Origin of the sequence: Paenarthrobacter sp. PH39-S1 (genome assembly GCF_030063245.1) — a bacterium.
In the GTDB taxonomy this organism is placed as follows: domain Bacteria; phylum Actinomycetota; class Actinomycetes; order Actinomycetales; family Micrococcaceae; genus Arthrobacter_M.
In genome coordinates this window covers 98,178-155,848 of record NZ_JASISR010000001.1, presented here as the reverse complement: position 1 = coordinate 155,848, position 57,671 = coordinate 98,178, and the positions used below count along the sequence as shown (strand labels likewise).

Sequence of the window (57,671 nt, the reverse complement as noted above, 5' to 3'; positions counted from 1 at the left end):
TCTTCAACCCGAACTATCCGGCAGCCTGCATTGCCCGTTTCGCGCAGGTCCAGCGCGTCGTGGATCTTGCGCTGCGGGCGCTTTCACCGGTCCTGCCGGAGAAGATCACCGCGGGTAACTCCGCCCACATCCACTTCCTTTCCTACTCGGGCTGGAGCGAAGCAGCCAAGGAGTACTGGGTTTACCTGGAGGTCAACGAGGGCTCCTACGGTGGACGACCGGACAGCGACGGGCTCGACTCGGTGGACAACCTGATCGCCAATACGCGCAACAACCCGATCGAGGAACTGGAATGGCGGTTCCCGATGCGCACCGACCGCTACGAGCTGCGCAGCGAGGCCGCCGCGCCGGGAGAATTCCGCGGCGGGATAGGAATCGTGCGGGAAAACACCTTCCTGACGGACACCGTGGTCACTTGCGAGGGCGAGCGCCACGAATCCGATGAACCGTGGGGCATCTTCGGCGGTTACCCGGGACTCAACGGTTCACTGGTGAAGAACGTCAACCGCGACGGCGAGGAAAACTGGCCGTCCAAGGTCACGGCCCGCCACCTCAAGGCCGGGGACTCGCTGCAGATCACCGTCCCCAGCTCCGGCGGGTACGGCGATCCGCTCAGACGCGATCCGCAGAAGGTGCTCTCCGATGTTCTGGACGAGTTCACCACAGTGGAACTCGCGGAAAGGGACTACGGTGTCGCCATCAACGTCACGACCATGACGGTTGACGATCGGCGCACCGCAGAGCTGCGTACGGCAGAGCTGCGTACCGCTGCAGCGGTCATCGTCTAAGCGGGATCGGTCGGAAACCCGGCGGCCGTGGGGCGGATGCAGCAGCATCCGGCCCGCGGCCGCCTTCGTTTTACCCTCCACCGGTCAGGTTCCGCTTCGCACGCCTCGGACCTGACCCCAGTAGATAAGGAAAGTCAATGGAAACACCCATCGGAACCACCGTCAACTCGGTAGTATCCGCTCCAACCCCCGTCACCACCAGGGATGTGCGCATCGCAACCTGGATCTGCTTCTTTGCCTGGACTTTCGCCGTCTATGACTTCGTCCTCTTCGGCAACCTCTTGCCCAAACTTGCCCACGATTTGGGCTGGGCTGCCTCCCAGTCCACGGAAATCAACACCTGGGTGACGGCCGGCACTGCCCTCGTGGCGTTCGCCGTCGGTCCGCTCGTGGACAAGATCGGTCGGCGAAAGGGCATCCTCATTGCAGTGGTCGGAGCCGCGGTCGCGTCCATTCTGACGGCGGTCGCGGGACTGGTCATCGGACTGGTGGCCGGCGTCGGCCTTGTGCTGCTCATTGTGGTCCGTTCCGTGGCCGGCTTGGGCTACGCGGAGCAGGCCATCAATGCGGCCTATCTGAGCGAAATGTTCGCTCATGTGTATTCCGATCCGGCCAAGGCGCGCCGGCGCGGCTTTATCTACTCGCTCGTGCAGTCCGGCTGGCCTGTTGGCTCCGTGCTGGCGGCCGGCTCGATTTATGTCCTGTTTCCGATCGGCGGGTGGGCGCTATGCTTCATTGTCGCGGCGGTGCCCGCCATCTTTATCGTGATTGCCGGCAGGTGGCTGAAGGAGAGCCCGCAGTTCACCGCCCGCGCTGGCGCAGAGAAATTGTTGGCCGCAGGACGGACCGAGGAGGCACTGGCGCTCGCCCACAGTGTCGGCGTGGACCTTTCAGACAAGGCCAGCCCGCTGGCCTCGGCCTTCAAAGGTGAGTCGCTGCGGTCAACACTGGTGATCGGCTTCGCCTTCATGCTTAGCTGGTTTGGCGTGCTGGCGTTCGCGATCCTCGGAACGTCGGTGCTGACCGCGGCCAGCGGCAAGAACCTAGCGTTCGATAGTGCCTTGGGGATTTTAATCATCTCCAACGCAACCGCCTTCGCCGGGTATCTCTTCCACGGCTGGCTGGGCGACCGGCTGGGTAGGCGCAACGCCATTTCCATCGGCTGGATTCTCTCGTCCGTGTCCTTCAGCGCGATGCTGCTGGCGCCCAACGGGGGTTTCGCGTTGATCATCACGCTCTACAGCGCGGGTCTTTTCTTCCTGATCGGCCCGTTCTCGGCCCTGCTGTTCTTCAACGGCGAGAGCTTTCCGGTGCATACCCGCGCCACCGGAGGCTCCATCATCAACGCCGCCGGGCAGGTCGGCGCCATCTTTGCCGGTCTGCTCATTACTGTGTCCCTGACCAACGGACTGTCGTGGACGGCGGCTGCCTTCTACTGGGGGTGCCTGCCCATTCTGGCCGCCGGCATACTGCTGCTGGGGGCCCGCAACGTGGATCCGCGCCAGGTGCGCAGCGACTAGATCCACCGACGCCAACCCGACCACGATGGCTGCGGTCCGCGATATGCGGGCCGCAGCCTTCCGCAGCTCGGGCCCAAAAACATTTAACCGCAAACCTCTTGTCTGTTGCTGGCTTAGCAACTATATTTGTAGTACAGCAACAGTCAAGAGATGTAAATCACTCTCAGCTTCTGCTTTTGCAGGTTAGTCCCCCGTCACACAAATCCGATTCAAAGGAGTCACCCCATGAGCCAGGACCTTAACGCCCAGCTGAACGAACTGCTCGCGAAGGCCTTCGCCGCAGGCACCGAGCAGTACCATGAGCTTGGCTTCAAGCGTCGCGTCGGGTACGGTAATCGTCCCGCCATCGTGCACATCGACATGGCCAACGCCTGGACCCGCGAGGGCCATGCGTTCAGCTGCGAGAACATGGACACCATCATCCCGGCCTGCCAGGACCTCAACGACGCCGCCCGCGCCAAGGGCATTCCGGTCATCTACACCACCACCGCCTATGACATCGTGGACCGCTCCAAGCCCTCCGACATGGGCCTGTGGGTCAACAAGATTCCGCTGGAGCTGCTGGAAGAAGGATCTGAGGCAGTCAAGATTGACAGCCGCATCGCCCCGGAACCGGGCGAGCTGGTCATCACCAAGAAGCGTGCCAGCGCCTTCCCCGGCACCAACCTGCAGCAATTCCTGACCGCCAACCGGATCGACACCATCATCGTCACCGGCGTCACCGCCGCCGGGTGTGTTCGCCACACCGTCGAGGATGCCATCGCCGAGGGGTTCCGCCCGATCGTCGTCCGCGAAGCCGTCGGCGACCGCGTCGCCGGTACCGTGGCCTGGAACCTGTTCGACATCGACTCCAAGTTCGGCGACGTCGAGCCGCTCTCCAATGTCATTGCATACCTGAACAACCTGCCGAAGTTCGACGAGACCACCACCCCGTAGCGCCAGGCAGCGGCACCTCTCACCCTGCGGCCGCCGGAACCACCAGTTCCGGCGGCCGCATCCGATTACCGGCTAAACCCCGCCCAACCGTATACGGGCAGCGCATTGCCCGGGCACCCGGTGGCATCGAATGCCACCGCCGGAACAGGCATTCCACCATGGGAGAAAACCATGCAATCTCAACATCCCACGTCGCCAGCTCCGTCCAGCCCGGCGACCCTGCGCAAGGTAACTATTGCGGCAGCCGCCGGTACCGTCGTCGAATGGTTTGATTTCGCCATCTACGGTTTTCTGGCACCCATCATCGCCAAGGTTTTCTTCCCGTCTGGGGACCACATTGTCGGCCTGCTGCAGACATTCGCGGTCTTCGCCGTCGCCTTTGCCCTGCGCCCGGTCGGAGGGGCATTCTTCGGCATGCTTGGCGACCGGATCGGGCGCAAACACGTCCTGGCCCTGACGGTGCTGCTTATGTCCGGGGCCACGATGGTGATCGGACTGCTGCCCAGCTACGCAACGATCGGCATCTGGTCTGCCGTGTTGCTGACGCTGGCACGCAGCCTGCAGGGTCTCTCCGCCGGCGGCGAATACGCCGGTGCCGTCACCTATGTGATCGAGCATGCCCCGGCCAACCAGCGCTCCCGATTCAGCAGCTGGATGCCCGCCGCAACGTTTGGCTCCTTCGCCGTCGCGGCCCTGCTGTGCTACCTGCTCACGGCCAATCTCAGCACCAATGCCATGAATGGCTGGGGCTGGCGGATCCCCTTCCTCGTGGCCGCCCCGATGGGACTCGTGGCCTTCTACATCAGGCGTCGACTCCAGGAAAGCCCGATGTTCCAGGAAATCGCCAACGATACCGACGCCATCCACGCCTCGTTGGGACAGACCCTGCGCCAGCAGTGGCGTCCCATGCTGATTCTGGGCGGCTACATCAGCCTCACCGCGCTGTCCTTCTATACCTTCTCCACCTACATGACCACCTTCCTGCGCGAAGTGGTGAAACTGCCGGCAGACCAGGTGCTGATGACCAATGTCGCGGCACTGGCCTTCGCGGCCGTCCTGTCCCCGGTGCTGGGCCGGGTCTGTGACCGGGTGGGCCGCAAAACCATGATGACGGTGTCCTCGGTGCTGTTGGGCGGACTGGCCATCCCCGCCTATCTGCTGGCCAGCCAGGGCGGGGTGGGCAACGCCCTGCTTGGCCAGATCCTCCTCGCCGTGGGAGCTGTCACCGCCAACGTTGTCACCGCGGTCCTGCTCTCGGAAGTCTTCCCCACCGCTGTTCGCTATACTGCCTCGGCGATCACCTACAACGTCAGCTACGCCGTCTTCGGGGGCACGGCTCCGTTTGTTGCGACGTTCCTGATCGCTACCACCGGCAACAGGCTCGCCCCGGCGGTATATCTGACCATCATCGCTGCCGGCGCTTTGATCGCCACGTTCCTGATTCCCGAAACGTCTAAGCGGACACTGCAGGAGCAGCCGACTGAACTGCGTCGGGAATCCAACAAGGCGCGCTGAATTCCACACCCCCACAAATCCCGCCGCGACGGCACCGGAAGACGCTCCCGCAGGGCGTCTTCCGGTGCTGGGCCAGGGAAATCAGCGCCGCGGATGCGAGGCTCCAGCTGACCGACGCGTGTCATCCCGGCGCCAAGTCTGGGAGCATGATCCTATGGTTGTCGACAGATCCCCCGCTGCAGTACCCGAAGCCGTGACCGATTTGGATGGTTCCTCCCCGGGCGGGGTGCAGTCAGTGGACCGGGCCATCACCGTACTGGAAATCCTGGCACGCACCGGCGGCGCCGGCGTCAGTGAAATCGCGGAAGAAATGGGGGTCCACAAATCGACGGCCTCCCGTCTCCTGAGCGCCCTGGACGCGCGGGACATGGCCCAGCAGGACCACGAACGCGGCAAATACCAGCTGGGCTTCGGCATCCTGCGCCTGGCCAGTTCCATCCCCGGGCGGCTGAACGTAGGCGCCGAGGCCCGCCCCTTCCTGCGCGCGCTGGCCGAAAAATTCCAGGAAACCGTTAATCTGGCCGTCCTGCGCTCGAATTTTGCCGTCAATGTCGATCAGGCCATGGGCCCGTCGACGCTGGCCACGTCCGACTGGGTGGGCAGCCTGACGCCGGTGCACGCGACCTCCAGCGGCAAGATGCTGCTGGCCTGCCTGGACACCGCCGAACGTGGACGCATCCTGAAGGAAACCGGGCTCCCTGCCCTGACGGCCAGTACCGTCACGTCCCGTCCGGCCTTGGAAAAGCAGCTCATAGCGGCTGCTGCGGACGGGTACGCGACCTCTTATTCCGAGCTGGAGATCGGACTGAACGCCGTCGCCGTGCCGGTGCGGGACCACCGCGGCATCGCCATCGCCGCCGTGAGCATCTCCGGACCTGCGTTCCGGTTTGACCCCAAAAAAGCCCCCGGTCTCCTTGCTGAGCTCAAGGAGACCGGACAGTTGATCAGCGAGAAGATGGGACATCCTCGCCGCTGATCCTGCTGGTGACCCAGTCGTGGAAAGCAGCGATGTGATGTTCGCTCGGCACCAGAACACCGCCCTTGGCATAGATGCGCGATCCCATGGACGGCTGGCAGCGCTCGCAGGCGTCAAAATCCTGCCGGTTGACGCGGTCGAACAGCTCGACGGAAGCGGTGAGGTCTTGGCCGCTTTCCACCACGCTGGGCAGGTACAGCCAGTCACACTCGACAATTGTGTGATCGGCAGCCAACGGGAACATTCGGTGGATGATGACATGATCCGGCACCAGGTTAACAAAAACCGTAGGCTTGATCGTGATGGCGTAATAGCGGCGGTCCTGGTCGTCGTCGATCCCGGTAATCCGCTCCAGGCCTTCGGAACCGTCCACGGTAAAGCCCTTGATGTCTTCACCGAACTCCGCGCCGTGCCCCACGAAGTACTGCGCCGCGAGTCCGTCGGCAAACTCGGGCAGGACTTCGGTCAGCTCGGGGTGGATGGTGGCACAGTGGTAGCACTCCATGAAGTTCTCTATGATGAGCTTCCAGTTGGCCTTTACGTCATAACGGATTCGCCGGCCCAGGCTCAGATGGGCAATGTCGTACCCCTCGATCGCTTTCAAATCACCGAGGCGTTCCTCGATGGCGCCCATGACGTCATGCTCGAAGGACGGCGGTTCGTCCGCCAGGCAGACCCAGACATAGCCCATGAATTCCCGCACCGCGACCTTCGCCAGCCCGTACTCCTGGCGGTCAATGTCCGGCATCTTTGTCAGGTTCGGCGCGGCAATGAGTTTGCCCTCGAAGTCGTACGTCCAGGCGTGGTACGGGCATTGGAAGGACCGGCCTGCAACACCTGCTTCCTCCATGCACAGCTTCACGCCGCGGTGCCGGCAGATGTTGAAAAATGCACGCACCTCGCCCTTGCGGGTGCGGTTGATGAGCACGCTTTCGCGGCCGACCTGCACCGTCTTGTAGGATCCCGGTTTGGCCAGGTCAGCGGACAGCACGGCGCAAAACCACATCTTCTCAAAGATCTGTTCCTGCTCCGCGCGGAAGATGTCCTCGTCCACGTAGGTGTGTCCCGGCAGTGTGGGGATCAGGGACGGAGAAATTACTTCGGAGGTCATTCTTTTACTCCTCAACAGCGGTGGTGGACAAAAGCGGTGGCGGGAGGGCAACAGCAGTGGCGGACGGCTAGCAGACCGGGCTCAGCGACGTCGCTCCGGTTTCCCTACCGGGCGGCACGCGTTTATTCGGGGTAGCACCGGTGAGGGCCTTACGCCATCTGGTGAATAGTCGGGGCTGATTCACGCCCAAAATGGCGACCGCTTCCCCGGCACGGTAATAGACAGCCAGGAAACTATGTTCGGCGGGGTCACCGGCTTCAATTTCCACGCTGTCGGCGTCGCTCGCGCTGCCGGCGAACTGGAGCCTCGCACCGTATTGGTCGGACCAGAAGTACGGCAGATCCAGCGCGCCAGGCCCAGTACCGGTCGGTGCATCATGAGCCGCGGCGGCATCCGCCAGCAGTGCAGCCACGGCGCGGCCGGCCCGCTCCATGGCTCCGGTCCAATGTTCGTCCCGCTCGTAAGCTCCCGATCGGTCGTCAAACCAGGCGGCGCAGTCGCCCACGGCAAAGACGCCGCGGACACCGGTCCGGCCGGCCGCATCGCACCGGATCCCGTCAGTTAGATCCAACCCGGAACCTGTGAGCCAATCGGTATTCGGCACCGAGCCCAAGCCGAGCACGACGACGTCGGCCGGCACCGTGCGTCCGTCGGCCAGCCGGACGGCGCTGGCCGTCCTGCCGTTCCCGGCCGTCGCGTCTTCACAAACAAAGGACGCAACCCGGGCGCTGCTGATCAGTTTGACACCGTTGTCCTCGTGCAGCCGGCCGATCAGGGCGCCCATTTGCATGCCGAGCGGACCGCTGAGCGGGAACGCCCCGGACCCGATCAAGGTGACGTCCATCCCGATGCCTCTGGCCGTCGCAGCGACCTCGGCTCCGACGAAGCCGGCACCGACCACCACGAGGCGGCGGCCCGGGACAAGCTGCTCCTTCAGACGCTGCGCATCCTCAAGGGTCCGCAGGGTGTGGACGTTCTCGAATCCCGCGGCAGCCGGCAGCACCCGTGCCCGTGAGCCGGTGGCAATAATGGCCGAGTCATAGGCGACTGTGCGGCCGTCACTGCAGGAGATTACGCGTCGCCGCGTGTCCAGCCCGGTTGCCGCGACACCAAGCAGCCATTCGGCTTCCAGCTGCTCATCGTCCGATTCCAGCGCCAGGTCCGCGGCAGTGATCCGTCCGGCGAGAAAGTTCTTGGACAGCGGCGGCCGGTCATAGGGCCGCCGGCCTTCGTCCCCGATGATCACGAGGCGGCCGCGGTATCCCTGCGCGCTGAGGGCCCGTGCAGCGGAGATGCCCGCCAGCGAGGCTCCCACAACAGCGATAGTGGTCATGTGCCGTCCCTCCTTAGGGAAGAAAAACGTGGCTCAGGGAAAAAAATGTTTGGAGACGTCCGATATTGCGTCCTGCGCAACCAACATCGTCATGTGAAACAGAATGGGCGTTGGACTATGCGTTGTCAAGGGGTCCATCCGAATGTCCCGACCCCCTTGACAAGCGGTGTGAGATGAATCACGATGTTCCGTAATGCGAGTTAAGTTGCAGAGTGCGAAACGATCGACCCTGGCGAGATGACCTGCAGGGTGCGGTTTGCACGGATAGCTCAAAGAATTCCATAGGAAACAGAGGCTCGCCCATGCATGCAGCATGTCCACTCAGCGCTCTTGCCCCCGGCGATGCCGTGCGGCTGGAGACGACCCCGCCCATTGCCGTCTTCCACACGGAGGATGGAGAACTTTTTGCCATCGATGACACGTGCACGCATCAGGATGCTTCCTTGGCCGACGGCTGGGTGGAAGGCTGCGAGGTCGAGTGTCCGCTGCACGCGTCCCGCTTCAATCTGCGTACCGGTACCGCAGACGCTCCTCCGGCCAAGTTGCCTGTCCGTGTTCATACCGTGTCGGTGATTGACGGGAACATCATGGTCGCAGAGTCCGGTGAGGTGCCAAACCTGCCGCCGGGATTGAGCCTCCACGGTCACGGCTGATGCCCCCGCCCCCGCCCGCCAGCAACGCTTTGCCCGTCCGGAACGTATGTCGAGAACGTATTTTGGGAGTTGATCATGACTAGAGCGCAGGTCCTGATGCAGGAAGCACCGGCAGAGTCCGGGGCAGCCGTTGGCTCCCCGATCCACGTCCTGACCCTGAGCTGCCCGGAGCGGCCGGGCATCGTGCATGCCGTGACGAGTTTCCTGGCCGAGGGTGGTTTCGACATCGTTGAACACCAGCAGCTGGATGACCATGTCTCCGGCACCCTGTTCTTGCGCACAGCCTTCCGTTATGAGGCGCTGCAGGGGGACAAGGCCGACCCGGGGATGACCGCCTTGGGGATGACGGCGTCGGCCCTGACCACGTCAGATCTCACCCAACGGTTCGCACCGACCGCGGAAAAGTTCTCCATGACGTACCAGATCAGCGACGGGCGCAGGGAGCGGCTGCTGGTCATGGTCTCCAAATTCGGGCACTGCCTCAATGACCTTATCTACCGCTGGCGCTCCGGCTGCCTGAGTGCGGACATTGTGGCGGTCGTTTCCAACCATGAGGATCTCCGCCCGATGGCCGAGGCCGCAGGCCTGCCCTTCATCCATATTCCCGTGACGGCACAGACGAAGTCCGCCGCAGAGCACCGGCTGCTGGAAGTCATTGCGGATTACCGGATCGATCTGGTGGTTCTGGCGCGTTACATGCAGGTCCTCTCGGACCGGCTCTGCGGGGAGCTGGCGGGCCGGGCGATCAACATCCACCACTCATTCCTGCCGGGATTCAAGGGGGCCAAACCGTACCATCAGGCCTACGAACGCGGGGTGAAGCTGGTAGGCGCAACCGCGCACTATGTCACCGCGGACCTTGACGAGGGCCCGATCATCGAGCAGGAAGTCATCCGGGTGGACCACTGCCTGGATCCGGAATCGATGGTTGCCGTCGGCCGCGACGCCGAAGCCCTGGCACTTTCCCGCGCGGTGGAATGGCACACCTCGCACCGCGTGCTGCTCAACAAAACCCGCACCGTCGTCTTCCGCTAGCCGGTCAGAGCCGGCCGCCCCTCAACCCCTCCCGCGCCGCCCCGCTTGCCCCGCAACCACTCCTGCCCTTGCGCAGCCTAAGCCCCTTGGAGATTATTCAATGACCACATCACCCCGCGTCGTGATTATCGGCGCCGGCATTGTCGGAGCGAACCTGGCCGATGAGCTGGCCAGCCGCGGCTGGACCAATACGACCGTCGTCGAACAGGGTCCCCTGCACCTTGCGGGCGGCTCCAGCTCGCATGCACCGGGACTGGTCTTCCAGACAACTGCGTCCAAGACCATGAGCGCGTTTGCCGGCTACACGGTGGAGAAGCTGCTCTCGCTGCGCGCTGACGGTATGAGCTGCTTCAACCAGGTGGGCGGTCTTGAGCTGGCGACCACCGAGGCCAGGCTGGCCGAGCTGCACCGCAAACTTGGCTATGCGACCTCCTGGGGCATCGAGGCGCGGGTCATCGATGCTGACGAATGCGAAAAACACTATCCGCTCCTTGGCCGGGACCAGGTCCTGGGCGGGCTCTATGTGCCCACCGACGGGCTGGCCTCCGCGGCGCGGGCCGTCCGCCTGCTGATCGAGCGGGCCGCCGCCGCCGGGGTCACCTTCGTCGGTTCAACGCCCGTCCTTGCCATTGAGCAACGCGGCGGCAAGGTCACCGGCGTCCGCACCCCGGATGCGGTGATTCCCGCCGACATCGTGGTGTCCTGCGCCGGCTTTTGGGGACCGAAGATCGGGGCCATGGTCGGCATGGCCGTGCCGCTGCTGCCGCTGGCCCACCAATACGTGAGGACGACGTCGCTGCCGGCGCTGGCGGGCAGGAACGAGCTGCCCGACGGCGCACAGCTGCCGATCCTGCGGTATCAGGACAAGGACCTCTATTACCGCGAACACGGCGACCGGATCGGCATCGGTTCCTACGCCCACCGTCCCATGCCAGCGGATCTGGACCAGCTCCCGCGCGTCGCCCCGGCCGAGATGAATGAACGCCTCATGCCCTCGCGGCTGGACTTCACCGAAGAGGATTTCCTGCCCTCCTGGGAGGACAGCCGGGCGCTGCTGCCGGCCCTGCAGGGGGCGGCGATCGCCGACGGCTTCAACGGCATCTTCTCGTTCACTCCCGACGGCGGCCCGCTGGTGGGAGCCTGCGCGCAGGTGGAGGGCTTCTACCTGGCCGAGGCCGTCTGGGTCACCCATTCGGCAGGTGTGGCACGGGCCGTGGCGGAACTGCTGGTCGAAGGCCAATCCCGTACCCCGCTGCACGAATGCGAGGTCTCGCGCTTCGAGGAGGTGCAGACGGCGACAAGCTACGTCAGTGAAACCTCGCAGCAGAACTTCGTGGAGATCTACGACATCCTGCACCCGTTGCAGCCCCGGGTCTCCCCCCGGGAATTGAGGGTGAGCCCGTTTAACGTCCGGCAGAAGGAACTCGGGGCCTTCTGCCTGGAATCCGCCGGCTGGGAGCGTCCGCACTGGTTCGAGGCCAACCGCGGTCTGCTCGCCGAGCTGCCGGTCGAATGGCAGCCGCCCGAGCGCGAGCCATGGGCCGCCCAATTCTCCTCCCCCATTTCCGCCGCCGAAGCGTGGAAGACGCGCACCGCCGTCGCCCTTTACGATATGACCCCGCTTAAACGCCTGGTCATTTCGGGGCCCGGGGCGCTGGCGCTGCTGCAGCGGCTGAGCACCGGCCAGATCGCCAAGAAACCGGGAGCTGTGACCTACTGCCTGCTGCTGGCCGGCGACGGCGGCATCCGCAGCGACATCACGATCGCCCGGCTGGATGAACACACCTTCCAAGTCGGCGTAAACGGCAACATCGACCTCGACTATTTCAGCACCGAGGCCCGCAAACAGACCGCCGCCGACGTTACCCAGTGGGTGCAGGTCCGGGACAGCACCGGCTCCACCTGCTGTATCGGGCTGTGGGGGCCGCTGGCGCGGGCGGTGATGGCGAAGGTCAGCACGGACGACTTCAGCAACGACGCGCTGCGTTACTTCCGCACCAAAGACGTGCGCATCGGCGGCGTCCCGGTGACCGCGATGCGGCTCTCCTACGTTGGCGAGCTGGGCTGGGAGCTGTACACGACGGCGGAAAACGGGCTCCGGCTCTGGGACGTGCTCTTCGAGGCGGGGCAGGAGCATGGCATCATCGCGGCCGGCCGCGGAGCCTTCAACAGCCTGCGGCTGGAAAAGGGCTACCGGCTCTGGGGCACCGACGTCACTCCCGAGCACGATCCGTACCAGTCCGGTCTTGGCTTCTCCGTCAGCAAAGCCAAAACCGGAGAGGACGACGGCGGCAAGGCCATCGATTTTGTCGGCGCGGCGGCGCTGGCGCGCCGCCGCAAAAAATCCGCAGCCCAGGAGCTGCGCTGCCTGACCGTCGACGACGGCACGTCGATCGTGCTGGGCAAGGAACCGGTGTATGTCCACGGCGAACCCGTCGGGTATGTCACCAGTGCCGCCTACGGCTACTCCATCGGCAAACCGATTGCCTATGCGTGGCTGCCCGCTGCGACCGCTGCCGGGGACGCGGTCGAGATCGAATACTTTGGCCGCCGGATCCGGGCCACGGTCACCGCCGAACCATTGGTGGACCCGGGCATGGAACGCCTCCGCGGCTGACACGGCAACCGAGCAACCGAGCAACCGAGCAACCGAGCAACCGAGCAACCGAGCAACCGGTTCCACACTTCACCACATCCGGCCCGATTATTTCCATCCCGTACGAGGAGACCCGCATCATGACGGACAAGAGCTACGACAGTGTTGAGGACAACGGTGTGGTTAAGGACGAAGCTGTGAAGCATGACGGTGTGAGCTATGACTATGTGATTGTCGGCGGCGGCAGCGCCGGTTCGGTGCTGGCCGACCGGCTCAGCGCCGATGGCACCCGTACGGTCCTGGTCCTTGAGGCCGGCCGCAGTGACTACCCCTGGGACCTGTTCATCCAAATGCCGGCGGCGCTTACCTTCCCCAGCGGAAACCGGTTCTATGACTGGCGCTACCAATCGGACCCGGAACCGCGCATGGCCGGCCGGAGGGTCGCCCATGCGCGGGGGAAGGTGCTGGGCGGGTCAAGCTCGATTAACGGCATGATCTTCCAGCGCGGCAATCCTTTGGACTACGAGCGCTGGGCTGCGGATCCCGGGATGGAAAGCTGGAATTACGCGCACTGTCTGCCCTATTTCAAGAAGATGGAGAACGCCCTGGCTGCGGCCGGGGACGACGAGCTGCGCGGACACGACGGGCCACTGGTGCTCGAACGCGGGCCGGCCCGGAACCCGCTGTTCCAAGCCTTCTTCCAAGCAGCCCGGCAGGCCGGCTACCCCCGGACCAATGATGTTAATGGGTACCGGCAGGAAGGGTTCGGCCCCTTTGACCGCAATGTGCACAAAGGACAGCGGCTCTCCGCATCGCGGGCCTATCTTCGCCCGAACCGCACCCGAGACAACCTCAGCGTGCTCACCCGCGCCTTCGTCACAAAAATCAACTTCACCGGCACGGTTGCCACGTCGGTCAGCTACCGCAGGAACGGGCGGCGGCACACCGTGCACGGCGCGGAAATCATCCTGTGCGGCGGTGCCATCAACACGCCGGCGCTGCTGCAGCTTTCCGGCGTGGGCGATGCTGCGCACCTACGGCGCCTGGGCATCGCGTCCGTGGCGGACCTGCCCGGCGTGGGCGAAAACCTGCAGGACCATTTAGAGGTCTACATCCAGCATGCCTGCACCCAGCCCGTGTCCCAGCAGCCGAGTCTGAGCCTGTGGCGCTACCCGTTCATTGGTCTGCAGTGGCTGCTGGGCCGAACCGGACCGGCCGCGACCAACCACTTTGAGGGCGGCGGTTTTGTCCGCTCCAATGAGGACGTCGCGTACCCGAACCTGATGTTCCACTTCCTACCCGTCGCGGTGCGCTACGACGGGCAGAAAGCCGCTGCCAAACACGGCTACCAGGTGCACATCGGACCGATGTATTCCGATTCCCGCGGCAGCGTGAAAATCCAATCCACGGATCCGTGCCGCCACCCGTCATTGAAGTTCAACTACCTCTCCACCGCCCAGGACAGGCGCGAATGGGTTGAGGCCGTGCGCATTTCGCGGGACATTCTGGGCCAGGCCGCAATGGGAGCGTTTGACGGCGGCGAGCTCTCCCCCGGACCTAAGGTGCAGACCGACGACGAGATCCTTCAGTGGGTGGCGCGGGACGCCGAGACCGCCCTGCATCCCTCCTGCACCGCCAAAATGGGACCGGCATCCGACCCGATGGCGGTCGTGGATCCGCTGACCATGCGGGTGCACGGCACCGGTGGCCTGCGGGTGGTCGATGCGTCCGCGATGCCATATGTGACCAACGGCAATATCTATGCACCCGTCATGATGCTCGCCGAGAAGGCGGCCGACCTGATCCTTGAGAAGACTCCGCTGCCGGCCCAGGCCGCAGATTTCTACCGCCACCCCGGGCCCGGACCCGCACCGGCGGAAACAGCATCGGCGGAAACAGCATCGGCGGAATCGGCACCGGCGGAAACGGCTGCCACCCTCGGCGGGACGAAATCATGAGTGCGGCGCAGTCCGTGGACCTCGGGGTCCAGCTGGCCCGCGGCGTCTATGCCGGCGGAGCGTGGCTGCCATCCGTTGGCGGCGGAGTTCGGCTCATCAGCTGCCCCGCGGATGGCACCCCAGTCGCCACCGTGGCCGAGGGCAGCACGGCCGACGCCGAAGCAGCCATCGCCAGTGCACGGCACAGCTTTGACGACGGCGGCTGGCCGGCGACACCCGAAAAGGAACGCGGACGGATCCTGGCGCGTACTGCGGATCTGCTCGAGCGCGACAAGTCTGCCTATGCCAGGGCGGAGGCCTTGGATACCGGAAAGCGGTATGCCGAAGCCGAATTCGACATCGACGATGTCATTTCCTGCTTCCGGTACTACGGTGGCATCGCCGGCACGGACGCCGGCCGCGTGATCGACACGGGCCAGCCTGGGGCCATCAGCAGGATTGTCCATGCGCCCATCGGCGTCTGCGGCCTGATCACGCCCTGGAACTACCCGCTGCTCCAGACCTCCTGGAAGGTGGCACCGGCCCTGCTGGCAGGGAACACGTTCGTGCTCAAACCCAGTGAGCTGACGCCGTCGACCGCTATCCTGCTGATGGAGACACTTGCTGAGGCAGGAGTTCCTGCCGGTGTGGCCAATCTGGTGACCGGCTCCGGACCGGTGGTCGGCGCCGTACTGGGCACCGATCCTCGGGTGGACATGATCTCATTCACCGGCGGCCTGGCAACGGGCAAACTCCTGATGGCGGCCGCGGCCGCCACGGTGAAGCGCGTGGCGCTCGAGCTCGGCGGCAAGAACCCGAACGTCGTGTTCGCCGACGCCGATCTGGAGGCCGCCGTCGACTACGCGCTGACGGCCGTTTTCCTGCATTCGGGCCAGGTCTGCTCCGCGGGTGCGCGGCTCATCATCGAAGAGTCGATCCACGCCGATTTTGTAGCCGAGGTTACCCGGCGGGCACGGCTGATCCGGCTCGGTGGGCCGTTTGATGACAACGCCCAGACCGGTCCGCTGATCTCCACCGCGCATCGGGCCAAGGTGCACTCCTATGTTCAGGACGGCCTGGCCGAAGGCGCCCGGCTGCTCTGCGGCGGATTCATTCCGGACGACCCGGGCCTGATCGGCGGAAGCTACTACCCGCCGACCATTCTCGATGGCTGCCACAGCACCATGCGCGTGGTGCAGGATGAGTCCTTTGGCCCGGTACTGACGGTGGAGACCTTCAGCACCGAACAGCAGGCCATCCGCCTGGCCAATGACACCATCTACGGGCTCGCGGGCGCGGTCTGGACGCGGGATGGTGCCCGCGGCCAACGGGTGGCAGACGCCCTGCGGCACGGGACGGTGTGGATCAACGATTATCACCCCTACGTTCCGCAGGCGGAGTGGGGCGGTTTCGGCCAATCGGGGAACGGACGGGAACTGGGCGTGGCCGGCCTCGCGGAGTACCGCGAAACAAAGCACATCTGGCAAAACATCGACCCGGGTCCCGGCAATTGGTTCGACCCATCGACGGCAGGAGAACAGCGATGAACAGCCCCGTTATTTCGGTCCGCAATCTCTGGAAAGTCTTCGGTTCCGGAGGTGAAAAGGTTCCCGGTGATGCCGGGCTGTCCGGACAAAGCTCCGCCGAGCTGCTCGAAAACACCGGCTGCGTGACGGCCGTGCGGAACATGAATTTCGACGTCGCCAAGGGCGAGGTGTTCGTGGTGATGGGGCTTTCCGGGTCGGGGAAGTCAACGCTGATCCGCTGCCTCACCCGGTTGATCGAACCAACATCGGGGCAGGTACTGGTGGACGGGAGGGATGTGCTTCAGGCCGGCACCTCGGAGCTGCGCGAGCTGCGCCGGCGCAAGATCTCCATGGTGTTCCAGCATTTCGGCCTGCTCCCGCACCGCACGGTCCTGGACAACGTCTCCTATGGCCTGCAGATCCGGGGTACGGCCAAAAACGAGCGGTACAGCAAGTCCCAGGAGATCATTGACCTCGTGGGGCTCACCGGCTACGAGCAGCACTATCCCGACCAGCTCTCCGGCGGTATGCAGCAGCGCGTCGGACTGGGACGGGCCTTGGCCGGAGACCCGGACACCATCCTCTTTGACGAACCGTTTTCCGCCTTGGATCCGCTGATCCGCCGCGATATGCAGGCCGAGGTGATCCGGTTGCACAAGGAGATGGGAAAGACCATGGTCTTCGTCACCCACGACCTGTCCGAGGCGCTCAAGCTCGGTGACCGGATCCTGATAATGCGCGACGGCGAGATGGTCCAGGTGGGCTCCGGTGACGAACTGGTGGGTTCCCCGGCAGACAGCTACATCGCTGACTTCGTCTCCGAGGTACCGCGGGCCGACGTCCTGACGCTCAAATGGATCACCAAAACCGTAGCGGCCAGCACGGCCCATGATGGTCCCGTACTGGCCGCGGGGACGTTGATCAGGGATGCCATTCCCGTGGTGATGAGCACGATCTCTCCGGTGCTGGTGTCCAACGGCGACGGAACTATCCTGGGCCAGATAGACCGCGACTCCATCCTGTCGGTTATCCACGGCTCCGGCAGCCATACGTCCGACGGCCGGGCTTCCGGCAACCCTACTTCCGGCAACCCTACTTCCGGCAACCACGGCGCTGCCTTCCCCGCCCCGGGCAGCCGCGACAATGAGGCTGTCCCCAATAAGGAAGTACCCGGTAAAAAAGCAGCCAGCAAAGAAGCAGTCGTCTGATGGCTACGCTACTGCGGGACCGCCCGGCCGCAGCCACCCGGCCCGACCGCGGCTCGCTGGGCGCCCGCCGGGTCAGCCGCCGGACCTGGCTGCTGCTGGCGGCCGCTGTCCTCTGGCTGCTCGGCTTCCTGTTGCTGCGGGGAACCGGCACACTGGCTCTGCCGGCCTCGGAGCTGACGGACCTGCACCGGAGCCTTAACCGGTTCAACGGCTGGATCGCGGAGAACCGCGACGGCAATCCCGTCTTCATGTACATCCTCACGCCCCTGCGCAGCGCCGTCGGGCTGGTCGCCGGCTTCTTCATGGCCCTCTTTGCGGCCAGCCCCACCGGCGAAGTCATCCCCGTCCTGGGTTGGCTGGGCACCGTCGCCGTGCTGACCTGGATCGCGTTCGCCGTCGGCAACGTCAGGGTTGCGCTGCTGACCGCCGTCGTCTTCACGTTCTTCGGAATCCAGGGACTGTTCGTCGATGCGGCCTATACCTTTGCCCTGGTGCTCACGGCCGTGCTGTTGACACTGATCGTCGGCATTCCATTGGGTGTGCTGGCCGGGACCAGCAACCGGGTGCAGAAGGTCCTCACGCCGGTGCTGGACTTCATGCAGACGATGCCCACGTTTGTGTACCTGGCCCCGCTGGCGCTGATCTTTCTGATCGGCCCCGCGTCCGCGGTCATCGCCACCGTGATCTATGCTGCTCCGCCGGTCATCCGGCTTTCGTCCCACGGCATCCGCAGCATCCCCGAGAACACCAAGGAGGCCTCCGATTCGCTGGGCACCACCGGCTGGCAGCGGCTGCACACCGTGCAGCTGCCGATGGCACGCCGGACTATTGTGATGGGCATCAACCAAAGCACGATGGCCGCATTGTCCATGGTGACCATCGCGGCCCTGATCGCCGCCCCGGGACTGGGTCAGGTCGTCGTCGTCGCCCTGCAGTCCCTGGACGTGGGCACTGCCGTCAACGCCGGGCTCGCCATCGTCCTGATGGCCATCGTACTGGACCGCGTCACCACGGCGGCCAGCCAACGGGCCGAGCCAAGTGCCCGACGGGCCAGAAGGCTCTCCGGGCGGGCCCGGTACATCGTCCTCGCAGGCACGCTGCTGCTGACCCTCGGGATCGTGCAGGTTTCCCGCACCGTACTGTGGGCAGCCGTCTTCCCTGCGCGCCTGAACGTGGGGGCGGCCATCAGCGACGGCGTCACCGCCGCCAGCGGCTGGCTGCAGACAAATCTGTACTTCCTGACCCACTCCTTTCGCGAGTCGGTGACGGTTGGCATCCTGAACCCGTTCCAATCGCTGTTGACCGAGACGCCGTTTTATCTCCTGGTGGTCGTGATTGCCATTGCCGCCTACGCCATTGGCGGCTGGAAGCTGGCAGCGGTGACCACCTTTTGCCTGGCCGTGATCGTCTCCCTGGGCCTATGGAGCGATGCCATGGTCACGCTCGCCAGCACCCTGCTGGCGACCGTGATTGTGATGCTGCTGGGCGTGGTCTTCGGCGTGGCGATGGGACGGTCTCGCCGGATAGATGCGGCCATGCGGCCGATGCTCGACGCCGGCCAGACCATGCCGGCATTTGTTTATCTGGTTCCCTTCCTCGGATTGTTCGGGGCCACCCGCATCACCGCCATCGTGGCCGCCATCATTTACGCCGCTCCGGTGGCCATCAAGATCACCGCCGACGGCATCGCCGCCATTTCGCCCACGGTGGTGGAGGCGGCCGTTTCCAGCGGCTCCACCCCGTGGCAGGTCATCAGCAAGGTCCAGCTCCCGATGGCTCGGAAAACGCTTGCGCTGGCCGCCAACCAGGGTCTGATGTATGTCCTGGCGATGGTGGTCATTGGCGCCCTGGTCGGCGCCGGCGGTCTGGGCTATGACGTGGTCGCGGGCTTCGTCCAGAGCTCGGTCTTCGGGAAGGGCCTGGCGGCGGGCCTGGCCATCGTCTTCCTCGGTATCCTGCTGGACCGCATCACCCAAGCCGCCGCCTCGACCCCCGGCAGGAAGCCGGGTGCCCGAAGGACCTGACCCCAGCATTCCGACCCCCGGCATGCCGACCCCGGCATTCCGACCCCAGTTCCACCGATGGCATTCCGGCAGTACCGCCCCCACCGTAAAGAGAGAGAATAATGTCCAGAACCGCAGGGCTCCTCAAACGCAGTTTCCCCGCCGCCGCCGCGACCGTCGGAGCGCTCATGCTGCTCACCGGCTGCGGAGCCGCAGCCGTGAACCAGGCGGCGCCCGGCGCCGTGGCCAAAACCGACTGCGGGACCGTCAACGTCGCCTTGAACGCCTGGGTCGGCTACACCGCCGATGCGGCGGTGTACAACTACGTGGCCACCAACAAGCTCGGCTGCACGGTGGTGGAAAAGAACCTGAACGAGCAGATCTCCTGGCAGGGATTCGCCTCCGGCCAGGTGGACGTCATCATCGAAAACTGGGGCCATGACGATCTGGCGAAACAGTACATCACCGATCAGAAGGTCGCCGTCGACGCCGGTCCCACCGGCAACGTGGGCCACATCGGCTGGTACGTACCGCCGTGGATGGCGGCAAAGTATCCCGATATCACGGACGGCAAAAACCTGAACAAGTACGCGGACCTGTTCAAAACGTCCGAGTCCGGGGGCAAGGGGCAGGTGCTTGACGGCGACCCGGCCTTCGTGACCAACGACGAAGCGCTGGTGAAGAACCTCGACCTGAACTACAGGGTGGTCTTCTCCGGCTCCGAAGCTGCGCTCATCCAGTCGTTCCGGACGGCGGAAGCGAACAAGACGCCGCTGCTGGGCTATTTCTACGACCCCCAGTGGTTCCTTTCGGAAGTTCCATTGGTCAAGGTCGAACTCCCGGCCTGGACTCCAGGTTGCGACGCCGACCCGGAAAAGGTCGCGTGCGACTACCCGCAGTACAAGCTGAACAAGATCATCTCCAAGAAGCTCGCCGACAGCGGCTCGCCGGCGGCGAAACTGGCCACGGCCTTCACCTGGACCAACGAGGACCAGAACTCCGTGGCCAAGGATATTCAAGGCGGCATGAAACCCGACGCCGCAGCCAAGAAATGGGTTGATGCGCACGGCAGCGTCGTGGACGGCTGGTTGAAATGACCAGGCACCGCCGGGCCTACTCGCCGATATCCTCGGCCCAAAGCTCCGGATGGTCGCGTTGGAAGCTGCGCATCATGTCGATGCAGCGCTCATCGTCCAGGACCACAACTTCCACCCCGCGGGACCGCAGCAGCTCGAACTCCCCAGGAAACGTCCGGGCCTCCCCCACGACCACGCGTGGAATCTTGAACTGCAGCACGGTGCCGGTGCACATGGCGCACGGTGCGAGAGTGGAGTACAGAACCGTATCACGGTACGTTTTCTGCCGCCCCGCGGCCCGCAGGGCTGACATTTCCCCATGCGCGATCGGGTCGCCGCGCTGCACCCGCTCATTGTGACCGGATGCGACGACTTGCCCGTCGCGGGCCAATGCCGCCCCGATCGGAATGCCACCTTCGCGCAGGCTTTTCAGGGCAGCCGCCACGGCTGCCTCAAATGCGGGATCGGTCATCAGCTTCTCCTTGTTCATGGCACGTCGGCACATGGTGCAACAATTTGCGGTGTGAAACTTCGTGGTGCGGGTAAATCAGCGCAGCCTGGACGCGTGGACGTGGTGTGGCAGGGTCGTCGCCAGCCGGACGGCCAGATGCAATCCGGCCATCTTGCCCGTGCCGCGCGGATCACCGCCCAACAACTCGAAAATCCGGGTCAGCCGATTGTGCATGGACTGGCGCTCCAGGAACAGCATGCGGGCCGCGACCGCCGTATTGCACCCGGCCACCAACCATTGGTCGAGCGTTTCCAGCAGGCTGGTGCCCCGGCGCTTATCGTACTCCAGTAGTTCTCCGACCAATTCCTGAGTCAGGCGCCCCACGGTCAGCGCCGGCAGCGCACCCGCCAGCCGTTCCACCACAAAGTTTTCGCTGTCCCACAGATTATTGCCAACCTTAGACGCCGGTCCCAGCGAGTGCGCCAGTTTGGCCTCGCTCAGCGACCAATGCGCCAAGGTGGCGTCTACGACCGTTGGACCCATGACCCCGGTGACCGCGGCTTCGGCCAGCTCCTGCTCCAGCGCCACCAGAATGCTGACCCGCCGTTGCCGGGTTCCTGTGGTGCCCAACGGGATCAGGGCGTAGACGTTGCCGGCATCCTGATACGTCCGCACACCGGGGCAACACCGTCGCACCGCCCGTTCCGCGGCCCCCTGGATATTGGCCAATCCGATCCGCCGGAACTCCATCATCAGCACGGGCTGGTCGGTGGGAAATCCGGCTATCCTGCAATACTCCTTCACCTGCGCCGGCCCGGAGCCGTCAACTACGGCACGCATCAACGTTGTATCGGCGATCTGGGACAGCGTGGGCTGGTGCCGCTGGGACAACGCCAGCGCGAACGTTCCGCTGAGCCGCTCCCCGATGGTGCGGAGCACGGAGGCGTCGGTTCCGGCCCGTCGCTGGACGGCCAGTTTCGCCGTCACAATGCCCCCAATGAAGATATCCACCTCGATAGGGTCGGCATGTTGCGCCGGTTCGCCCGCCGTTTCCAGCACTGCCCCCCGCAGATCGATCAGCGCCACGTGCGTTTTCAGCGATTCCGCCAGGAGCTCCAAAAGCGCAGACAGGGTGGCACCCGAGGCCAGCCCTGCCATCAACCGCTGACCAATAAGGTCCGCGCTTTGCAGGACCGCAATCTGCCGGGACACGATCCGTCGGTTAATGTCTTCGGCAATGTCCACGAACGGGACAACTGATTGAAACTCGATGAGCGGCAGGGCTGATTCATCGGCGGCCTGAATCAGTTCCGGCGACAGCGGACGGCTCAATCCCGCTGTCTCAATGATCAAGGCACTGACATGCCGCTCGGCCAGCCGCCGTATATAATCCTGCTGCGCCGCCGGCTTAAGCCCCAAAAGCGCTGATCCTCCCGTCAGCAGAAGCTCCTCACCGCGCAGGAGCGGAGCGATCTGCAGCACCTCGCTGGAGTGGACCCAACGAATGGAGTTCACCGCGACCATCGCCCGGCCGGCACGGACCCGTGGCCGGCCCTGCCGGACAAGATCGCTCTCCAGCACCTCGGCCAGTGGAATCACCATGCTGTCCCCTTCTTAACGATCCGGCACAACAATCCTGGGGCGCCCGGACTCAACGATCCGGCACCCCGGGATGCAAAAAAGCCGACCTTCACGCAGAACCGATGGACAGTGTGTCATGTCAACCGCCCCTGATCATGGACAGTTGCACCATACCATGTGGTGCCAATCACACATAGGCTTCTCGCAGGCTCCTTTACTCAGCGGCGGAAAGAGAAAACCTGTGAAACAAAGATCGGCGACGAAATCGGAAAGCGTCACTCAGGAAGTAGAAGATATCCTCCAACCCGTGCCCGAATCGGCGCGGACAACGAAGCTGTCCGGGCAGTTCTGGATCTGGGCCGGCGCCAATGTTGCCCCGATCAACTGGATCCTCGGCGCCTTGGGGATCCAGTTGGGCCTCGGGCTCTCCGACACCCTGATCGTGCTCATTGCCGGAAACCTCATCGGCATGCTGGGCTTCGGCTTTTTTGTCATTCTGGGCCAGCGGACCGGTGCCACCGGGATGCTGCTTTCCCGTGGCGCCTTCGGACGCCGCGGCGCCTATCTCCCCGCGGCCATCCAAGCGCTTGTGGCCGTCGGCTGGGCAGCCGTCAACACCTGGATCATCCTTGACCTGGTCATGGCCTTGTTCGGTCTGATCGGCTGGGTGGACCCCGCCGCCGCCAATTTCGGGTGGCGGATCAGCACGGCCGCCGTGATCATGAGCATCCAGGTGATCATCTGCTACCGGGGTTACCACGCCATCGCCAAATTTGAACGATGGACCATGCCGCCCACCATCGTGGTGCTGGTCGCCATGTCCATCCTCGCGTGGACCCATTTGAACATCGACTGGGGCTATCAGGGACCCCCCGGGGAAATTCTCACGGGGGCACCGCGGATTGCGGCCATGTCGGGCGTCATGACAGCCATCGGCATCGGCTGGGGTATTGGCTGGTTCACCTACGCTCCGGACTATTCGCGCTTCGTCAGCAAGAAAATCCGTCCGCTGAAACTCTTTACCGTCAGCGTACTGGGCCAGTTCCTGCCCGTGGTGTGGCTCGGTATTCTCGGGGCCAGCCTGGCGACGAAAAACGGCAGCGCCGATCCGGGCGCGTTGATCGTGCAGAACTTCGGCACCTTTGCCATCCCGGTGATCCTGCTGGTGATCCACGGCCCGATTGCCACGAACATCATCAATATGTACACATTCAGCGTGGCCGTCCAGGCATTGGACATCAAGGTATCCCGAAAGAAGCTGTCCATTCTCGTGGGGGTGCTGTCCATGGTGGCAGTCATCGGCTTCATGTTCGCCCGCAACTTCGGCGAATTGTTGGATACGTGGCTGATCGCCATCGTCGCCTGGGTCGCCACCTGGGGCGGCATCATGGCCGTGCATTACTTCATCTTTGAACGGCGCCACAAGAACTTCGGCTATCTGTTCCTGCCGCCCGAAAAGACCCATCTGAAGGCATTCAACCCCGCGGCCTTCATTGCCTTCTTCGCCGGCATCATCATGACCTGGATGTGCATGTACGGCGCCATTCCCGCACTGCAGGGCCCGATCGCCACGGCGCTGGGCGGCATGGACTTTTCCTGGCTCGCGGGCACCGTCACCTCGGCAGTCCTCTACTTCGCGTTGGGCTACCCGCGCTTCCGCTCCCGGCTGGCAGCGGGCATTCCATTGGGCATCCGGGCCCCGCTGACCGACGCCGATGTGCTGGAGCGCAACGGCAACGGGGAGGACCTGCACCACACCGACATCATCGCCGAGGAGAACCAAAATGTCACTACCCAGCTTTGAATGGCCCAAAGGTAAGCGCGCAGCGGCGTCCTTCACCTTTGACGTCGACGCGGAATCCGGCGCGATAGCCCACGACGCGGGCTTCGTGAACCGTATGTCCCTTATGTCCCACCAAAGCTACGGCCCGTTGGTCGCCATGCCAAAGCTCTTGGCGATGCTCAACAGGCAGGAGGTATCCGCCACGTTTTTCGTCCCCGGCTTTACCGCCGAGCTGTATCCGGACATGGTCCGCAGGATTGTCGATGAAGGGCACGAGATCGGCCACCATGGGTATCTGCACGAAAAGACCACGGACATGTCTGCCGCGGAGGAGGCTGACATGCTGGACCGGGGGCTGGAGGCACTGGACAAGGTGGCCGGCGTCCGGCCGGTCGGTTATCGGGCACCCTGGTGGGAATACAACTGGCAGACCACCAAACTCCTGCATGAGCGCGGCTTCCTGTACGACTCCAGCCTGTTGGACGGGGATGCACCGTACTCGTTTGCCGGCGAAGGGATGGACGCGGGCTCGCTCATCGAAATTCCGGTGGACTGGGCCCTCGACGACTGGGAACAGTACGGTTACTATCCGGGTTGGACCGGTAGCGGCGTCATCGAATCCCCCCGCAAGGCGACCGAAATGTGGTTGCTGGAGGCCCAGAGCGCCCACGCCGGTGCAGGCTGCTTTGTGCTGACGAATCATCCGTTCATTTCCGGCCGGCCGTCCAGGCTGACGGCGCTGGAGGAGCTCATCGTCCGGGTCAAGAGCCTGGAAGGCATGTGGGTGGCTCCTCTGGAGGAGATTGCACGCCATGCCCAAAGCGTGTGTGCCGACATCTACCGGCATCGGCGTCTGGTGCATCCGGGACCGCAGCCCGGCCAGGACCGTGTCTTGCTGAACGACGCCGTTCTCCGGTAGGCACGGCAGCGGTCTCCAGTTGCGTAGAACCGGCGCAGCAGGGGCAACACGGTTGGGGTGACGGCAATTCCCGGAGCGAACCGATTTTTTTCGCGCCGGGACGCGGCATCGTCGGCGGGGACAAAGTTTTCTTGTAATCGCTGCGAAAAGCCCTTGACCGTGATCCGAATCACGCCGTACGCTGGTGCAACGACGTTGCAATGATTGCAACCCCAAACCCTTTGGTGGATTCTTATGACTAATGAAACACCCGAAGTAGCATTGCCCGCCGGTTTGCCGGGCACCGAACCCAATGCCGGGCTCGCTTCGCTGTCCCCCAAGACGACAACCCTCAGCGGCCAGCAAGGCCCCAACGACGGAACCGGCGTTTCCAAGAGCACCCTGCGGCGGGTCATTGGCGCCAGCTTCATCGGCAACTTCGTCGAATGGTTCGACTACGCCGTCTACGGATACCTGGCCGTCACCATAGCGCACGCCTTCTTTCCGGAGGCGGACAAGCAGACCGCACTGCTGCTGACGTTCGGCTTGTTCGCCATCTCCTTCTTTGTCCGCCCCATCGGGGGGTTCATTTGGGGGCACATCGGCGACCGGGTGGGGCGCAAGAACGCCTTGTCCTTGTCGATTTTGATCATGTCCGGGGCGACCTTCGCGATCGCGCTGATCCCCGATTACAACATCATTGGCATCTGGGCACCGATCCTGCTGCTGCTCGTGCGCGTTGTCCAGGGGTTCTCGGCCGCCGGTGAATACGCCGGCGCCTCGGCGTTCCTGGTGGAGTACGCCCCGGCGAACCGGCGCGGACTCTACGCAGCTGTGGTGCCCGCCAGCACGGCCACCGGGCTGCTGCTTGGCTCCTTGATCGCGTTGCTGCTTTCCGTCTCCCTGTCCCCGGACCAAATGAACTCCTGGGGCTGGCGCCTTCCGTTCTTGCTTGCCGCCCCGATGGGTCTGATCGGCCGCTACATCCGTGTCAAGCTCGAGGACACCCCGGCATTCCTGGCCCTGGAAAAGGAAGACGAGGCGATCAAGGCCCCCGTCACGGACTTGTTCCGCAAGCACTGGCGTCCGCTCCTGATCGCCATCGGTGCAGTGGTCCTGAACGCAGTCGGCTTCTATGTGGTTCTCAGCTACATGCCCACCTACCTCAGTGAGGTCGTCGGCCTGGATTCCTCCGGGTCGTTCCTGGCCACCACGGTCGCCCTGGCCACCTACATTGGCTTCATCTTCCTGACCGGGCTGGCCTCGGACCGGTTCGGCCGGAAACGGGTCCTGATCACCGCCTCGATCCTCTTCGTGGTGCTGACCGTTCCGATGTTCTTGCTCTTGGGCACCGGGAACTTCCTGGTCATCATCTTGGTCCAGATCCTGCTGGGCGCGATGCTGACCCTCAATGACGGAACGCTGCCCAGCTTCCTGGCCGAACTGTTCCCCACAAAGATCCGCTACAGCGGATTCGCCGTGAGTTTCAACCTCACCAACGCACTCTTTGGCGGCACCGCACTGTTCGCCTCGACACTGCTCATCAAGCTCAGCGGCTCCAACCTGGCACCAGGCTGGTACCTGATGGCGGCCGCCGTCGTATCCCTGATCGCCGTGTCGCTTGCCAAGGAGACCTCGAAGGCACCGTTGATGCACTAACAGCCCAGGTCCACCCCAAACTTTCCCTCACTTTACCAACGCAATATCAACAAGGAGACACCATGAGCACCACCATTCCCGAGAACGTCACGTCAATAGCCGAGCTGGAGCGCCTGAAGGTGCTGCACAACGGCGAGAAGGTCCAGCTGACCTTTTCCGACGCCGAACTCGAGCGCCGCATTGCCGGCCTCCGGGAGATCATGGCCGCGAAGGACCTGGACGCCGTCGTCCTGACCAGCTTCCACAGCATCAAGTACTACTCCGACTTCCTGTTCACCTACTTTGGCCGTTCCTACGCCATGGTGGTCACTCCCACCGACACGGTCACAGTCACCGCGAACATCGACGCCGGGATGCCGTGGCGCCGTGGGTACGGCGAGAACATTGTCTACACGGACTGGCGCCGCGACAACTACATCTTCGCCATCCAGGAGTCCCTGCGCACCCGGGGCGTCAACGTCCGCCGCCTGGGTGTCGAGGACGACACCCTGCCCCTGGATAACCGCAACAAGATCCAGGCCGCATTTGCCGACGCCACCCTGGTGGACGTGGCGCAGGCGGCCATGCGCCAGCGCATGATCAAGTCAGCCGAGGAAATCGCGGTCATCAAGCACGGCGCCCGCATCGGCGACCTGGGCGGCGAGGCCATCCGCAACGCCATCACTGCCGGCATCACCGAATATGAGGTGGCGCTGATCGGCACCGAGGCCATGGTGCACGAGATCGCCCGCACCTTCCCCAACTCCGAGATCCGCGACACCTGGGTGTGGTTCCAGTCCGGGATCAACACGGACGGTGCCCACAACTGGGCCACCACGCGCAAGCTCCAGGAACACGACATCCTGTCGTTGAACTGCTTCCCCATGACGAGCGGCTACTACACGGCCCTGGAGCGCACCTTGTTCCTTGGCGAGCCCGACGCCCGCTCCCTGGAGTTGTGGAATGTCAACGTAGAGGTGCACAAGCGGGGCTTGGAACTGATCAAGCCCGGCGCCGTCTGCAAGGACATTGCCGCTGAGCTGAACGAGATCTACGTAGACCGCGGCCTGCTGGCCAATAGGACCTTCGGCTACGGACATTCCTTCGGTGTCCTCAGCCACTACTACGGGCGGGAAGCCGGACTGGAACTGCGCGAGGACATCGACACCGTTCTGGAACCGGGCATGGTGGTTTCCATGGAGCCCATGATTACCGTGTTGGACGGCCAGCCCGGTGCCGGCGGTTACCGTGAGCACGACATTCTGGTTGTGGGCGAGGACGGAGCGGAGAACATCACCAAGTTCCCGTTCGGCCCCGAGCACAATATCGTGGGAGTCTAAGGTCCTAAGCTTAGTCTCATAGTGCCTGAGCAAGCAGTCGGTTCAGGCGCTGCGGAATACGGTGCCACACACTAGTGGCACCGTATTCCGACAATTCCGACAATTCCGACAATTCCGACAATTGCGCTAATTCCACTGAGAATGCGAGAGGGCACCCATGGCTACGGCTTCAAGCGACGATTCCGCCCGCGGCGAAGCCCGCGGAACTTCCGTCATCGTCAATGCCATTGCCGTGCTGCGCTGTTTTTCGCTGGACGAGCCGCTCTTGGGTGTGACGGAGATTGCGGCACGGATAGGGTTACACAAGAGCACTGTCTCCCGCATGCTGGCGACCTTGGAGGCGGAGAACCTGGTTCAACGGGATTCGGAGACTCGGCGCTACACGCTGGGACTGGGTCTGATCGCCCTCGCCGGTCCGCTGCTCGCGGATCTCGAGGAACGCCGCGTCGCCTATCCAGTGCTGCGGGAATTGACGGAACGTACAGGCGAAACCAGCGCGCTGATGGTATGGGATAACAATGAATCCATGTGTGTGGAACAAATTGCCAGCCGCCACCAGGTCAAACACACCACGCCCCTAGGTACCCGTTATCACGATGCCATGAGCTCCTCGATACAGGTGTTCCTCGCCTCCGAACCCGCCGAGCGGGCGCGCGCCCTGCTCACCAGCGGCAGCATTACCTTCCCGGGAATGGACCACGCCGGGCTTGAGGCCTACCTGGTCCGGCTCAAAGACGCATCGGTACGCGGCTACGCCACCAATTACGGGGAAACGTCACTGGACGAGGCCAGTGTGGCGGCCCCCGTGTACGACCACCGCGGGAATGTCGTCGCGGCGGTGCTGATACCCGCCCCGAGGTTCCGCGTTTCCTCGGACCTGCTCAGCACGCTTGGTGAAGCCTGCGCCGACGCTGCGCGGAAAATCACCAGCCGCCTGGGCGGAACGACTCCGGAGGGCTGAGCGCGAAGGCGTCAGCGCCCGCCTGCTTCCGCATGGCTTGTGCCGGGGAGTGCCGGTGCGGTGGAGGTGTAGGTGTGTCCGGTGGTGGTGGTGGTTTCGACGGCGTTGTGGTCCGGGTTGGGGTTGAGGACCAGCCGGGGGCAGGGCTATCCCCCGACGGGTGGCTACGTTCCGCCGGGGCGCCGGGCCTCCACATGGCGCATTACCCGTAACAACTCGAGGAAATGCTATTATCGAGCCTACGTACTATGTCCTATCAAGCGAACATGACGCGGGCAGATGGTGGCGGGTTGCATACCCTCAGTGCGCGTAGAGCATTAAGGAAGAGCCTCATGGCGAAGCAATTCAACCTCAGCGTCGACCGCTCCTCCCCCGTGCCGCTGTACCACCAAATAGTTCAGGGCATCGAGGAGGCCATCCACAGCGGGCAACTGGCTCCGGGAAGCAAACTGGACAACGAAATCGACTTGGCGGCGCAGCTCAATTTATCCCGGCCAACCATGCGCAAGGCAATGGACGAGCTGGTCCGCTCCGGCCTGCTGGTCCGCAAACGTGGCGTCGGAACCCAGGTCGTCGCCAGCCAGGTCCGCCGCCCGCTGGAGCTGTCCAGCCTTTTCGATGACCTGAGAAGCCGCGGCAGCACGCCAACCACGGATGTCCTCAGCTTCGCCCACATCACCGCGGACAGTCCCACCCAGGAGGCGCTCCAACTTCCCGACGGAGCCAGCGTCTACCATTTCACACGCCTGCGAAAGGTAGACGGAAAGCCGCTGGCCCTGATGGAGAACTGGGTCCGCGACGACATAACGACCATCGACGAACCCCGGCTTCGCGAACAGGGCCTTTACGAGATCCTCCGCCGAGGCGGTGTGAATTTTCGCCTGGCAACACAGCGCGTCGGTGCGATGGTCGCCGACGACTACCAAGCGCCACTGCTCGAAACGCCGGTCGGATCCGCCCTGGTCACCATGGAGCGCACCGCGACGGATGATACTGGCCGTAGCGTCGAAACGGGCCACCACGTTTATCGGGCAGACTCGTACAGTTTCGAAATGACGTTGGTGCAGCGCTAAGCCAGTTTCGGCGCTGACTGGTGGCTTTCCACCCCCTGAGGGCCCCCAACAGTCTAATCTTGTTATTTGTCTGAACAATAGGACCTAAATTTCGCTAGGTTCGAAAAGTGGCCCCTGACACAGCGGCCGGCCGCACGCGCGGACCTGCAGGCGAGCTCCCGTCCACCGACAGGCCGGCGCCGGAACTGATCCAGCGCCGGACTCCGGCGCCACCGCCGCAAAGTGTCTGACGTCCGCCTCTTTCCCGTCATTCATCATTGTGGCTTCTTTGTGCTGACAATAAGATGAATGAAAGGCCGCCAACGACAACCGAAGGAGCTCCTCTCATGACTATGACTAACTGGGTATACCCCCTGGGCTCGGCCCGTGACGGCGATTGGGACATCTCTCTGGGCAGCAGCGGTTCCACCGCAAACATTGAGGGCTGGGCGCACACCGGGCTGAACGTGGCGACGCTGGAACCCCGCACCCCCGTGACCATGCCGGCTGCCGGCGAGGAACGGATTGTGGTTCCACTCAACGGAGCCTTCACCGTCACCGTGGACGGCATCGGCTACCCGCTGGCCGGCCGTGCCAGCGTGTTCACCGGCCCGTCGGACGTCCTCTACTCCGGCATCGGGAAGGCCCTGACAATCAGCTCGGCCAGCGGCGGTCGCGTGGCCGTCGCCACCGCCCCTGCCCGCCGTTCCTACCCCACCCGTCTGGTCACCGCCGCGGAAATTCCGGTGGAGCTCCGCGGGGCCGGCAACTGCTCGCGCCAGGTCCACAACTTTGGTACCCCGGCCGCGCTCGAAGCCGACCGCTTCATCGTGTGCGAGGTCCTGACCCCGGCCGGCAATTGGTCCTCCTACCCTCCGCACAAACATGATGAGGAGAAGGACGGCGAGACCGCACTTGAGGAAATCTACTACTTCGAAACACAGGTCGCCGCCGGCTCCCCGGCACCCGCGGACGCAGATGCCATCGGCTACCAGCGCGTCTACGCCTCCGACGACCGCCCCATCGATGTGAACGCCGAGGTCCGAACCGGAGACACCATTCTGGTGCCCTACGGCTGGCACGGGCCGGCCATGGCGGCACCCGGCTACGACCTCTACTATCTGAACGTGATGGCCGGCTCGGGCCCGGCGCGCGAATGGCTGATCAGCGATGACCCGCACCATGGCTGGATCCGGCAGACCTGGGACGGCGCGGAGATCGATCCGCGGCTGCCGTTCGGCGGCTGAGCCGGTCGAAACCCGCTGGTCCCGATAGCTCGACCAGCGGCGCAGGACGACGGCGGCGGCGCAGGACGCGCCGTCGTCCGTAGTTCGGTCCTTGCTGGCTACAGGCCGAGCAGGAAGTCCCGGGACTCGCGGATGCCGCGCAGTGGACCCTGGCCCTCCGGCGGCGCGGTCAGGATCGCATCCTGCTCCATGACGTACCAGCCGGCGTAATCTACCGCCTGCAGCCTGGCGACGAGCTCCGCGATCCCGCAGTCACCCTGGCCCAGCGGCACGAACATGCCCGCTTTCACGCCGTCGGTGAAGCCCAGCTCGCCGCGGCCTACCCGGCCGGCAAGGTCCGCCTTGACGTCCTTCAGGTGCGCATGACCCACCCGCGCGGCAAAGCGGCGGACGAGATCCAACGGGTTCGTCCCGCCGATCAGCAGGTGCCCGGTGTCGAGGCAGATGTTGGCGGCTGTGCTGTTGAGCAGTTGGTCGACGGCGGCTGCAGATTCCACCATGGTGCCGACATGCGGGTGCAGCACCGCGGTGATGCCGCGGTCGGCGGCACGGCGGACCGCTTCGTCCAGGTTGCGGCCGAAGGTTTTCCACTGCTGCGCGGTCATCTCCTGCTTCTCGTCATAGGAGGCGGCACCACTGTCCGCGGAGAGAACCAGGACCGTGGCCCCGGCGGCCTCAAAGGCGGCAAGCTCACGCTCGATCGCCGGCAGGGGGTCGCTGCCGTCCTGATGCAGCACCGACGGGAAAAACCCGCCGATCGCGGTGAGTCCGTAGCGCCGGAGTATTTCGGCACGTGGCTTCGGCTCGACAGGGAGGAATCCCGTGGGTCCAAACTCGGTGGCCCTGATGCCCAGGTCCAACATGTCCTGCAGGACACGTTCCGGAGGGAGCTGGTATCCCCAGTTTTCCGCCTCGCAGACGCCCCAGGAGATGGGTGCCGCGGCGAGCTGGCCGGCAAGCGCAGAAGTCATGGTCTGTCCCGTCCGGTTCTAGAGTGCGACCCGGACCGGGACGCCGGTCTCAAGGGATTCCTGGGCCGCGTCGGCCACCTTGGAGGCAGCCACGGCATCTCGCGGCGTGCAGGGGTTCGGGCGCAGGCCGAGGATGAGTTCAACGAACGCCGCCAGCTCGGACACGTAGGCGGCCGCGAAGCGTTCGGCAAAGGTAAGGTATGGGGAACCGGCGGGGAAGGTGATGCCGGCCTCGGCGGACTTCAAAGCCGACTCCTCATCGAGGCCGACCACCAGCGAGCCCTTGGACCCCTGGATCTCCAGCCGGACATCGTGGCCGGCGCCGTTGTAGCGGGTGGCCGCGACTGTCGCGAGGGTGCCGTCGTCGAATGTGACAACCGCGAGCGCCGTGTCCACGTCGCCGACCTCGCCGATGGCCGGATCGCCGTTGTTGGAACCCCTGGCGTAGACTTCCACAATTTCCCGGCCGGTCAGCCAGCGCAGGATGTCGAAGTCGTGAACGGAGCAGTCGCGGAACAGGCCGCCGGACGTGGCCAGGAATTCCACCGGCGGCGGAGTCATGTCCCCGGTAGTGGCCCGCAGCGAATGGATCCAGCCCAGCTCGCCGGCGTCGAAGGCACGCTTGGCTTCCAGGTAGCCGGCGTCAAAGCGGCGCTGGTGGCCGATCTGGACGGTGCCGCCCTTTTCGCTGATGTAATCGAGCACCGGCAGCGACTCTGCGACGTTCACCCCCACGGGCTTCTCGCAGAAGACCGGGATTCCGGCGTCGACACCGGCCTTGATCAGGTCCGGGTGGGTGCCGGTGCCGGTGGCGATGATCAGGCCGTCCACGCCGGCGTCAATGAGCTCGTCCACGGAGGTCAGGAATTCCGCCCCAAGTCCGGCGGCCACGCTGCGGGCGTGTTCCTGGGCCACGTCGGTCAGCTTGAGCTTGACGTTGATCCCATGGGGATGCATCACGTCGTTGAGGGCGGCAACGTTGTTGGCGTGCATGACGCCGATGCGCCCAACTCCTACGAGGCCGAGAGTTACGTCTTTCATCGTGTTCCTTTGCAAAGTTGCGGGCCATGAAGTCGGCCTCACCGATCTGGTTTCGGCGCAGGCTGGTTTTGCGTGGCAGGCTAGGGTCCCGCCAGGGTGAATGCCGCCCGGAAGGCCGCCAGAGCCACGTGGCTGTCGCCCTTGGGCCCAGGCTTCCACGCCGACCGTCCCGGTGTACGCGGCCTCCGTCAGCGCTCTGGCGACGGCGGCATAGTTGATTTCACCGGTCCCGGGCTCACAGCGGCCCGGAACATCCGCCACCTGGATTTCGCCGATCAACGGCAGGCACGAGCGCACTACTCGATCAGATTCCCCTCCCCCAGCTGCGCGTGGTAAAGGTCCAGCATCATCTTGACGTCCGGGCGCCGGTGACCTACATGGCTTCGCTGGCGCGGTGGACTGGACGCGCGGGCCGGCCGTCCACGAGTTCGGCCGAGGGCCACATAGGCAAGACCCACGTTCCTCAAGTTCAGCCCGCGGATGACGCCGATCGCGGCCAGGCCCTCCACAACGAAGGCGTCCGGATGCGGGTCGATCAGCAGGTCGAGGCCTTCACGCTCCATGATGGGCAGCAGCACCTCCATGGAGCGGTAGAACGCCCCTCGGATTCCTCGGCCTTTTCGCAATTTTAATTCGCTTATCGCTCCAATTCTAGTTGTAGATGGCCGGCTTCGGCCTGAGGGAAACGGCGACCTTGTCGCCGTTCTTCTGCGCTTCGACGCCGGCTTCGCAGCAGGCAGCCGTGGCGTAGCCATCCCAGGCTGATGGCCCCCCAATCCCGCCACGCAGTGCGGCGTCCACCCAGGCCTGGACCTCGACATCGTAGGCGGCACCAAAACGCTCCTCGAAGCCGGGGGTGATCGTGCCGCCCCAGCGTCCCTGGGTGCGGACGTACAGGCCCGCGTCGTTGCCAATGCTGACAATGCCGTCCTCGAAGGAGGCCTGCGTGGCCACTTGGTAACCGAATTTGGCGTTGACGTAGATTTCCACGTCGGCCAGCACGCCGGATTCCGTTTCGATGAGCACATGCTGGGGATCGTGCTGACCGGACGGGGCGTTGGAGGTGGCCCTGCCCAGGCGGACCTGCACGGAGGTGATTTCCTCGCCGGTGAAGAAACGTATTGCGTCGAACTCGTGGACCACCGAGTCGTTGATCAGCATCTCGTTGGTGAAGCCCGCCGGAGTGGTGGGATTGCGGTGCTGGTGGTGGAGCATCAGCAGCTCGCCCAGTTCGCGGGTGCGGATGATGCCGCCCAGGGCGGCATACTCGGCGTCAAAGCGGCGCATGAACCCCACCTGGATGCGCTTGCGGCCCAGCTTCGCCTCCGCCTGGACAACCTGCCAGGAGCTCTCTGCGTCGGGGGTCAGCGGCTTTTCGCAGAGGATCGGGATGTCCTTCGCCAGCGCCTTGAACAGGATCTCCTGGTGCAGGAATCCGGGGGTGGCGATCAGGACGGCGTTGACGTCGCCATAGTTCAGAGCCTCTTCGGCGCTGGCCAGGGCCACGGCACCGGGAATGTCCTTGATGGAGGCCCGGGCACGGGCAAGGTCCACATCGACGACGGCGGCCACCTCGGCCCCGGTGATGCGGTGCTGCAGCCGGGTGATGTGGTCTGCGCCCATGCGTCCTGCCCCAATGACGGCTACGCGGAGTGTTTCAGTCATGGCATTTTCCTTCATGTGAGTAGGTGCTGTGCCGCGCCGTGCGGTGCCGCCGGCGGTAAAATCAGTTGACAATGGTGCGGCTGCCACAGCTGAGCAGGTAGTCGCGGGTGCGCTTGGCAATTGGCATCGGAACATCAAACGCCACCGGGTACATGTCCTGCTCCACAATGCCAAAGATCGGCTTGTCGAGGGCCTCGACAGCCTCGATTACGGCCCGCAGATCCGGCAGACCGCAGGGCGGCTCGATCATGACGCCGGCCAGATTGGCCGCCGCCCAGGTCATGTTGTCCGCATTGACCTTGGCCAGGATCTCCGGGTTGATCTGCTTCAGGTGCAGGTAGCCGATGCGTTCGGGGTACTTGCGGATCAACTCCAGGCTGCTGGCGCCGCAGTATTCGGCGTGACCGGGGTCCAGGCACAGGTTCAGCAGTTCCGGGTCCGTTTCGGCCAGCAGGTGCTCAATGTCGGCTTGAGCCCCGACATGCGAGTCCGCATGCGAGTGGAACTGCTGCTTCAGGCCGTAGTCCGTCAGCAGCACCTCGCCGAGTTTGTTGTGGCCGGCAAACAGGTCCCGCCAGGCAGCTTCGGAAAGCACGCCGCTTTCCACGGCCGCACCCGTGACGTCATCACGCCACATCGCGGGGATGACGACGATGTTCCCGCCACCCATGGCGGCGGTCAGTTCCGCCATCAATTTGTTTACTCGCTCGCTCATGAGGAGATCAGATCCTTCGCCTTGCTCCCAACTAGGTAGCAGATAATGCACTTCTGGGCCGTTTTGGGTGCGTTATCTGCTACCTAGTTGGGAGGGGGTCAGTTGGACGGGAAGTTGTAGGATGCGCCGGACTCGTGCGACGGCTCGGGCCAGCGTGAGGTGACAACCTTGCCGCGGGTGTAGAAGGCAACACCCTCTTCACCGTAGATGTGCTTGTCACCGAACAGCGAGTTCTTCCAGCCACCGAACGAGTGGTATGCCACGGGGACGGGGACCGGGACGTTGATGCCGATCATGCCCACGTGCACGCCGCGCTGGAACTTGCGCGCGTTCGATCCCGAGGAGGTGAAGATGGCGGTGCCGTTTCCGTACGGGTTGGCGTTGATCAACGCTATGCCTTCCTCGACGGTGTCCACCCGCATGACAGCCAGGACCGGGCCAAAGATCTCCTCGGTGTAGGCGGTCATGTCGCTGGCTACCCCGTCCAGGAGCGTCGGGCCAACCCAGAAGCCCTCTTCCTTGCCCGGCACCGTGAACCCGCGGCCATCAACAACCAGCGTAGCCCCGGCGTCGGCTGCCTCGCCGACAATCTTCACCAGGCGCGCCTTGGACGCAGCGGTAATGAGCGGACCCATGTCGGCGTCGGGATCTGTGCCCTCGGCCACCTTGATGGCCTCGGCGCGTTCCCGGACCTTGCCGATCAGCGCATCAGCGGCATCTCCCACGGCCACGGCCACGGAGATCGCCATGCAGCGCTCGCCGGCGGAACCGTACGCAGCGGCCGACAGGTGGTCCGCGGCGTTGTCAAGGTCGGCGTCGGGCAGGATGATCGCGTGGTTCTTCGCCCCGCCCAGGGCCTGCACGCGCTTGCCGTGCGCCGTGGCGGTCTCGTGCACATACTTGGCGATCGGGGTGGAGCCGACAAAGGAAATTGCATCCACATCCGGGTGCGTCAGCAAACCGTCAACGGTCTCCTTGCCGCCGTGCAGAACCTGGAATACGCCGTTCGGCAGGCCGGCTTCCGTCCACAACTTCGCTAGCAGCATGCTGGCGGACGGGTCGCGCTCGGAGGGCTTAAGGATGAAAGCATTGCCGGTGGCAATGGCGATCGGGCACATCCACAGCGGCACCATCACGGGGAAGTTGAAGGGAGTGATGCCCGCAACCACGCCCACCGGCTGACGGAAGGAAAACACGTCAATGCCGGTGGAGGCCTGGTCCGAGTAGGCACCCTTGAGCAGCTGGTTGATGCCGCACGCAAATTCGATGACCTCCAGTCCGCGCCCAATCTCGCCCCTCGCGTCGGAAAGCACCTTGCCATGCTCGGCCGTGACCAGCTCGGCGAGCTCATCGACGTGGGCGGCGACGAGTTCACGGAACCTGAACAAAACGGTGGTTCGCTTGGCCAGTGAGTAATCCCCCCACACTTCCCCGGCCGCCTTGGCGATGCCCACGGCGTTGTCAAGGTCGGCCTTATTGGCCAGCCGCAGCTCGGCGGAGACGGCACCCGTGGCGGGGTTGTAGACGGGCTGGGTGCGGTCGCCGCTGCCGGCGGACTCGACACCGTTGATGAAGTGGTTGATCGTGTTTGTCATGAGGGATCTTCCTTGTTCAGCCGAGCAGCGTGCGCTGGCGGTTCTTGTGGTCGGTGTAGGTGATGAACGCTCGTTGGGTTGATTCCAGCGTAGAGGTCTGCGCGACTGGCACGTCCCACCACGATTCGGAGCTGGGTGCGTCCAGGAGCGGGTCGGATTCGACATACACGAGGACCGGTCCGCCGTCTTCCGGTGCTGCCTTGGCCTGCGCGACGGCCGCCTCCAGGTCCGCGATGACGTGTTCGCCCTGGGCCACCCTGATGACCTTTACGCCCAGGCTTTCGGCGTTGAGGGCCAGGTCGACCGGCAGGGTTTCGCCGTCGTCGAACGTGTGATGTTCCGCATCCAGCGTCCGGTATTGGGTGCCGAAGCGCTGCGATCCAAGCTGTTCGGACAGGGCCCCGATGGATGCGTACCCGTGGTTTTGGATCAGCACCACAATCAGCTTGATTCTTTCCGCCACGGCGGTGACCAGTTCGGTGTGCATCATCAGGTATGAGCCGTCTCCGACCATGACGACGACGTCACGCCGGGTGCCACCGTTGGCCGCCTCCGCCAGCGCGGCACGCTTGACACCGAGACCGCCGGGAATCTCGTAGCCCATGCAGGAGTAGGCATATTCCACGTGATAGCCGAAGGAGTCCCGGACCCGCCACATCTTGTGCAGGTCGCCGGGCAGCGAGCCGGCGGCGCAGATGACCACGTCCTGGGCATCCATGGCCCGGTTCGTGGCGCCAATGATCTCATTCTGCGACGGCAGCGGCGTGAACCGGGTGTCGAACGCGTCGTCCACAATGGCATCCCAGCGCTTCTTCTGCTCCGCAACCCGTGCTTCCAGGTCGCCGCCCACGCGGTAACCGCCCAAGGCCTGGTTCAGTTTCACCAGCGTTTTGCGTGCGTCCGCGACGATCGGCAGCGATGTGCCGTGCTTATACGCGTCCAGCGGGGCGACATTGATGTTGATGAAGCGCACGTCGGGGTTCTGGAAGGCGGTACGGGACGCCGTCGTGAAGTCTTCATAGCGCGTGCCGATGCCAATGATCAGGTCGGCGTCGGCAGCGATGGCGTTCGCCGCCGTCGTTCCTGTTGACCCGATGGCACCCAGGGAGCGCGGGTGGTTCCAGGGCAGCACGCCGACGCCGGCCTGCGTGTTGCCGACCGGGATTCCGGTGGCGTCCGCGAACCTGGCCAGCTCGTCTTCGGCGTAGGCGTATAGGACGCCGCCGCCCGCGATGATGAGCGGGTTCCTGGCGGCACGGATGGCCTCGGCGGCCCGGCGGATGTCGTCGTCCTCCGGCTCGGGATGGCGGATGCGCCACTCACGCTCGGCCAGGAACTCCGCCGGCACTACGAACGCCTCGGCCTGGACATCCTGCGGCAGCGAGATCGTCACGGCCCCGGTGTCCGCAGGGTCGGTGAGCACGCGCAGCCCACCGAACAGGGCGGAGAAAAGCTGCTCGGGACGGGACACCCGGTCAAAGAAACGCGACAGCGGGCGGAACGCGTCATTGACCGTGACATCGTAGGCGTCCGGGCGTTCCAGCTGCTGGAGCACCGGATCCGCGGCGCGGGTGGCAAACGCGTCGCTGGGCAGCAGCAGCACCGGCAGCCGGTTCGTAGTGGCCAAGGCCGCACCGGTGAGCATGTTGGTTGAGCCAGGCCCGATCGAGGTGCTCACGGCGAAGGTGGCGCGACGCCGGGTGTGCCGGGCATAGCCCACGGACTGGTGCACCTGGGCTTGTTCGTTCCGGCCCTGGTAGTACGGCATCAGTTCGGGGTCACTTTGCTGGTATTGCCTGAGCGCCTGGCCCACTCCGGCCACGTTGCCGTGGCCGAAGATACCGAACGTACCAGGGATCAGCCGGCCGCGGTATTCCTCGGTGCCGACGCGGTCCACGGTGTACTGGTTGGCCAGGAATTCCACCAGGGCCTGCGCCACGGTCATTGTGCGTGTCGGCGTTGTGCGTGTCGCCATTATGCGTGTCGGCATCGTTTACTCCTGCGTGCTCACGGATGTGCGGTTCAACAGCGACGCGGCAGTGGCAACGGTCCCGGCAACATCGCCGCTCTGAGGGTACAGCAGGGCGCGTCCCACCGTCAGGCCCTGGACACCGGGCAAGGCGAGCGCGGCGCGCCAGCTGGCGAAAACCTCGTCCTCGGAGCCGGACTGGTCCCCGCCTAGCAGCACGGTCGGCATGGTGGTTGCGGCCAGCACGCGTTCCATATCTGCCACGACGGGTAGTTTCATCCACGTGTATGCGCTGGTGGAACCGAGCCCGGAGGCGATGGCGACGGACTTGATCACGGCGTCGGTGGACAGGTCGTTGCGGACCTTGCCGTTCTTGCGCACGGACAGGAACGGCTCCACCATGGCAATCAGCTTCTGCGCGGCCAGCGAATCAATGGCACGGGCGGTGGCCTCCAGCGTCACCACCGTGTCCGGGTCGTCCAGGCAGATGCGGGTGAGCATCTTGCCTCCGTCGGCGCCCAGCGCCTTCAGCGCCGCGGCGGTGTGCCCGGTGAAACGGTCGTCAAACTCGTTGACCAGACCGGCCAGGCCACCGCGGTTCATCGAGCCAAAAACCAGTTTCCCCTCAAGGGCGCCCAGCAGCAGCAGGTCATCCATGATGTCCGGGGACGCCAGGATGCCGTCTACGGCCGGGTTGTCCAGGGCAATCCGCAGGCGGTCCAGCAGATCCCGCCGATCCGCCATGGCGGTTTTGTTGCCGCGGACGGACAGGGCGCCGCGGGCCGGGTGGTCGGCGGCAACGATGAAGCTCTGCACGCCGGCCTTGAGCCCGGGGTGACGACGACGGCCCGCGGCGGCGCGGGCAATGGCGTCCGGGTCTTCCAGCCGCATGGTCGTCAGGTGGGCGTAGCGGCGCGGGTCCTTGTCGACGCCGACGCCGGCGGATACTGCAGTTGTGCTCATTTCGTGGCACCTTCCGGGACGAGCCGGCCGCGTTCGGCCAGCAGCGAAATAACTTCCTCCGGTGTGGGCATGGCGTCGGCACAGGAGAGCCGGGAGGCCACGATGGCGCCGGAGGCATTGGCGTAATCCAGCACCTGGGCCAACGGCCAACCCGACAGCAGGCCGTGCACGAACGCGCCGCCAAAGGAATCGCCGGCCCCCAGGCCGTTCACCGTTTCCACGGGGACGGGTGCGGACACGACCCGCTCGGTGGAGGTCTTCGCCATCACCCCATCCGGACCCAGCTTGACGACAGCGATCTCAACCCCCGCTGCCAGCAGGCGGTCCGCCTGCTCATCAGGAGTGCCTTCCCCCACGGCGACGGCGCATTCCTTGTCATTGCCGATGGCCACGGTCACTTGGGGCAGGATCCTGGCAATCTGTTCGCGGGCCTCCTGTTCGGAGGCCCAGAACATGGGACGGTAGTCGAGGTCGAGGATGGTGTATTGACCTTCGCTTAGGCCGGTGCGCGGGCGCGCCTGGTGGGCGGCGATGTGCGCGCCCCGGCTCGGTTCCTGGCTGAGGCCGGTGACCGTGGACCAGAAAATACGGGCATCCTTGACGGCGGCGATGTCCAGCTCCTCGGCCCTGATCTGCCAGTCGGGGGCGCTGGGAAGACGGCCGTAGAAGTACAGCGGGAAGTCATCCGGCGGTTTGATGGCGCAGAACGTGACCGGCGTGAGCAGGTCGGGCACCGAGGAGACGAACCGGTCGTCCACATTGAACTTTTGCAGTTCACGATGCAGATAAGCGCCGAAAGGGTCGTCGCCGGTGCGGGTGATGACGGCGGACCTGCGGCCGTGGCGTGCTGCGGCCACGGCGACATTGGACGGCGAGCCGCCCAGGTATTTGCCGAACGAGGCGACGTCTTCGAGGTCCACCCCGATGTCATTCGGGTAGATGTCGACGCTGATGCGGCCGATGGTAAGTAATTCATGGGTCACGGGGATCGGTGAACCTTTCACTGAAGAACGTTGCCTCAAACAGGTGGGTCAGAATGCTGCGCATCCTTGTGATCGGGAGCACAAGAACCACTCTGCACCATATCCCATGTCCTGTCAAAAGTTTGTTCTGACATATATACAACCTGCATAATTGCAGGCGGCGTGGCGGAACGATGGAAGGACGGCGAAGACCGGACAGTCACCCGTCAGCGGGCCGTGGCACGTCAAGCTCCCCGGTCATGTATTGCGCCCGGCCGTAGCCGAAGGACCAGTCCTCCGCAGTGTTTTCCACATAGCCCAGGAACACGTCCTGGCCACCGACACCGACCGCGGCCAGCCGCTCGGAGATGGCGGCAAACAGGGACTGCTTCGCTGTCCGCGAGCGCCCCGATTGGGTAAAGATCTGGATCATCACCACGCCGGTGGTGCGCTCAAATCCCAGACCTGCATCCTGCGCCACTATTTGTCCGGCCGCATGTTCGGTCAGAATGTGAAAATAATCCCGTTCGGGAATCCCGTATTCAGCCAAGATGGCGTCATGGATGGCACGACTCAGGGCCGACAGTTCTTCCACCCTGCGGCCCTCGTTAACATCGATACGAACCAACGGCATTTCAAGCTCCCTTAATAGTTTGTCCTGTCATACTATCAAAGTCAGAAGTCGCATACAACACCTTACAGGCGACGGAAAAGCTGGCTTGGGAAGCTGAGCGGATTCTACTGGACGCCGCCCTGCTGGAGAACCGCTGAATGGCAGGTCCTCCAAACGGATCGAGGTGGCAGCGTTCAGTGCGAGTCCATTGGCCGCAGCCGCAGACTTTTGGTGCCTGCCGCCACATCGTGGCCGACAGGCTCGACATGCCCAAACCAGCCCATCCCGCGAGCAGCATGACCATCACGCCAGAAGAGCCGCACCCAAATTATATCGTGTGTAGACTTGGTGGATGGATGAAGAGCCGGACATCAGACGCGGCAGACACGCCGTGTGGCAGTGCCACGCCCATTTGGTGTTTGTGACAAAGTATCGCCACGGTGTCTTTGACGCGGCCATGATGGAGACCTGCCGGGTCACGATGGAGAAAGTGTGCGCCGACTTCGGATGCGGTCTGGTCGAATTCAACGGTGAGGACGACCATGTGCATCTACTGGTGAATTTCCCGCCGACAGTTGAGCTGTCCAAGCTCATTAACTCCCTGAAAGGCGTCTCCTCCCGGATACTGCGCCGAGACCACCGGCCGCGGGTGAAACGATTCCTGTGGGGGAACAACTTCTGGGCCAGATCCTACTACTGCGGCACCGTCGGGGGCCCCGCGGTGGACGTCGTCCAAAACTATATTCAAAGCCAAAAGTCACCTCATGCCTGATTCATCCACCCCCTGAAGGAGGTGGTTCTCTCGGACGTCTCGGCGAGATTGGCCAGATCCTCCTGGGTGAGTCCTGCTTCCTTCCGGGCAGCGCGAATACTGGCGCCTACGGCCGAAACACTATCCACGACCCTCCCCCAAGACATACAGCGGGGAGGCTTAAGACAGCGATGGGCGGTTGTGGTCGGAATCCGCGGATTCCGTGCACAACCGCCCATCAGTTGGGAAGGTTAGAGCGCCGCGTAAACCTCGCGCAGCAGCGTGGCGGTCTCGGACGGCGTCTTGCCGACCTTCACCCCGGCGGCTTCGAGAGCTTCCTTCTTGGCCTGCGCGGTACCGGCGGAGCCGGAGACGATCGCCCCGGCGTGGCCCATCGTCTTGCCCTCGGGAGCCGTGAAGCCGGCGACATAGCCGACGACGGGCTTGGTCACGTTGGCCTTGATGAACTCGGCGGCGCGCTCCTCGGCGTCGCCACCGATTTCGCCGATCATCACGATGGCCTTGGTCTCCGGGTCGGCCTCGAACGCGGCCAGGGCATCGATGTGGGTGGTGCCGATGACCGGGTCACCGCCGATGCCGATCGCGGTGGAGAAGCCCAGGTCACGCAGTTCGTACATCATCTGGTAGGTCAGGGTTCCGGACTTAGAGACCAGGCCGATCGGGCCCTTGCCCGTGATGTTGTTCGGGGTGATGCCCACCAGTGCCTCCCCCGGGGTAATGATGCCGGGGCAGTTCGGACCGATAATGCGGGTGACCTGCTTACCATCGGCGTCAACCTTGGTCTGCGCCAGCGCCCAGAACTCGGCGGAGTCCTGGACCGGGACGCCCTCGGTGATGACGACGACGAGGCCGATGCCGGCTTCAATGGCTTCCACAACGGCGTCCTTGGTGAACGCCGGCGGGACGAAGACAATCGAAACGTCTGCGGCCGTCTTCTCGATCGCTTCCGCGACGGACCCGAAGACGGGAAGTTCAACGTCGCCGTGGACGACGGCGGTTCCGGCCTTGCGCGCGTTGACGCCACCGACGACCTGGGTGCCGGCCTTGAGCATCAGGGCGGTGTGCTTGGTCCCTTCGCCGCCGGTGATCCCCTGCACGATGACCTTGGAATCTTTGTTCAGGTAAATAGACATGGTTACTCTTCCTGGCTCTCGGTCAGCGGGCGTTGGCGAGTTCGGCGGCCTTGTCGGCGCCCTCGTCCATGGTTGCGGCCAGGGTCACCAGTGGATGATTGGCGTCGGCCAGGATGCGCCGGCCTTCTTCAACGTTGTTTCCGTCCAGGCGGACCACCAGCGGCTTATTGGCGCTGGCGCCAAGCTCTGCCAGTGCACCGACGATGCCCTTGGCCACGGCGTCGCAGGCGGTGATGCCGCCGAAGACGTTCACGAAAACGCTCTTGACCTGCGGGTCATTAAGGATGACGTCCAGGCCGGCGGCCATGACCTCAGCGGAAGCTCCGCCGCCGATGTCCAGGAAGTTCGCGGGCTTGACGTTGCCGTGGTTTTCGCCTGCGTAGGCAACAACATCCAGGGTGGACATGACCAGGCCTGCACCGTTGCCGATAACGCCCACCTCGCCGTCGAGCTTGACGTAGTTCAGGCCCGCAGCCTTCGCCTTGGCTTCGAGCGGATCAGCAGCGGCGGCGTCCTCAAGAGTCGCGTGCTTCGGGTGGCGGAAATCGGCGTTCTCATCGAGGGAGACCTTGCCATCCAGCGCCACGATCTCGCCGGCGCCGGTCCGCACCAGCGGGTTGACCTCCACCAGGGTGGCATCTTCGGACTTGAAGACGTCCCACAGCTTGATGATCGCCGCGGCAACGCTTTCGCGCAGCTCGGGGGCGAATCCGGCGGTCTCAACGATCTCGTTGGCCTTGGCCTGGTCGATGCCGACGGCCGGATCCACAGCCACCTTGGCCAGCGCATCGGGACGCTCAACGGCGAGCTCTTCGATCTCCATCCCGCCCTCCACCGAGCACATGGCCAGGTAGTTGCGGTTGGCCCGGTCCAGCAGGACGGAGAAGTAGTATTCCTCGGCAATGTCCGCGCCCTGGGCGATCATGACGGTGTTGACGGTGTGGCCTTTGATGTCCATACCCAGGATGTCCGTTGCGTAAGCGAACGCCTCATCGGCGGTCTTCGCCACCTTGACGCCGCCGGCCTTTCCGCGGCCGCCGACCTTTACCTGGGCCTTGACGACGGTGACGCCGCCGATCTTCTCGGCTGCTGCCTTTGCCTCTTCCGGGGTGTGCGCCACGATGCCGGCGAGCACGGGTACACCGTGCGCCTCAAACATATCGCGCGCCTGATATTCAAACAGGTCCACAGGTTGCGTCCTTCTACTTCGAAGTAGTGTTCATTTCAATCTTGCGACTGCGGAGCGCGGGTTCTGATCTTCCACCAAGGGAAAACAGGCCTGCTACCCCACTGGAACTGTAGCCCAGGGGGGGAGTCCGCCACTTACAGAGTACCCATTTAGTGCCCAAGCACACATTTCCCGCCGGGCCGATCAACGGCGCTTCCAGCCGGTATTTGGTACCGCGTCTACTGAACCTTGGTCAGCGGCGCGTAACGCAGCAGCAGGCGCTTCTCACCGACGTCGAACGCCACCTTGGCCACGGTCTTGTCCCCCGAACCTTCCACCGACAGGACCGTCCCGTTGCCGAAGCTCGTGTGGTTGACCTTGTCCCCCACGGAGACGGAGACCACTTCCTTTTGCGGCTGCACCCTGCCAGCGGCGCTGCGCGCGGAGATACTCGGGGGCAGCAGCCCGGAATCCCGGCCGCCCGCGATGCTGCCGGCACCCCAGAAGGATCCACCGTAGCGGTTTCCTCCGAAGCCATCCGAGGAGCCACCCGCGGACAGGCTCCTGACATTGCCCTCGCGTTTCCAATCGATCAGTTCTGCCGGGACTTCTCCGATGAACTGGCTCGCCGGGTTGTACTGGCTCTGCCCCCAGAGACTGCGGACCTCGGCCCGGGTCAGGTATAGACGTTTGCGCGCCCGCGTCAGGCCGACGTAGGCCAACCGCCGTTCCTCGGCCAGCTCGCCGGGGTCCGCGGCGGAACGCGAATGCGGGAAAATCCCATGTTCCATCCCGGTCAGGAACACCACGGGGAATTCCAGCCCCTTGGCGGTATGCAGGGTCATCAGCGTGACCACGCCCAGGCGCTTGGCCTCCGCCACGGCAGCGGCCGCCTCCGCCGCGGATCCCCCCGGAGCGTCCGGGATCTGGTCGGCATCCGCGACCAGCGAGACCTGCTCCAGGAATTCACCCAGCGTTCCCTCCGGATGGTCCCGCTCATATTCGCGCACAACGGCGACCAGCTCGGCCAGGTTTTCCACCCGGGACTCGTCCCGCGGGTCGGTGCTGGCACGCAGCCCCGCCAGGTAGCCCGTCTGCTCCAGCACTGCCTCCAGCGCCGCCGACGCGCCGGAACCGGAAGCAACCACGGCCAGATCGTCCATCATCTTCACAAATCCCGCCACCGCGTTCACGCTTCTGGTCGCCATCGCGGGCGCTTCCTCGGCGCGGCGCAGGGCCGCCATGAAGGAGGTCCGGTCCCGTTGGGCCAGGGCGGCAACGGCCCCTTCCGCCCGGTCCCCGATGCCGCGCTTGGGCTCGTTCACAATCCGGCGCAGGTTAATATCATCGTCCGGATTGACCAGCACGCGCAGGTAGGCCAGCGCGTCCTTGATTTCCTTGCGTTCGTAAAACCGGGTGCCGCCCACCACCTTGTAGGGCAGCCCCACCCGCATCAGGATTTCCTCTATGGACCGGGACTGGGCGTTGGTGCGGTAAAAGATGGCCACGTCGCCGGGTCGCAGCTCCGATTCGTCCTGCAGCCGGTCAATCTCTTCGGCGATGAAGCGCGCTTCTTCGTGCTCGTTCTCCGCGACGTAGCCGATGATCTTCTCGCCGTCGCCCTCCGCGGTCCAGAGCCGTTTGTCCGGCCGGTTCGGGTTCCGCGAAATCACCGCGTTGGCGGCACTGAGAATGGTCTGGGTGGAACGGTAGTTCTGCTCCAGTTTGATGGTCTGCGCGTCTGGATAGTCCTTGGCGAATTCCACAATGTTGCGGATATCGGCGCCACGGAAGGCGTAAATCGACTGATCCGAATCCCCCACCACTGTCAGTTCAGCCGGGGCCGGGGCAAGGACGCCGTCGTCGAAGGGCATGGTCAGCTCCCGGACCAGGGCATACTGTGCGTGGTTGGTGTCCTGGTACTCGTCGACCAGCACATGCCGGAAGCGGCGGCGGTAGTAGTCCGCTACGCCGGGAAAGGCGCGGAAGATGTACACGGTCTGCGCAATCAGATCGTCAAAGTCCATGGCGTTGGCCTGCCGCAGGCGCTGGGTGTAGCCGTTGTAGACCTCCGCGACCGCCCGCTCAAACGGATCGTTGTGATTGGCCTCGGTCGAGTACTCATCGTCATCGATGAGCTCGTTTTTGAGTGCCGAAATCTTGTGCTGGATCGCCTTCGGCACAAACCGCTTCGGGTCGAGGCCCAGTCCCTTGGCCACCAGCGTGATCAGCCGCAGGGAATCCGCCGAATCGTAAATCGAGAAGTTGGAGTTCAGCCCGACGTTGCCGGCCTCGCGGCGCAGAATACGGACGCAGGACGAGTGGAACGTGGAGATCCACATGCTCTTGGCCCGCTCACCAACCAGCGACCCGATCCGCTCGCGCATCTCGGCCGCGGCCTTATTGGTAAAAGTAATGGCCAGGATCTGGCCGGGATGAGCCCGGCCAGTGGCGATCAGATAGGCAATCCGGTGGCTGAGCACCCGGGTCTTGCCCGACCCCGCGCCGGCGACTATCAACAGCGGAGAACCGGCGTGCCGGACCGCCTGGTCCTGCTCGGGATTAAGCCCAACCAGAAGTTCCTCGGCGCTCGGAACCGCGGGAAGGGAGGTGGACGCGTGGCGCGTGGGGCGGGGGTCAAACAACATATCCATGGTGACCCCAAGTCTAGGCGCTGCCCCTGACAACAACCGTCGACCAACGGTCGTAGGCCGTCAGATGGGCGCCGCTCCGTCAGCCCAATGCGACCGAACGCAGTGCAGCGGCCACTTCCCGGACCGCCGTCGTCCCTCCGGCAATGAACCAATTCAGGCCGTTCACCCTGACGACGGCGGTAGCGCCGCCGCCCGCCAGCACGATCGCCTTCCCCGGCAGCCAGTCCCACTCCGGGCAACTGTGCTGGAACCAGCAGCCCAGCTGCCCGTCCGCGACGTGGCCCAGATCGCAGGACCCGGAGCCGAGCATCCGGATGGTGGCGGGCAGGACGGCGGCGGCATGCCAGGGCATCGCCGCCTGCGGCTGAACCAGCCAGGACGGATGAATGTACGTTCCCGCGCTCAGCCGGCCCAGTGCCGAGTTCGACGGCGGCGACGTCGGCCGGCCGTTCAAGGTCGCCGGGTGCTCCGCGCCGCCCAGCCAGAGTTTGTCCCCCTCCGGCTGGTAAATCGCTCCCAACAGAACGTCCGGATCCGGTCCGGTACCGTCGCTGCCCGTACCGCCACCGCTGTGCGTGCCGCCACCGCTGCCGCCGGGTTTGAGGGCGAGCGCCGAACACCAATAGGTGGAGCCGCTGAGAAAGTTGTAGGTCCCATCCACGGGGTCGATCACCCAGGTCCGGCCACTTACCCCCGCGTGGGCTGCGCCCTCCTCGCCCAGGATTCCGTCCTCTGGACGGCAGCGGCGCAGCTGCTCCACGATGAAATTCTCCGCCGCGCGGTCCGCGGCCGTGACGACGTCGGACACGGAGGTCTTCTGCTCCCCCAGCAGACCGCCCGAGCGCATACTGTGCGCCAGGTGCCCGGCGCGGCGGACCAGCGCCGCGGCCAGGGCCATATCCGACAGCGCGGGATCGATACCACTGGAAGCAGATTCGGACGTCATGTACTCAGCCTACCGAGCCAGGCACCCGGGACCACCGTGCCGCTGGTTCGCAGCACCCCGGACAGTGCCGACGGTTGCCGCCGCGGACGGTGGATAATGACCCTATGGCCAAAACCCCCGCGCAGCGTGCAGCCAAGCACGGCACAAACGCAGCCCTTCCAACCCGGGCCGCCGACGTCGTCAATCCGAGCACCTCCCGGCAACCGGCCAAGGCCGCGGGAAATGCCAGTCTCATTCTGATTGCCGGCACCGTTGCCAGCCTGTTTTTGTTCTGGTACTTCCACTTGCTCACGCTGGGTCAGATGATGCAGCTCTCCAGCGGTCACGCCATGCCGGATTCGCTGGCGGGCGGTTTCGATCCGTCCTATATTCAGCAGCTGCGCGGGTCGATGGGCGCCGATGCGCGCGGCCAGCTGCAGTACGTGCACAAAACCGCCGGGACGCTGTTCCCGCTGGTCTTCGGTTTCAGCGCGATGATCATGATTGCACTGAACGTGGCGCGCAAACCCGTCCGCTGGGCCCTGTGGGCCGCCCCGGTGCTCTTTGCAAGCGTGCAGTTGTGGGCGAATTTCGCCGTCGATGGCATGCTCTCGGCCGGAACGCTCGACGTCGGGCAGGTCGCCTTGGCCAGCTTCCTGGTGGTTGCGTCGTGGGTACTGCTGATCCTGTCCCTTCTGGCCTGTGTGGCGGCGTTGTTCATCGGCCGGCGCCGGAAAATGCAAAAACCGAAAGCGGCCGCCGGCGACATCACCCGCGCCAACCAATGAGAACGGGGCTTGGACCCCATTTCGCAGGCAGGCCCCGCCCTCGGTGGAGCGATCCCGTTCAGCCATGGTGACAGCGACCGTAATAATACAGCTAGACCGCCTGCCGCCCGGCCGTCTGCTTCCTGAGGACAGCCCGGGCCCGCCGGCACCCCAGACCCACCACCACTCCCACCGTGGAGAGCCCGATCGTGATGGGGTACGCCATCAGCCGCTCCACAGTCCCCCGTTCGATGCCCGGAACCAGCCCGAAGACGACGGTGGAGACCAATGACACCACGCCGCATAGGAGCAGAAACCCGCTGACGATCCGCCGCCGTCGCCAGCTCCACCACAGCGCTACGAGCGACAGACCGCCAGGGACGAAGTACGTGACCGCACCGGCGTAGTGCAGACCGAAAATTACATCCTCCGGAACCAGCCCAACCACGACGGTCCCGAGCCCCGACAATATGATGAGCACGCGGATCGCCACCGCCCAGCCCGGATGCTGAGGCGCGGGCGGCAGCCCAGGTTTACCGGCCACCCGGAACAGGACGGTACTGAGCAGCAGAGCGCCGACGATCATCGCCAGGCCCTGGGCAATAAACGACGCGTCCATCAGCAGATGCAACGGCGAACACACGTTTCGGCCGCTGTATGTTCCGCAATGCTCGGCCCCCAGGTCACTGATCACGTTGAAGCGGCGGCTGTATGGCTGCGGACCCGCCCACGCCGCGATGACCGTGGCTTCCGCCACAAAATACTGCAGGATACTGATTTTTGCCAAGGCACCGACAATGCTGCGGGTCCGGGCAAGCTGCGCCGTTGAAACCACGGCCAGAAGCCGGGCCGGGCTCGTCCCTGCTGAACTCATTCCTGGTTCCTCATTCCTGCCGCGCTCGATACTGCCGTGCTCATTCGTGCCCCGCTCATTCGTGCCCTGCTCATCCCCTGCTCATTCGTGCCGTGCTCATTCGTGCCCTGCTCATTCCTCGTGTGCCCATTCCTGGTGCCACGCTTGGTGGGTACGTCGGAACGAAATTGGTTTCAGGTTCACCCTAGCCGTGGCCGCAGACATGGCCCCGGAACCGGTAAGGTAGTTTTCGCACCGGTTTGCGGACGCGTTCCAAATGCCGGTGCGGGCGTGAGTAGCTCAGCAGGATAGAGCATCCCTCTCCTAAAGGGAAGGTCGCGGGTTCGAATCCCGCCTCGCGCACGTGGAAACCGTATCCGTCACCGATCTGCGCGCGTATCTGGCCGGCAGCTGGCGGGTTGAACGCACGTTGCTGGACCGTTCCACCGGGGTGCGGGGACGGTTCCAAGGGACCGTTCTGTTTGAGCCGGCCGACGGCGGCGAGGACGCGGGCGCCGGCGGCACGGACGCGGGCGCGGGCGCCGGCGGCCCAACCAGCCAAACAAGCACCGCAAAAGTCCTGCGGCAGCGCGAACACGGCACCATCAGCTGGCCGACGCATACCGGGACCGCCACCCGCGAATACCTGCTCCACGCCACCACGGAGCCCGCCGTCCTGGACATGTACTTTCCCGATGAACGCTTCTTTCACACCCTGAATCTGTCCACGGGCCGGTGGACCACCGGGCATGGATGCCACCCGGACACCTACAACGTCACGTACCGGGCCGTCTCGTCCATGCGGCTTGACTATGAATGGGACGTCTCGGGGCCCGCCAAGGATCTGCTGCTGAGCACCTCGCTGTTCCGGCTCGCGGAACAGCTGTCTGCCCCAGCGTCTCAGGCCTGGTAGACCTGGACCACGGCAGGACGCGGGGCCCGCACCTGCCCGGCAGTGGGGGCGGCGCCGGCGGCTACGTAATCCGGGAAATACGAGTGCTGGTCCTCGAATGTCCCCTCCTCCCCCGGGTGCTGGACGGCAACGTAAACCATCCCCTCGTCGTCGTGCACCACCGGGCCGCAGGTCTCCGCGTCCCGCGGCACGGAGAGGAACTGCTGCACGCGGCCGCGCTCCGTTCCCTCCAGCATTACCTTGAACAGTCCGTCGTTATAGCCGATGGCGCTGGGAGCACCGTCGGTGGAGATCCACAGGTTGCCAGCCGCGTCGAAGGCCACGTTGTCGGGACAGGAAATGGGCGAGACCTTGTCCTGGGGGTAGCCGGCGAAGTAGGCCGATTCGTTCTTGGCCGGGTCCCCGCATACCATCAGCAGGCTCCATTTGAACGTGGTTGCCGTGGCATCATCCGCCGCCTCGGTAATTTCCACAATGTGGCCGTCCCGGTTCAGGCTGCGCGGATTTGTCTCATCAGAAGCGGCTTTTCCTGGCTTTCCGCGGTCCGAATTGTTGGTGCACGCGACGTAGACCCTGCCGGTGACGGGGTGGGGCTGCACGTCCTCGCACCTGTCCATCTTGGTGGCGCCGGCCTTGTCCGCGGCGAGACGTGTGTGGACCAGCACTTCCTCGAGTGTCATGGCGTCGACGGCGCTCTTGGCGTCCACGACCAGCGGCAGCCACTCGCCGGAGCCGTGGAAGGCGCCATCGGCCGGCAGTTTCCCGGTACCGTCGATCTCGGTGGCCGGGGAGTCGCCCGTGAACCGCGCCACGTACAGGTTCCCGGCGGTCAGAAGCGTCATATTGTGCTGCTTGTCATCCTTCCGGTAGGTGTCCTGGGAGACGAACTTGTACAGGTAGTCGAATTTCTCGTCGTCGCCCATGTACGCTGCGACGTGGCCGTTGCCGGCAACAATGACGTTGGCGCCCTCGTGCTTGAGCCGGCCCAGGGCGGTATGTTTGACCGGTGTCGACTCCGGATTGTCGGGATCGATTTCGACGATGTAGCCAAAGCGGTTGATTTCGTTTTCATACCCGGGTGTGCGGGCATCCCACCGCGGTTCCAGCGTCTCCCAGCCGGTCGTCGTCGCCTTGTCCGTAAATCCGTACCGCTTCTCCGCCGCGCTGGTGGCAGCGCACCGGAAGTAGCCGTTGAAGCTTTCCTCACCGGAGAGGATGGTTCCCCAGGGCGTGCTGCCACCGGAGCAGTTGCCGACGGTCCCCAGGACGGTGTGTCCTCCCGGATCCGCGGTGGTCTTCACATAGCTGGAGCCAGCCAGCGGTCCGGTCAGTTCAAACGCCGTGTGGGCGGTGATGCGGCGGTTGCGTTTGCCGCCCTGAATGTATTTCCATGGCTTTCCGGTGTTTCCGCGCTCCAGTTCAACAACGGCCATGCCGTGGGCGGCCATGGCGATGCGGCGGCGTTCAAGCGCCTCGGCGTCACTGGCCACGGACGGGAACATGATCGCCGGGTTGACGTACTCGTGGTTGCAGACCAGCAGGGCGTTTTTGCCGTTGCCCGAGCGCAGTATCTCCAGATAATCATTGTTGTATCCGAACTGCCGGGCCTGCGCGGCGGCGCTTTGGTTCGCCAGGTCGAAGTCCGGCGAATCGGCGAACAGTGGGTCCCCCCACCGGATGATCGGCGACCAGGAATAGCCGGTCGGGACGTTGAAGGCATCCACCGTCAGATCCACGGGTTGGATGGCGTCAAAGGCCAGTCCCTCGGCGCCCGTCCCCTTTGACGCGCGGGTTCCGGCGCCCGCTTCCGACGGCGGCGCGCAGGCTGCCAAGGCGACGGCGGCAAGGCTGAGTATGCCGGCGCCGCCGAAGCCCAGCGCCGAACGGCGGCTGAAGGTGGCCGAAGCAATGTCCCGGAAGTAGCCATTGTCCGACTCGTTGCACACGGCTTTCGCGCAGGCATTGTCACATTTGAGTGCGCAGGTCACGGCGCTGCGTTTGCCGCGGGTGTGGCCCAGCATGGGAAGGAGATTGAGCTGCGGCTTGGTCATGGTGCCCCTCGTTGCGTCGGTGTTCTGCTCCGGGCAACTCTTGCGGGCCAAAGCGACCGGCGGCCGGACGCGGCTTGACGAACAGGCAGACTCCGGATGTCCGGGCTACACGCCGGACTCCGCATCGGCGACGGCGGCCACCGCCTGGGCAAACTGCGTGTCGTGCAGCTCCGCATAGCGGCCGCGGGCGCGGAGCAGCTCATCGTGCGTGCCCTGTTCCACAATCTGCCCGGCTTCGATGACCAAAATCGCGTCCGCGGCCCGGATGGTGGAAAGCCGGTGGGCAATGACGATGGCCGTCCGGTCCTGCAGCGCTTCCCCGAGCGCGGCCTGAACCGCGGCCTCGTTCGTGGAGTCAAGAGCCGCCGTCGCCTCATCCAGAATGACCACCGCGGGTTGCACCAGCAGCAGTCTGGCAATCGTCAGGCGCTGACGCTCGCCACCGGACAGCCGGTAGCCGCGTTCCCCGACGACCGTATCCAGTCCGTCGGGCAGGGATGAGATCATGGCTTGCAGTCGGGCCCGGCGCAGCGCCTCCCAGATCTGCTCATCGCTGGCATCGGGCTTGGCCAGCCGGAGGTTGGAGCGGATGGATTCGTGGAAGAGATGCCCGTCCTGCGTCACCATGCCGATCGTCTGCCGCAGCGTATCAAAGGTCATGTCGCGGACGTCGATTCCGGCCAGCCGGACCGCGCCGGAATCGACGTCGTAAAGCCGCGACAGCAGCTGCGCGATGGTCGATTTGCCTGCACCGGAGGACCCTACCAGGGCAATTGTCTGCCCGGGATCGGCGCGGAAGCTGATGCCGTGCAGGACCTCGTCGCCCCCGCGGGTATCCAACACGGCAACGGCTTCCAGCGAGGCGAGTGAGACTTTGTCCGCGGACGGGTAGGCGAAGCGTACATTGTCGAACTCCACCGCCACCGGCCCGCGGGGGACCTCGCGCGCATCGGGTTTTTCGGTGATCAGCGGTTTGAGGTCCAGGATTTCGAAAACGCGGTCGAAGCTGACCAGCGCGCTCATGATGTCCACCCTGGCGTTGGCCAGCGCGGTGAGCGGCGCATAAAGCCGGGTCAACAGCAAAGCCAGGACGACGACGTCGCCCGCGGCGAGCTGGCCGCGGATCGCGTAGTAGCCGCCCAGGCCGTACACCAGGGCGAGCGCGAGGGAGGACACGAGCATCAGGGCGGTGAAGAATACAAACTGCATGACGGCGGTCCGAACGCCGATGTCGCGCACCCGGCTGGCGCGTGCGGTGAATTCGCGGGATTCATCCGCGGGCCGTCCGAAGAGCTTGACCAACGTGGCGCCGGGAGCGGAGAAGCGTTCCGTCATCTGGGTGCTCATATCCGCGTTCAGGTCCGCGGCTTCCTTGCGCATGCCGGCCAGCCGGGAGCCGAAGCGCCGCGCCGGGATCAGGAAGATCGGCAGTAGCACCAGCGCCAGCACGGTGACCTGCCAGGATTTACCCAGCATGACCACCAGTGTCAGGACCAGGGCCACGGAGTTGCTGACGATACCGGAGAGCGTTCCGCTGAAGGCCTGCTGCGCGCCGATGACGTCATTGTTGAGCCGGCTGACCAAGGCACCGGTGCGGGTGCGGGTGAAGAAGGCGATGGGCATTTTTTGCACGTGATTGAATACTGCGGTGCGCAGGTCCAAGATCACACCCTCCCCCAGATTCGAGGAAATCCACCGGATCACCAGGGAAAAGCCGGCGTCCAGGACGGCGACCGCCGCGATGAGCAGAGCGAGGTTGATGACAATCTGGACGTCGGCGCGCGCCACGATGGCGTCCACCACCCGACCGGCGAATAGTGGCGTGGCGACGGCGAGAATTGCCGAGGCCACGGACAGCACGACAAACACCGCCAGCCGTCCGCTGTACGGCTTGGCAAAAGCGAGCGTGCGTCTCGGAGTGTCCTTCGAAATGCCTCTGCCGCTCTTATCCGAGCGCATCGAGCTCCAAAGCGAGCTCCAGGCTGCGCCTTCCATACTCATGGTGAATCCTTTGGTTTTTGCCCTGCTTCGCGGCGTACCCGCGGATCAAGCCTAGGGCCTCTAGAGCGCTGACGGGTAACGATTCATTCCCGCCCGCGCCAGGAGACCCTCCCGTTATTGGGCTTCCCGACTGCGGCCCGCAATCCCGGTCTGCCCGTCGTCGCCGTCAGTTTCTTGCCAACGAGGCGTCATCTGAGGAAATAAGACCTCCCCCTAAACGCGTTGACGCTGCTAAGGTCGCAACCTGTGTCCGCGGGCAGATTCCCGCCCAGCCCGATGTGAAAGAAGGACATCCTCATGAACCGTCGCCGCTTTGCCCTGGTCGGATTGGCCGCTATTGCCTTGGCTTTGGGGGGTTGCTCGACAGGGTCGGGATCCAACTCCGCGTCCGGCACTTCGGGCGGCGCCGACACGTCCCTGAGCGATGTGCAGTCCAAGGGTGCACTCATCATTGCCACCGAGGGCACCTACAAACCCTTCACCTTTCATGCGGACGGTTCCGGCAAGCTGACGGGCTACGACGTCGAAATCGCCCAGGCGGTTGCGGATAAACTAGGAGTGAAGGCAACCTTCCAGGAAACGCAGTTCGACGGAATTTTCGCCGGACTGGATGCCAAGCGGTTCGACATGATCGCGAACCAGATTTCCATCAATCCGGAGCGGAGCGCAAAGTACGATTTCTCCACGCCCTACACCGTCTCGCCCGGAGTCATCGTCACCAAGTCGGACGATAGCTCCATTACCAGCTTCGACAGCCTGAAAGGCAAGACCACCGCGCAGTCACTGACCAGCAACTATTACACCCTGGCCCAGCAGAGCGGTGCCAATGTCCAGGCTGTTGAAGGCTGGGCCCAGGCCATCGCCCTGCTGCGCCAGGGCCGCGTTGACGCCGTCGTGAATGACAAGCTGACGTATTTGGATTACGCCAAGACCAACCCGAACGCGGGTTTGAAGATTGCCGCCGAAACCTCTGACAAGTCCAAGAACGCCTTCGCGTTCCGCAAGGGCTCCACGGAACTGGTGAAGGCCACGGACAAGGCGCTGTCCGATCTGCAGGCCGACGGCACGCTCGCCAGGATTTCAGATAAGTACTTTGGCGCCGACGTTTCCAAATAGCCGGACAAAATTTTCAGACCACGGGTCGAATCCTGGGCAACGTTAGGCTAATGCATGAGTGTCAATTGGGATTTGGTGTGGAGCTCGCTGGGCCCGCTCATCGGCGGCGCGATCAAAGGCACCATCCCGCTCACGCTTGCCTCCTTTGTGCTGGGTCTGATCCTTGCCCTGATCGTGGCACTCATGCGGCTGAGCAGGAACGTGGTGCTTGCCGCCGTCGCCCGCTTTTATGTTTCGGTGATCCGCGGCACACCCTTGCTGGTGCAGCTCTTCGTGATCTTCTACGGCCTGCCGACCATCGGCGTCAAACTGGATCCGTGGCCGAGTGCGATTATCGCTTTTTCGCTCAATGTGGGCGGTTATGCAGCGGAAGTGATCAGGGCCGCGATCCTGTCCGTACCCAAGGGCCAGTGGGAGGCCGGACACACCATCGGCATGTCCCGCGGCCAGGCCCTGGTGCGGATTATTTTGCCGCAGGCCGCCCGAGTCTCCGTCCCGCCGTTGTCCAACACCTTCATTTCGCTGGTGAAGGACACCTCGCTGGCGTCCCTGATCCTGGTCACGGAGCTGTTCCGGCAGGCCCAGCAGGTGGCCGCCTTCAGCCAGGAATTCATGGCCTTGTATCTGGAAGCGGCCGCCGTGTACTGGGTGATCTGCCTGGTGCTCTCCAGCGGTCAGTCGCTGCTCGAAAAGAGATTGGAACGCTATGTCGCCCACTGAAAATGCGCCGGTGCTGCAGGTCAGGGGCCTGACCAAGGCGTTTGGCGCCAATGCGGTCCTTCGGGGCATCGATCTGGACGTGCCCAAGGGCAAAGTGGTGGCGCTGATAGGACCCTCGGGGTCGGGCAAGACCACCGTGCTCCGTTGCCTCAACGGGCTGGAAATGCCCGACGGCGGCACGGTGGCGCTAAGCGGGAACGGAAGCGGGCAACTGCTGCTGGATTTTGGCGCCAAGGTTTCCCGCAAAGACAGAGTTTCCCGCAAAGACATTGCCGCGCTGCGCGACCGCAGCGCCATGGTGTTCCAGCATTACAACCTCTTTCCGCATATGACCGTCCTGCAGAACGTGACCGAGGGGCCGATCAAAGTTCAAAAGCGGCCCGGGGCTCAGGCCGTCGAGGAGGCTGAGCGGCTGCTGGCCCGCGTGGGGCTTCTGGAGAAGAAGGACACCTACCCCTTTGAGCTCTCCGGCGGCCAGCAGCAGCGGGTCGGAATAGTGCGTGCCCTGGCCCTCAAGCCGCAGCTGCTGCTCTTTGACGAGCCAACGTCCGCCTTGGACCCCGAACTTGTCGGGGACGTCCTGGGCGTCATCAAGGAACTGGCCGAGGAGGGCTGGACCATGGTGATCGTCACCCACGAGCTGGGTTTCGCCCGGCAGATGGCCGACGAGGTGATCTTCATGGACGGCGGGGTCGTGGTAGAACGCGGCCCCGCCTCCGAGGTTCTGCGGGAACCCAAACAGGAGCGAACCCAGCAGTTCGTGCAGCGTCTGCTGCACGAATTCTAGCCGTCCCAACTGAGTCGCACTTATGGCACCCAAAACGGGTTTTGAGTGCCATATCTGCTACTCAGTTGGGGGAGGCGGTGCGGGAGGGGAGGGAGGGAGGGCGGCTCCGAAGGTGAAGGTGAACACGGTGGCGGTTCCGGATGTTACCGGGAG

At 64.3% G+C, this 57,671-nt stretch carries 45 protein-coding genes, 1 tRNA gene and 2 pseudogenes (1 of these 48 only partly in view); 27 read left to right on the top strand and 21 right to left on the bottom strand.

The annotated features are described in order from the left end of the window. From QMG52_RS00700 to QMG52_RS00680, 5 genes are all read left to right on the top strand, one after another. On the top strand, positions 1–788 hold the 3' portion of the coding sequence (locus QMG52_RS00700) for a hydantoinase B/oxoprolinase family protein (protein WP_283558514.1). It extends 3,085 nt beyond the left edge of the window; 788 of the gene's 3,873 nt are visible here — the last part of the coding sequence; its start codon lies beyond the left edge, outside the window; its stop codon occupies positions 786–788. 137 nt (positions 789–925) lie between these two features. After that, positions 926–2,308 (top strand): MFS transporter, encoded by a 1,383-nt coding sequence (locus QMG52_RS00695; RefSeq protein WP_283558513.1) that lies wholly within the window; start codon positions 926–928, stop codon positions 2,306–2,308. A gap of 225 nt (positions 2,309–2,533) precedes the next feature. Continuing rightward, positions 2,534–3,244 (top strand): isochorismatase family protein, encoded by a 711-nt coding sequence (locus QMG52_RS00690; protein WP_283558512.1) that lies wholly within the window; start codon positions 2,534–2,536, stop codon positions 3,242–3,244. 171 nt (positions 3,245–3,415) lie between these two features. Beyond that, positions 3,416–4,759, top strand: coding sequence for an MFS transporter (locus QMG52_RS00685; RefSeq protein ID WP_283558511.1), 1,344 nt, complete (start codon positions 3,416–3,418; stop codon positions 4,757–4,759). Between the two features lie 154 nt (positions 4,760–4,913). Further along, entirely contained in the window at positions 4,914–5,735 is an 822-nt protein-coding gene (locus tag QMG52_RS00680; protein WP_283558510.1) for an IclR family transcriptional regulator, read from the top strand. Here QMG52_RS00680 and QMG52_RS00675 read toward each other — a convergent pair. Together QMG52_RS00675 and QMG52_RS00670 are read right to left on the bottom strand one after the other, a co-directional pair. Continuing rightward, the gene (locus QMG52_RS00675) at positions 5,704–6,846 is read right to left on the bottom strand and encodes an aromatic ring-hydroxylating oxygenase subunit alpha (RefSeq protein ID WP_283558509.1); all 1,143 of its coding nucleotides are present in this window, start codon (positions 6,844–6,846) and stop codon (positions 5,704–5,706) included. The two genes, QMG52_RS00680 and QMG52_RS00675, sit on opposite strands and share 32 nt — an antisense overlap. Positions 6,847–6,913: 67 nt before the next feature. Further along, a complete protein-coding gene (locus QMG52_RS00670) occupies positions 6,914–8,179 on the bottom strand; it encodes an NAD(P)/FAD-dependent oxidoreductase (protein ID WP_283558508.1) in 1,266 nt (421 codons plus the stop codon). A gap of 302 nt (positions 8,180–8,481) precedes the next feature. Between QMG52_RS00670 and QMG52_RS00665 the strand changes: the two genes are divergently transcribed. The 8 genes from QMG52_RS00665 (at position 8,482) to QMG52_RS00630 (ending at position 20,234) form a co-directional block, all read left to right on the top strand. Then, the gene (locus QMG52_RS00665; RefSeq protein ID WP_283558507.1) at positions 8,482–8,832 is read left to right on the top strand and encodes a bifunctional 3-phenylpropionate/cinnamic acid dioxygenase ferredoxin subunit; all 351 of its coding nucleotides are present in this window, start codon (positions 8,482–8,484) and stop codon (positions 8,830–8,832) included. Positions 8,833–8,928: 96 nt separating this feature from the next. Beyond that, positions 8,929–9,867, top strand: a complete 939-nt coding sequence (gene purU / locus QMG52_RS00660) for a formyltetrahydrofolate deformylase (protein ID WP_283558615.1) — start codon at positions 8,929–8,931, stop codon at positions 9,865–9,867. A gap of 100 nt (positions 9,868–9,967) precedes the next feature. After that, positions 9,968–12,484 carry a GcvT family protein gene (locus tag QMG52_RS00655; RefSeq protein WP_283558506.1) on the top strand — a complete coding sequence of 839 codons (2,517 nt, stop codon included), beginning with the start codon at positions 9,968–9,970 and terminating at the stop codon, positions 12,482–12,484. A 119-nt stretch (positions 12,485–12,603) separates the two neighbouring features. Beyond that, positions 12,604–14,421 (top strand): choline dehydrogenase, encoded by a 1,818-nt coding sequence (betA, locus tag QMG52_RS00650; RefSeq protein WP_283558505.1) that lies wholly within the window; start codon positions 12,604–12,606, stop codon positions 14,419–14,421. Then, a complete protein-coding gene (locus QMG52_RS00645) occupies positions 14,418–15,947 on the top strand; it encodes an aldehyde dehydrogenase family protein (RefSeq protein ID WP_283558504.1) in 1,530 nt (509 codons plus the stop codon). The genes betA and QMG52_RS00645 overlap by 4 nt, the downstream gene beginning before the upstream one ends. Beyond that, positions 15,944–17,134, top strand: coding sequence for a quaternary amine ABC transporter ATP-binding protein (locus QMG52_RS00640; RefSeq protein WP_283558503.1), 1,191 nt, complete (start codon positions 15,944–15,946; stop codon positions 17,132–17,134). The genes QMG52_RS00645 and QMG52_RS00640 overlap by 4 nt, the downstream gene beginning before the upstream one ends. Beyond that, a complete protein-coding gene (locus QMG52_RS00635; protein ID WP_283558502.1) occupies positions 17,134–19,158 on the top strand; it encodes an ABC transporter permease in 2,025 nt (674 codons plus the stop codon). The genes QMG52_RS00640 and QMG52_RS00635 overlap by 1 nt, the downstream gene beginning before the upstream one ends. Before the next feature lie 101 nt (positions 19,159–19,259). Further along, a complete protein-coding gene (locus QMG52_RS00630) occupies positions 19,260–20,234 on the top strand; it encodes an ABC transporter substrate-binding protein (protein ID WP_283558501.1) in 975 nt (324 codons plus the stop codon). 16 nt (positions 20,235–20,250) lie between these two features. Here QMG52_RS00630 and QMG52_RS00625 read toward each other — a convergent pair whose 3' ends face one another. Continuing rightward, positions 20,251–20,685, bottom strand: coding sequence for a nucleoside deaminase (locus QMG52_RS00625; protein WP_283558500.1), 435 nt, complete (start codon positions 20,683–20,685; stop codon positions 20,251–20,253). Positions 20,686–20,760: 75 nt separating this feature from the next. After that, on the bottom strand, positions 20,761–22,266 hold the full coding sequence (locus QMG52_RS00620; RefSeq protein ID WP_283558499.1) for a PucR family transcriptional regulator: 1,506 nt from the start codon (positions 22,264–22,266) through the stop codon (positions 20,761–20,763). A 154-nt stretch (positions 22,267–22,420) separates the two neighbouring features. On the opposite strand from QMG52_RS00620, the gene QMG52_RS00615 reads away from it, so the two are divergent. The 7 genes from QMG52_RS00615 (at position 22,421) to iolB (ending at position 31,164) form a co-directional block, all read left to right on the top strand. After that, positions 22,421–24,049, top strand: a complete 1,629-nt coding sequence (locus tag QMG52_RS00615; RefSeq protein WP_502920415.1) for a purine-cytosine permease family protein — start codon at positions 22,421–22,423, stop codon at positions 24,047–24,049. Further along, positions 24,030–24,947, top strand: a complete 918-nt coding sequence (locus QMG52_RS00610) for a polysaccharide deacetylase family protein (protein ID WP_283558497.1) — start codon at positions 24,030–24,032, stop codon at positions 24,945–24,947. The genes QMG52_RS00615 and QMG52_RS00610 overlap by 20 nt, the downstream gene beginning before the upstream one ends. A gap of 234 nt (positions 24,948–25,181) precedes the next feature. Continuing rightward, positions 25,182–26,585, top strand: coding sequence for an MFS transporter (locus tag QMG52_RS00605; RefSeq protein ID WP_283558496.1), 1,404 nt, complete (start codon positions 25,182–25,184; stop codon positions 26,583–26,585). A gap of 62 nt (positions 26,586–26,647) precedes the next feature. Continuing rightward, on the top strand, positions 26,648–27,904 hold the full coding sequence (locus QMG52_RS00600) for an aminopeptidase P family protein (RefSeq protein WP_283558495.1): 1,257 nt from the start codon (positions 26,648–26,650) through the stop codon (positions 27,902–27,904). 157 nt (positions 27,905–28,061) lie between these two features. Then, positions 28,062–28,865: an IclR family transcriptional regulator gene (locus QMG52_RS00595; RefSeq protein WP_283558494.1), complete on the top strand. Its 804-nt coding sequence runs from the start codon at positions 28,062–28,064 to the stop codon at positions 28,863–28,865. A gap of 332 nt (positions 28,866–29,197) precedes the next feature. Then, on the top strand, positions 29,198–29,938 hold the full coding sequence (locus tag QMG52_RS00590) for a GntR family transcriptional regulator (RefSeq protein WP_283558493.1): 741 nt from the start codon (positions 29,198–29,200) through the stop codon (positions 29,936–29,938). Between the two features lie 332 nt (positions 29,939–30,270). Further along, complete coding sequence (iolB, locus tag QMG52_RS00585; RefSeq protein WP_283558614.1) at positions 30,271–31,164, top strand: 5-deoxy-glucuronate isomerase; 894 nt, start codon at positions 30,271–30,273, stop codon at positions 31,162–31,164. A gap of 98 nt (positions 31,165–31,262) precedes the next feature. Here the strand turns inward: iolB and QMG52_RS00580 are convergent, their stop codons facing one another. The 10 genes and pseudogenes from QMG52_RS00580 to QMG52_RS00535 all read right to left on the bottom strand — a co-directional run bounded on the left by QMG52_RS00580 (position 31,263) and on the right by QMG52_RS00535 (position 41,679). Beyond that, positions 31,263–32,135 (bottom strand): sugar phosphate isomerase/epimerase family protein, encoded by an 873-nt coding sequence (locus QMG52_RS00580; protein WP_283558492.1) that lies wholly within the window; start codon positions 32,133–32,135, stop codon positions 31,263–31,265. A gap of 18 nt (positions 32,136–32,153) precedes the next feature. After that, entirely contained in the window at positions 32,154–33,176 is a 1,023-nt protein-coding gene (locus QMG52_RS00575; RefSeq protein WP_283558491.1) for a Gfo/Idh/MocA family protein, read from the bottom strand. A gap of 437 nt (positions 33,177–33,613) precedes the next feature. Then, positions 33,614–33,798 (bottom strand): annotated as a pseudogene (locus QMG52_RS00570) (sugar phosphate isomerase/epimerase); the annotation flags it as partial. Positions 33,799–33,827: 29 nt separating this feature from the next. Beyond that, positions 33,828–34,841 (bottom strand): Gfo/Idh/MocA family protein, encoded by a 1,014-nt coding sequence (locus QMG52_RS00565; protein ID WP_283558490.1) that lies wholly within the window; start codon positions 34,839–34,841, stop codon positions 33,828–33,830. Positions 34,842–34,902: 61 nt separating this feature from the next. Beyond that, positions 34,903–35,532, bottom strand: a pseudogene (locus QMG52_RS00560) (sugar phosphate isomerase/epimerase family protein); the annotation flags it as partial. 122 nt (positions 35,533–35,654) lie between these two features. Continuing rightward, complete coding sequence (locus QMG52_RS00555) at positions 35,655–37,151, bottom strand: CoA-acylating methylmalonate-semialdehyde dehydrogenase (RefSeq protein ID WP_283558489.1); 1,497 nt, start codon at positions 37,149–37,151, stop codon at positions 35,655–35,657. Positions 37,152–37,167: 16 nt separating this feature from the next. Continuing rightward, the gene (gene iolD, locus QMG52_RS00550; protein WP_283558613.1) at positions 37,168–39,096 is read right to left on the bottom strand and encodes a 3D-(3,5/4)-trihydroxycyclohexane-1,2-dione acylhydrolase (decyclizing); all 1,929 of its coding nucleotides are present in this window, start codon (positions 39,094–39,096) and stop codon (positions 37,168–37,170) included. 48 nt (positions 39,097–39,144) lie between these two features. Next, entirely contained in the window at positions 39,145–40,083 is a 939-nt protein-coding gene (locus QMG52_RS00545; RefSeq protein ID WP_283558488.1) for a Cgl0159 family (beta/alpha)8-fold protein, read from the bottom strand. Beyond that, positions 40,080–41,066, bottom strand: a complete 987-nt coding sequence (gene iolC, locus QMG52_RS00540; protein WP_283558487.1) for a 5-dehydro-2-deoxygluconokinase — start codon at positions 41,064–41,066, stop codon at positions 40,080–40,082. The genes QMG52_RS00545 and iolC overlap by 4 nt, the downstream gene beginning before the upstream one ends. 199 nt (positions 41,067–41,265) lie before the next feature. Then, the gene (locus tag QMG52_RS00535; protein ID WP_283558486.1) at positions 41,266–41,679 is read right to left on the bottom strand and encodes a tautomerase family protein; all 414 of its coding nucleotides are present in this window, start codon (positions 41,677–41,679) and stop codon (positions 41,266–41,268) included. 331 nt (positions 41,680–42,010) lie between these two features. Between QMG52_RS00535 and tnpA the strand changes: the two genes are divergently transcribed. After that, positions 42,011–42,430 (top strand): IS200/IS605 family transposase, encoded by a 420-nt coding sequence (gene tnpA / locus QMG52_RS00530; protein ID WP_283558485.1) that lies wholly within the window; start codon positions 42,011–42,013, stop codon positions 42,428–42,430. Positions 42,431–42,660: 230 nt separating this feature from the next. Here tnpA and sucD read toward each other — a convergent pair whose 3' ends face one another. The 4 genes from sucD to QMG52_RS00510 all read right to left on the bottom strand — a co-directional run bounded on the left by sucD (position 42,661) and on the right by QMG52_RS00510 (position 48,331). Then, a complete protein-coding gene (gene sucD / locus QMG52_RS00525) occupies positions 42,661–43,563 on the bottom strand; it encodes a succinate--CoA ligase subunit alpha (protein ID WP_283558484.1) in 903 nt (300 codons plus the stop codon). Between the two features lie 22 nt (positions 43,564–43,585). Then, entirely contained in the window at positions 43,586–44,752 is a 1,167-nt protein-coding gene (gene sucC, locus QMG52_RS00520; RefSeq protein WP_283558483.1) for an ADP-forming succinate--CoA ligase subunit beta, read from the bottom strand. A gap of 218 nt (positions 44,753–44,970) precedes the next feature. Next, complete coding sequence (gene pcrA, locus QMG52_RS00515) at positions 44,971–47,385, bottom strand: DNA helicase PcrA (protein ID WP_502920414.1); 2,415 nt, start codon at positions 47,383–47,385, stop codon at positions 44,971–44,973. 79 nt (positions 47,386–47,464) lie between these two features. After that, positions 47,465–48,331 carry an inositol monophosphatase family protein gene (locus QMG52_RS00510; RefSeq protein WP_283558482.1) on the bottom strand — a complete coding sequence of 289 codons (867 nt, stop codon included), beginning with the start codon at positions 48,329–48,331 and terminating at the stop codon, positions 47,465–47,467. A 104-nt stretch (positions 48,332–48,435) separates the two neighbouring features. Between QMG52_RS00510 and QMG52_RS00505 the strand changes: the two genes are divergently transcribed. Continuing rightward, positions 48,436–49,098, top strand: coding sequence for a hypothetical protein (locus tag QMG52_RS00505; RefSeq protein WP_283558481.1), 663 nt, complete (start codon positions 48,436–48,438; stop codon positions 49,096–49,098). Positions 49,099–49,189: 91 nt separating this feature from the next. On the opposite strand, the gene QMG52_RS00500 is transcribed toward QMG52_RS00505, so the two are convergent. Then, positions 49,190–49,951: a DUF998 domain-containing protein gene (locus tag QMG52_RS00500; protein ID WP_283558480.1), complete on the bottom strand. Its 762-nt coding sequence runs from the start codon at positions 49,949–49,951 to the stop codon at positions 49,190–49,192. Between the two features lie 268 nt (positions 49,952–50,219). Here QMG52_RS00500 and QMG52_RS00495 point away from each other — a divergent pair. Together QMG52_RS00495 and QMG52_RS00490 are read left to right on the top strand one after the other, a co-directional pair. After that, a tRNA-Arg gene (locus tag QMG52_RS00495) sits at positions 50,220–50,293 on the top strand. A gap of 1 nt (position 50,294) precedes the next feature. Further along, a complete protein-coding gene (locus QMG52_RS00490; RefSeq protein ID WP_283558479.1) occupies positions 50,295–50,843 on the top strand; it encodes a DUF6314 family protein in 549 nt (182 codons plus the stop codon). Here QMG52_RS00490 and QMG52_RS00485 read toward each other — a convergent pair. Both QMG52_RS00485 and QMG52_RS00480 read right to left on the bottom strand, forming a co-directional pair. After that, positions 50,831–52,894 carry a PhoX family protein gene (locus QMG52_RS00485; protein ID WP_283558478.1) on the bottom strand — a complete coding sequence of 688 codons (2,064 nt, stop codon included), beginning with the start codon at positions 52,892–52,894 and terminating at the stop codon, positions 50,831–50,833. The two genes, QMG52_RS00490 and QMG52_RS00485, sit on opposite strands and share 13 nt — an antisense overlap. A 105-nt stretch (positions 52,895–52,999) precedes the next feature. After that, on the bottom strand, positions 53,000–54,895 hold the full coding sequence (locus QMG52_RS00480) for an ABC transporter ATP-binding protein (protein ID WP_283558477.1): 1,896 nt from the start codon (positions 54,893–54,895) through the stop codon (positions 53,000–53,002). Positions 54,896–55,192: 297 nt separating this feature from the next. On the opposite strand from QMG52_RS00480, the gene QMG52_RS00475 reads away from it, so the two are divergent. From QMG52_RS00475 to QMG52_RS00465, 3 genes are read left to right on the top strand one after another with little or no spacing between them, the layout of a single operon-like run. Next, positions 55,193–56,011, top strand: coding sequence for an amino acid ABC transporter substrate-binding protein (locus QMG52_RS00475; protein WP_283558476.1), 819 nt, complete (start codon positions 55,193–55,195; stop codon positions 56,009–56,011). A 54-nt stretch (positions 56,012–56,065) separates the two neighbouring features. Continuing rightward, positions 56,066–56,731: an amino acid ABC transporter permease gene (locus QMG52_RS00470; RefSeq protein WP_283558475.1), complete on the top strand. Its 666-nt coding sequence runs from the start codon at positions 56,066–56,068 to the stop codon at positions 56,729–56,731. Beyond that, the gene (locus tag QMG52_RS00465; RefSeq protein ID WP_283558474.1) at positions 56,718–57,518 is read left to right on the top strand and encodes an amino acid ABC transporter ATP-binding protein; all 801 of its coding nucleotides are present in this window, start codon (positions 56,718–56,720) and stop codon (positions 57,516–57,518) included. The genes QMG52_RS00470 and QMG52_RS00465 overlap by 14 nt, the downstream gene beginning before the upstream one ends. Positions 57,519–57,671 lie beyond the last annotated feature (153 nt).

Coding starts and splice junctions, on each gene's coding strand:
- QMG52_RS00695 (WP_283558513.1), top strand. CDS start 926: ATGGAAACACCCATCGGAACCACCGTCAACTCGGTAGTATCCGCTCCA.
- QMG52_RS00690 (WP_283558512.1), top strand. CDS start 2,534: ATGAGCCAGGACCTTAACGCCCAGCTGAACGAACTGCTCGCGAAGGCC.
- QMG52_RS00685 (WP_283558511.1), top strand. CDS start 3,416: ATGCAATCTCAACATCCCACGTCGCCAGCTCCGTCCAGCCCGGCGACC.
- QMG52_RS00680 (WP_283558510.1), top strand. CDS start 4,914: ATGGTTGTCGACAGATCCCCCGCTGCAGTACCCGAAGCCGTGACCGAT.
- QMG52_RS00675 (WP_283558509.1), bottom strand. CDS start 6,846: ATGACCTCCGAAGTAATTTCTCCGTCCCTGATCCCCACACTGCCGGGA.
- QMG52_RS00670 (WP_283558508.1), bottom strand. CDS start 8,179: ATGACCACTATCGCTGTTGTGGGAGCCTCGCTGGCGGGCATCTCCGCT.
- QMG52_RS00665 (WP_283558507.1), top strand. CDS start 8,482: ATGCATGCAGCATGTCCACTCAGCGCTCTTGCCCCCGGCGATGCCGTG.
- purU (WP_283558615.1), top strand. CDS start 8,929: ATGCAGGAAGCACCGGCAGAGTCCGGGGCAGCCGTTGGCTCCCCGATC.
- QMG52_RS00655 (WP_283558506.1), top strand. CDS start 9,968: ATGACCACATCACCCCGCGTCGTGATTATCGGCGCCGGCATTGTCGGA.
- betA (WP_283558505.1), top strand. CDS start 12,604: ATGACGGACAAGAGCTACGACAGTGTTGAGGACAACGGTGTGGTTAAG.
- QMG52_RS00645 (WP_283558504.1), top strand. CDS start 14,418: ATGAGTGCGGCGCAGTCCGTGGACCTCGGGGTCCAGCTGGCCCGCGGC.
- QMG52_RS00640 (WP_283558503.1), top strand. CDS start 15,944: ATGAACAGCCCCGTTATTTCGGTCCGCAATCTCTGGAAAGTCTTCGGT.
- QMG52_RS00635 (WP_283558502.1), top strand. CDS start 17,134: ATGGCTACGCTACTGCGGGACCGCCCGGCCGCAGCCACCCGGCCCGAC.
- QMG52_RS00630 (WP_283558501.1), top strand. CDS start 19,260: ATGTCCAGAACCGCAGGGCTCCTCAAACGCAGTTTCCCCGCCGCCGCC.
- QMG52_RS00625 (WP_283558500.1), bottom strand. CDS start 20,685: ATGACCGATCCCGCATTTGAGGCAGCCGTGGCGGCTGCCCTGAAAAGC.
- QMG52_RS00620 (WP_283558499.1), bottom strand. CDS start 22,266: ATGGTGATTCCACTGGCCGAGGTGCTGGAGAGCGATCTTGTCCGGCAG.
- QMG52_RS00615 (WP_502920415.1), top strand. CDS start 22,421: ATGTGGTGCCAATCACACATAGGCTTCTCGCAGGCTCCTTTACTCAGC.
- QMG52_RS00610 (WP_283558497.1), top strand. CDS start 24,030: ATGTCACTACCCAGCTTTGAATGGCCCAAAGGTAAGCGCGCAGCGGCG.
- QMG52_RS00605 (WP_283558496.1), top strand. CDS start 25,182: ATGACTAATGAAACACCCGAAGTAGCATTGCCCGCCGGTTTGCCGGGC.
- QMG52_RS00600 (WP_283558495.1), top strand. CDS start 26,648: ATGAGCACCACCATTCCCGAGAACGTCACGTCAATAGCCGAGCTGGAG.
- QMG52_RS00595 (WP_283558494.1), top strand. CDS start 28,062: ATGGCTACGGCTTCAAGCGACGATTCCGCCCGCGGCGAAGCCCGCGGA.
- QMG52_RS00590 (WP_283558493.1), top strand. CDS start 29,198: ATGGCGAAGCAATTCAACCTCAGCGTCGACCGCTCCTCCCCCGTGCCG.
- iolB (WP_283558614.1), top strand. CDS start 30,271: ATGACTAACTGGGTATACCCCCTGGGCTCGGCCCGTGACGGCGATTGG.
- QMG52_RS00580 (WP_283558492.1), bottom strand. CDS start 32,135: ATGACTTCTGCGCTTGCCGGCCAGCTCGCCGCGGCACCCATCTCCTGG.
- QMG52_RS00575 (WP_283558491.1), bottom strand. CDS start 33,176: ATGAAAGACGTAACTCTCGGCCTCGTAGGAGTTGGGCGCATCGGCGTC.
- QMG52_RS00565 (WP_283558490.1), bottom strand. CDS start 34,841: ATGACTGAAACACTCCGCGTAGCCGTCATTGGGGCAGGACGCATGGGC.
- QMG52_RS00555 (WP_283558489.1), bottom strand. CDS start 37,151: ATGACAAACACGATCAACCACTTCATCAACGGTGTCGAGTCCGCCGGC.
- iolD (WP_283558613.1), bottom strand. CDS start 39,096: ATGACCGTGGCGCAGGCCCTGGTGGAATTCCTGGCCAACCAGTACACC.
- QMG52_RS00545 (WP_283558488.1), bottom strand. CDS start 40,083: ATGAGCACAACTGCAGTATCCGCCGGCGTCGGCGTCGACAAGGACCCG.
- QMG52_RS00535 (WP_283558486.1), bottom strand. CDS start 41,679: ATGCCGTTGGTTCGTATCGATGTTAACGAGGGCCGCAGGGTGGAAGAA.
- tnpA (WP_283558485.1), top strand. CDS start 42,011: ATGGATGAAGAGCCGGACATCAGACGCGGCAGACACGCCGTGTGGCAG.
- sucD (WP_283558484.1), bottom strand. CDS start 43,563: ATGTCTATTTACCTGAACAAAGATTCCAAGGTCATCGTGCAGGGGATC.
- pcrA (WP_502920414.1), bottom strand. CDS start 47,385: ATGGATATGTTGTTTGACCCCCGCCCCACGCGCCACGCGTCCACCTCC.
- QMG52_RS00510 (WP_283558482.1), bottom strand. CDS start 48,331: ATGACGTCCGAATCTGCTTCCAGTGGTATCGATCCCGCGCTGTCGGAT.
- QMG52_RS00505 (WP_283558481.1), top strand. CDS start 48,436: ATGGCCAAAACCCCCGCGCAGCGTGCAGCCAAGCACGGCACAAACGCA.
- QMG52_RS00500 (WP_283558480.1), bottom strand. CDS start 49,951: ATGAGTTCAGCAGGGACGAGCCCGGCCCGGCTTCTGGCCGTGGTTTCA.
- QMG52_RS00485 (WP_283558478.1), bottom strand. CDS start 52,894: ATGACCAAGCCGCAGCTCAATCTCCTTCCCATGCTGGGCCACACCCGC.
- QMG52_RS00480 (WP_283558477.1), bottom strand. CDS start 54,895: ATGAGTATGGAAGGCGCAGCCTGGAGCTCGCTTTGGAGCTCGATGCGC.
- QMG52_RS00475 (WP_283558476.1), top strand. CDS start 55,193: ATGAACCGTCGCCGCTTTGCCCTGGTCGGATTGGCCGCTATTGCCTTG.
- QMG52_RS00470 (WP_283558475.1), top strand. CDS start 56,066: ATGAGTGTCAATTGGGATTTGGTGTGGAGCTCGCTGGGCCCGCTCATC.
- QMG52_RS00465 (WP_283558474.1), top strand. CDS start 56,718: ATGTCGCCCACTGAAAATGCGCCGGTGCTGCAGGTCAGGGGCCTGACC.